The following is a 45,698-nucleotide window of genomic DNA, read 5'->3' on the forward strand; positions in this document are numbered from 1 at the left end:
CACCAGGGATATGAGATGTTCGCGGAGCTGATGGAATTTGCCTATGAAAAAGGCCAGCCGTCGGCACTGGCAGCCTTTTCCGCGACCGGACGCGCCTATCTTGCTTTTGCGCGCAAATATCCGGGTCACTATATTGCGATGTTTGAAAGCGGGATCAGCGTGAACCGCACGCCGGAGCTTGCAGCGGCCGCGGCGCGCGCCAGTGCGGTTCTGGAAAGGGCCGCGACAGATCTCAGCCAGCACATACCCGAAGACAAACGACCGCCCGCGTCGATGTTCTCAGCGCATATCTGGGCCATGAGCCACGGGGTCGTCGAGCTTTTTGCGCGCAATTCCCCGGGACGCGCCTCGCCTTTTCCGCCGGATGATCTTCTGGAAACAGGCATCGGCATCTACCTTCGTGGCCTCGGCCTGATTTCCCCGGATCAGTAACCCCGTACCGCAAAATCTGCGCGTGTCCCGGGTGGGATCCGTCGCAGGTTGTTCTTTCACGCGACATCCAATTCGAAATTTGCGTTAATTTGCCTGTCAGGTGTACGGAACAGAGAAGTTCCTCGTCTGATTTCTGAGTTGCGGAAGCCGCTGTCTGCAGATCTCTCATTCCCCTGCCCGTCACGTGACAAACCACGTCCATCGACGTGTTGTGGAACTCCGGCAATGATGCCCGCGGGATCAAAGACGATTCTGAGTGCCCCGGGCTGCCCGGAGCGGCCATGCGCCGTCGCCGGACCTGAAAGGCTGAAGGCTGGCGGAATGACCTGTCGTCCCAGGGCCCTGGCGGCCACACCGGAGCTCGAAAAGCTCTCATCGCAATAAAAAAAGCCGCCCCCGAAGGAGCGGCCTTTCCGATAGAATGATGGTCGGTCAGCGCTTGGAGAACTGGAAGCTCTTACGCGCTTTGGCTTTACCGTATTTCTTCCGTTCCACGACACGGCTGTCGCGGGTGAGGAAGCCTGCGGCTTTCAGAGCGCCACGCAGCGAGGGGTCGTAAAGCTGCAGCGCTTTGGAAACGCCGTGCTTGACCGCACCGGCCTGACCGGACAGACCGCCGCCTTTGACGGTGGCAACCACGTCGAACTGGCCCTCTGTGCCGGAAACGGTGAACGGCTGAGCGAGGATCATTTGCAGCACGGGACGCGCGAAATATTCGTTCTGCGGCTTGCCGTTCACGGTCACCTTGCCGGAACCCGGCTTGATCCAGACACGGGCAACCGCGTCCTTACGCTTGCCTGTGGCATAGGACCGGCCGAGGTCGTCACGGACCGGCTCACGCTGGATCGCTTCTTCGGCGGCCACGCCCTGAGCGGCACCGATGTTTTCGGTCACAACGTCTTTAAGGTCTTCGAGTGTGTTGATTTCGTCAGCCATGCTCATGCACTCCGGGTGTTTTTGCTGTTCATGGATGCGACATCCAGAACTTCGGGGCTCTGGGCCTCGTGAGGGTGTTCACCGCCTGCGTAAACGCGCAGGTTGGTCATCACCTGACGGCTCAGACGGTTGCCGGGCAGCATACGCTTGACGGCAAGGGTCACGACCCGCTCGGGGTGTGCGCCTTCGAGGATCTGCGCTTTGGTGCGCGATTTGATCCCGCCGGGGTGACCGGTGTGCCAGTAATGATGCTCGTCCCGCTTCTTGCCGGTCAGCTGGATCTTGTCAGCGTTGATGACGATCACGTTGTCTCCGCAATCCATATGCGGCGTGAAGGACGGTTTATGTTTGCCGCGCAGGCGCTGTGCGACGATCGATGCAAGACGTCCCAGAACAACGCCTTCAGCGTCGATCAGGATCCATTTCTTGTCGATATCTGCGGGTGTGGCAGAAAAGGTTTTCATGGACGGTTCCCCGTTTAGGATGGAAAGCCGTGCAGGGCGCCCGGCTCGTAATCAGATCGGGTGGTTATACAGGCGGTGTTTTTCACGTCAAGCGCAGTGATTTTGAAATAATCAAATAAAAACAAAAGGATATAAAATAGGTATTATTTTACCCCATAAAATCATACAGTCAGTTGTTCAGGGGGATTGTCGAGCAGCTGGCGCAGGCGCAGCACGGCAGCCTCGAAGCTTTTCAGCGAGACACCGGCGTTGATCGCAAGGCGCACGGCATGTGGCGCGCGCGCGTCCCGGCAGACAAATTCCTCTGCCGCGCGGATCTGCACGCCCTGTGCTTCTGCAGCCTGACAAAAAGCGCCCGACCGCCACCCCAGCGGCAGGCGCAGCCACAAGAACGGAACATCCGGCCGCCAGGACACATCGTACCCGCCAAGAATATTGACCGCGCTGCGGACGTATTCACCGGAGACCCTGCAGGTCTCGGCGGCCAGCCGGTCAATCCGGGGATGGGCAAGCAGCATCGCACAGAGGTCAATCAGCGGCGTCGCCAGCCCGAAACAGTTGTATTCGGCAACCCGGCGCAGATCGGGCGTGCGCCCGTCCGGGGCAATGGCAAAACCGATCCGGAGCGCCGGCGTCAGCGTCTTGGCAAGTGAAGAGACATACCACCCCCGCTCAGGCGCGAGCATCCTGTAGGTCGGTGCGCGATCGACGCGCATGCGGTAGCAATCGTCCTCGACAATCTGCAGATCGTTGCGCCGGGCGACGTCCACAAGCGCTTCGCGCCGCGTCACGGGCGTGAAAAGGCCGGTCGGGTTATGAACCTCTGGCGAGGTGCAGAAAATCTGTGCGTCGTGTTTTTTTGCGGCCTCTTCCAGGGCTTCGGGGATCACACCCTGAGCATCCATCGCAACCGGGATCACATCTGCCCGCAGGAGTTCCGCAGCCCTTCGGAACCCGGGATAGGACAACTCCTCGATCAGTACAGCAGGCTTGCTGCCGCGCAGGATCGCCTGAAAGATCAGCGACAAGCCGTTCTGCCCGCCATGGGACAAAACGATGTCAGTCTGTGAAAACGCACCCAGAGGTGTGCCGGTGAGCCAGCGCACGACCGCCTCGCGCGCGGGCCTGGCGCCGGACCGGCTGGGATAATGCATAATGCCCGAGGGCGGATCCTGAGCGATACGTTCCAGCATGTCACGGATCAGCCTGTCCTGCCCCACCGCCGGAAGATGCGGAGAGAACATACTAACAGCAAACGGGTTTCCATTCTCTTCGGCGCGGTGCGGGATCACATCAATCTCAATCGGAGCTTCGGCGAGAGGAACAGGCTTCGTCGCCGCCACAAATGTTCCGCGCCCCACTTCTGCGCGCAGCGTGCCGTTTTCGGTGAGGATTTTATAGGCCCGCGCGACTGTGCCGGGGGTGATCTTCAGCGTCCAGGCCAGATCGCGTACCGGCGGGAGCCTGTCGTTCTCCGACAAGAGCCCCGATTCAATGCCACGCCGGATCATCTCCATTACGGCTTTGTACTTGGGTCCCTGCCCTTCGACCTGTTCCGGTCGCCAAATTGTACCCATTACAATATTTCCGTAGCGAGGAAGTGTGAGGTATCGTATCAATACAGTATGGCAAACCCGCCACATTGTGTCAATACAATACAGGAGATCCCCATGACACAGGATATGACCCTCTCGCCCCGCACGCTGGACTATCTTAACCGCACCCGTACGGTTCCGATGCTGTCGCTGATCGCGGTCGAATTCGCGGTCTGCCTGTCGCAATGGGTCACGCGGCGCCGCACAAGGCAGGCGCTCCGGCAGCTGACAGTCTGGCAGCTGGAAGACGTGGGGCTGACACCTGAGATGGCTCATCGCGAGGCATCCAAGGTGTTCTGGCGCGCGTAGTCTCCCCGGTACGCGCAACAGACCTCTTCCCTTCGGCCGGGCCTGTCCCGGCCGCTTTTTTGCGCACCCGCGGATCCGGCTGCGCGACAGACCGGTTGCTTTCCGCTGCTGTCGCAGTAGGCTCAGATCACTTCAAACGGTTTTAAACCCGACCAGACTTTTCAGAAAGACCTGATATGACCCTCAAAGACACAGCCATGGAATTCTTCGATGCATGCGAAACCGGGAAAGGCTGGGATGCCTGCGCCAGATACTGTGCCACGGGTGCGACTTTTTCGGCCCAGGCCGGCGCACTGGGCGATGTCACCACGCTCGAAGCCTATACAGAATGGATGAAGGGGCTGCTTGTCCCGCTGCCGGACGGACGCTACGAGCTTATGTCGGTTGGCGTGGATGAGGAACGCGGCAGTGTCTGCATTGCCGCCACGTTCCACGGCACGCACACCGTCGATGCGGGAGGCAACCCGCCTACCGGAAAATCAGTGGCTTCCGAATACGCTTATGTCATCCGGCTCAAAGGCGATAAAATCACCCACATGACCAAGATCTGGAACGACGTCTATGCGGTTCAGGCGCTCGGATGGGCGTGATGCCGGTGTCTCTGCCAGGCCCGGCCGCCCTCAAACCGGCCCATGGCTGACGATGCGGCAAGCCATACGCGCCTGCTTGTCTATGGCACGCTGGCGCCCGGCGAAGTCAATCACCACCAGTTGTGGCCCCTCGCCGGCACATGGGGCCGTGCCACGATCCGCGGGCATCTGGATCCTACAGGCTGGGGGGCGGCGCATGGCTGCCCGGGTTTCATTCCGGATCCAGGGGGCGCGGAAGCTGACGTACACCTTTTTATCTCCGACGATCTGCCCGCCCACTGGAAACGTCTTGATGCATTCGAGGAGGCTGATTACTGCCGCACTGTGATTGTGGCGCAGACTGAGAGCGGCCCGTGCCGGGCCTGCATCTACGCCTTTACCGCATTACCGGCCGGGCGTGGCGGCAGCGCGTAGGTCAGACCGGCCCGCGCCACCAGCTGAGCAGAGCCATCCGACCGGATCCGCACATCCGTAACGGCCAGCTGTCTGCCGAGCTTCAGAAGCGTGGCCTCGGCGATCAGATCCTTACCTGCCGCCGGTTTGCGCATGAAATCGATCGAACAGTTTGTCGTGACTGCCAGCGCTTGCCGCCCGATCATCGCCAGCGTCACAATGTAGGCCGCGACATCGGCCAGGGCGAACATGGACGGCCCTGAGATCGTGCCACCCGGACGCAGATGTTTTTCGCGCGTCACCAGACGAACGCGCGCTGCGTTTTCCGTCACTTTCTCAATGACGAAATCCCCTTCCACCTGCGGGAAAACCTCTTCGAGAAAGGTCCCGATCTCGGACGCGCTCAGTTGTACCGGCATCTGTGCTCTTCCCCCTGCCCTGTCGTCCGAGTTTCGCGAAATCTGCGGCCAGAGCAACCCATCTGCGGGCAGCAATCATAGCAGTGGCGATTGTTTCCAGTCCGGGGCTTCAGCGTTTCGAAAACTATGCTTCCAATTCAGGCGGTAAAGTGGCACTTCTGGGGCGAAGGGTATGCGTACCCTGCGACTGTTTCGGGTCGCTGCCGGCGGAGGGTCCCTCCGGGTCAGTCTCTCCTGGCCGACATTCCCGCGGCGGCGACCCCAAAACTCTTTCATCTTTGTATCGACGTGCCTGCGACCGGGGCGGTGCGACATGAGGCGCGGCGCGGTTGCACCGGACCCCTGGCTGTTTTACACGGCGGGTATGACACAGGAACTTCATATCATCGGCGGCGGCATGGCTGGCTCCGAAGCGGCCTGGCAGGCAGCAAACGCAGGCATTTCCGTTGTTGTGCATGAAATGCGCCCTGCGGTCGGAACCTTTGCGCATCAGACCGGGCTTCTGGGTGAGATGGTCTGCTCCAACAGCTTCCGCTCGGACGATCATGAGCAGAACGCCGTGGGCCTGTTGCATTGGGAGATGCGCGAGGCCGGCGGGCTTATCATGCGCACGGCTGACAAACACCGGCTGCCGGCGGGTGGCGCGCTGGCGGTCGACCGCGACCCTTTTGCACAATCGGTTACGGACGCATTGCTGGCGCATCCCAATGTGCGCGTCGAATATGGCGAAATTCGCGCACTGCCGCGAGAGGGACACTGGATCATTGCCACCGGTCCGCTGACGTCCTCGGCTCTGGGAGAGGCGATCGCGGCCGAAACCGGCGCGGAAGCGCTGGCTTTTTTCGATGCCATCGCGCCGATCGTTTATCATGACAGCATCGATATGAGCAAAGCCTGGATGCAGTCACGCTATGACAAAGGCGAGACCGAAGAAGAGCGCACCGCCTATCTCAACTGCCCGATGGATAAAGCACAATACGAGGCTTTCATCGACGCGCTGATTGCTGCGGATAAAACCGAATTTCACGAAGGAGAGACTGCGGGTTATTTCGACGGCTGTCTGCCCATCGAGGTGATGGCCGAACGCGGGCGAGAGACCCTGCGCTTTGGACCGATGAAGCCGGTTGGTCTGACCAATCCGCACCAGCCTGATGTGAAGCCCTATGCCGTCGTGCAGTTGCGCCGCGACAACAAACTGGGCACGCTTTACAATATCGTGGGCTTTCAGACGAAGATGAAGTATGGCGCGCAGGCCGATGTTTTCAAATGCATTCCAGGTCTTGAAGAGGCACGCTTTGCACGTCTGGGCGGCATCCACCGCAACACCTTTCTGAATGCGCCGACGCTGCTCGACGGGCAGATGCGGCTGCGCTCACAACCCAATATCCGTTTTGCGGGGCAGATTACCGGCGTCGAGGGGTATGTGGAATCTGCCGCCATGGGCATGCTTGCGGGTCGCCTCGCCGCCGCTGAGATACGCGGCGAGACGCTGGAAACACCTCCCGACACCACGGCGACGGGTGCGCTGATCACCCACATTTCCGGCGGGGCAGAAGCGAAAACCTTTCAGCCGATGAATGTCAATTTTGGTCTCTTTCCGCCTGTGGAAGGCCTTAAAGGCGGGCGGCGCGGGCGCAAAGACCGGTACAAAGCGTATACCGACAGGGGCAAAGCTGACTGGAAAGCCTGGCTCTCGGGGGCTATGGCGCCTGCGTGATACGCAGGTGATCGCCGCGCAGTGGGGGTCCCGGGCGCTCCACTGGACAGTCCGGGCGAAACTATTTTAACTTTGTCGTCATGAGCAAAACTTATCTCGACAAGGTTTATGAGGCCCGCGATGCGGCCTCGACACGCGAACTTTACGATAAATGGGCTGGAAGCTACGAAGCTGAAACCGCCGCAAACGGCTACGCAACGCCCGGTCGGTGTGCCAGAGCGCTGCGCCGCTTCACCGATGATCTCAGCGCGCCGGTGCTCGACTTCGGCTGTGGCACCGGACTGTCGGGGCTGGCACTGAAGCTTGAGGGATTTGAGGTGATCGACGGGTATGATCTCTCTGCCGATATGCTGCGCGAGGCGCGGGCCAAGAACATCTACCGCACTCTGGAACAGATCGAAGCAGACGACCCGTTACCCTTCACGCCGGGCGACTATCCGACGATCGCGGCGATCGGCGTGATCGGTGCCGGTGCCGCCCCGATCAGTTTGCTTCACACGCTGATCCGCAGCCTCAGACAGGGCGGCAAGATGGTCTTTTCCTTTAACGATCACGCGCTGGAAGATCCGGCAAACGAGGCCGGTCTTTGCGAATGGCTTGATTGCGGTGCCGCCCGGTTATTGTTTCGCGAGCACGGGCCACATCTGCCCGGTATTAACCTGAAGTCCATCGCCTACGTTATTGAAAAGGCGTGATATTTACAACACGCTTTGCGCCGTCTCCGACGGGTCCGCTGCATCTGGGGCACGCTTTTTCGGCGCTTCTTGCCTCGGATCAGGCACGGCTGTCGGGGGGGCGGTTTCTGCTGCGCATAGAGGACATTGACCGGTCGCGGTCGCGCGACCGCTGGGAGGCGCAGATTTATGACGATCTGGCCTGGCTGGGGATCTCATGGGAAATGCCTGTGATGCGCCAGTCTGACAATATGCACGCCTATCATTCGGCTCTCAAAGGCCTCTGGGCGCGAGGTCTGCTCTATGCCTGTCACTGCAACCGCCGCGATATTCTGGCGGCGGCATCGGCCCCGCAGGAAGGCGCGCCCCTCACCGGCCCTGACGGTGTGATCTATCCCGGCACCTGCCGCGATCTGCCGCGTGATCCCGCCTCTGAGATGCCGCAGGACACGGCGCTGCGCCTCAATCTGCGTGCGGCGGCAACTGTGCTCAGCGGTCCGCTGTCTTATGTGGAGACAGGCCGGCCCGGCCCGCCGCAGACTGTGACTGCCGGTATTGCCGATCTGCAGCAGTCCGCGGGCGATGTGGTGGTTGCGCGACGCGACATGGGCACGTCTTATCATCTTTCCGTGGTCGTCGATGACGCGGCACAGCAGATAACCGATGTGGTGCGCGGAAAAGACCTTTCTGAGGCCACGGTGATCCATGTGCTGCTGCAGCACCTGCTCGGGCTGCCGGTGCCGCGTTATCATCACCACCGGCTGATCCGTGACGAGGCGGGCAGACGACTGGCCAAACGGGACGATGCGCGCGCAATCGCAACGTATCGCGAAGCAGGTGCAACGCCTCAGGACATCCGGCGCATGGTCGGGCTATGACGCAATCAGACCGGGTCTGAAAGAGAAACTTCCAGGCCTTCCCGCACCCCTGTGTAGAAACAGCTGCGTCGTCCGGTGTGACAGGCGGGCCCGGTCTGACGCACAAGGACAAGCAGGCAGTCACGGTCACAGTCCACCCTGAGTTCCACCAGCTCCTGGATGTGGCCGCTTGTCTCACCTTTGATCCAGAAATCCTTTCGTGACCGGCTCCAGTATGTCACCCGGCCGGTCTCCAGCGTGCGTACGATGCTTTCTGCATTCATCCAGGCCAGCATCAGAACCTCGTCAGTGCCTGCGTCCTGAGCAATTGCGGGAACCAGGCCTGCTTCATTAAAGGTCAGGGACTTAGGGTCGAATGTGACCGCTCCGGGGTCATTGCTGTGATCTGTCATGAAAAACCCTTTGCATCTGCGCGCGCTGTCTTATGTATTAACAGGGATCAGAAAGTGAAACCGCAAAGGCGCATATGTCTGACGAGACCGATCTTATTAAGCTCTATTCGGGCCGTATACTGGCGCTGGCGTCGGATATTCCGCACCATGGCCGGCTGGCGGCACCGATGGCCACCGTGCGCAAACGCTCACCGCTCTGCGGATCGGCTGTCACTGTCGATCTGAGCGTTGAAGGCAACCGGATTTCGGAGTTTGGCCAGGACGTGAAAGCCTGCGCACTGGGTCAGGCCGCAGCAGCCGTAACCGGTGGTGCTGTGATCGGACGGACCCTTGCGGAAGTCGAAGCGGCCCGGGACGCACTGCGCGCGATGCTGAAAGAGAACGGTCCGGTGCCCGGGGCCCCCTTTGACGGCTTTGAAGTGCTGGAGCCTGCGCGGGATTATAAAAACCGCCATGCCTCGATTCTGCTGAGCATTGAGGCGACCTGTGAGGCGATGTCCCAGGCACTTCAGTCTGACTGCGCCTGACCCTTTCGTATTAGCAGTTTTTAAGTAAAACTGTGCCAAAGCTTCCGCAAGTTTACTCGCGGGGACCTATGACTGCTCATCAGACTATTGCGACACCGGAGAAAAACCGCGCGCTTGCCGAGGCTGCGGCAGCGCTGGGGTATGAGATCGTCGATATCGCGGGCTTTCTTGATCTGGTCGAAGAGCACGCGCTGGCGCAGCGAAAATGCCTGAAGGTGCTGACAACCCGGGCCGGCGATATGACAAAGGCAAATAACGATGTGCGCGAGGCAGTGCGCACCATGGCCGGCAGCACGTCAGAGACCGCGCGCGACGTACAGTCTTCGGCAGCACTTGTGCGCCGTTCAGGAGAAAAGACCCAGGCGGTGGCGGAATGGGTCACCGAACTGGCGGAACGTACAAACCGGGTCACCGATACGCTGGCTGCCGCCCGGGCAAATAACCAGCAGATTGCGACGATAGCGACCCAGGTAAACACCCTTGCCATCAACGCCAAAATCGAGGCCGCGCGCGCGGGCGATGCGGGCAAGGGGTTTGCGGTTGTGGCGGATGCGATTAACAGCCTGTCGGGTATGACGCGGGAGGCCGCCCGGGAAATCTCGGAAAATATCGAGACGTTGACGGCCTGGATCGGCGAACTGGGCCGTGAAGCCGCCGATATTGCCGGCGAGGCCGCCAGCGTTCTGGAGCACGCCGGTGACACTGATACAGCTCTGATCCGGATAGAATCATCCGTTGATGCCGCGAGCCTTCAAGCCCAACGCATTTCCGAGCAGGCAGACCGGGTGGAGGCGGCGATGACCGATTTCACCCCCGCCGTGAACGAAATCAGAAACGCCGTTGAGAGCACATCAGGAGGGATCGAGCAGACGAACAGACGCGTGCTGCGGCTCATCGATACCTCTGAAAAAATCGTTCAGTTTACCGCTTTCCTTACAGACCGGTCAGTGGACACCCCCTTTATCAGTAAGGTTCGCGAGGTCGCTGCCGGAATCGGTGCGGCCTTTGAGCGGGGCCTTTCAGAGGGCCGCGTTACCAAAGAGCAGCTTTTCGACCGCAGCTACCGCCAGACGGCAGGTACAGAGCCGGAACAGTTTACTACTGCGGCCACGGCTTTTTTCGACCGGGTGCTGCCAGCGCTGCAGGAACCGGTGACGGCCTTTGACCCGCGGGTGGTTTTTTGTGCCTCAGTGGATGTGAACGGCTATCTGCCGACCCATAACAGGAAGTTCTCACAGCCGCCGGGACCGGATCCGGTGTGGAATACCGCACATTGCCGGAACCGCCGTATCTTTAACGATCGCGTGGGCCTCAAGGCGGGGCGCAATACCGACCCCTTCCTGCTCCAGGTCTATCGCCGGGACATGGGTGGCGGTGAATTCACCATGATGAAAGATCTTTCTGCGCCTGTAATGGTAGGCGGGCGGCACTGGGGCGGCGTGCGCCTCGCCTATACCTTCTGAGCGGCAAAAAAAAGCGCCGCACATCCGGGACAGGATGGCGGCGCAGGTGAAAGCGTCTCTCATGTGGGACCCGGTCATACGGTCAGAACGGGGAACAGGCAGTGTTCGTTCTGAGCACAGTGTTGGGACAGTGCAACAGGTATGGCCGGCACGAGATCGCAGGCAGAAATCAGATAAACGAAGGCAGATGCAGGCCGACCATGAGGATCACCACAAGAGCCGCAGCCCCGGCAACATCCTGAACCAGCGTGGCCTGTGACCGTGTCGCTAAAGTTTTGATCATCGAAAGCGTTTGCATCTGCTGTCTCCGTTTGTTGCTTATTTGTTCTCATATCCTTAAGGACATGTAAAGAACTTTTTAAGAACATTAGTGAACATTCTGATGCGCGCGCAGCTACCCGACGTGTATCAACCCTATCGCTTCTTCCTGGCGCATGAGCCACAAAAGCATACGGGCGGCCTGGCCGCGCGGGCTCTGAAGGCCGGGATCACTCTCCAGAAGACGCCGTGCATCCGATTGTGCAACAGCCATCAGGCCTGCCTGCCGTTCCAGATCGGCAATCCGGAAACGTGGTACACCTGACTGCGCGGTACCGATCACGTCGCCCGCGCCGCGCATCTGCAGATCGGTTTCAGCGATGACAAAGCCGTCTTCGGTTTCGCGCAGCACTTCAAGGCGCCGCCGTCCGTTCTCGGACAGGGGTGGTTTGTACATCAGCAGGCAGGTAGAGCTTTCTGCGCCCCGCCCGACCCGGCCACGCAGCTGGTGCAGCTGGGCCAGACCAAAGATTTCAGCGCGTTCGATGACCATGATGGTCGCTGCGGGCACGTTAACGCCAACTTCAATGACGGTTGTCGCTACGAGCACGCGCGTCTGCCCGGACTGAAATGCCGCCATCGCTGCGTCTTTTTCCGCCGGTGGCATCTGCCCGTGTACCAACCCGACAATACCTTCGCCGAGCGTGGCGCGGAGCATCCGGAAGCGCGCTTCGGCATCGGCAAGATCGGTTGTCTCGCTCTCATCGACCAACGGACAGACCCAGTAGCACTGACGCCCGTCTTTGACGGCGGTACGCAGCCTTTCAATGACCTCATCTGTACGGTCCGTGCTGATCAGCGCGGTCTTCACCGGTTTGCGCCCGGGCGGTTTTTCATCCAGCACAGAGACATCCATATCGCCGTATTGCGCGAGCGCCAGTGAGCGTGGGATCGGGGTGGCCGTCATCACCAGCACATCGGCAGCAGCCCCCTTTTTCCCAAGCTCAAGGCGCTGGCGGACGCCAAACCGGTGCTGTTCATCCACCACCGCAAGCCGCAGATCAGCAAAGGTGACATCCGCCTGAAAAACGGCATGAGTGCCAACCAGAATGTGGATATCACCGCGGCTCAGGGCTGCCAGTTTCGCCTGACGTTCGCGCCCCTTATCGCGCCCGGTGAGGATTTCGAGAACGACGCCCGCGTCTTCGGCCAGTGGCTGCAGGCTTTCCAAATGCTGACGCGCAAGGATTTCGGTGGGCGCCATCAGCACCCCCTGACCGCCGGCTTCGACCGCACGCAACAGCGCCATAAACGCCACCAGGGTTTTGCCGGAGCCGACATCGCCCTGCAACAGCCGGTTCATGCGACTGCCGGCGGCCATATCCGCATTGATACCGGAAATTGCACGGGTCTGCGCGCCTGTCGCATCATAGGGCAGCGCGGAAAGCACACGGGCCTGCAATCTGCCGTCGCCGGCAGAAGCTCGTCCGGCCCTGCGCCGGTCGCTCAACCGGGCCAGCGCCAGAGTGATCTGATGCGCCATCAACTCGTCATAAGCAAGCCGCTCGCGCGCCGGTGCTGTGTGGCTGAGATCGGTATGCATCTGCGGCGCATGAGCGGCCTGCAGGGCCTCTTTGAAACCGGGCCAGCCCGCCTTTTTGCGCTGTGCCGGGTCAACCCACTCATCTGTTTCGGGCACCAGTTGCAGGGCCCCCCTTGTGGCCTTGTACATCAGTTTCTGGTTGATTCCGGCAGTCAGCGGATAGACGGGTTCAAAAAGCGGTATGTCATCGGCCTTTTCCGGGGTGACGATATGATCGGGATGGACCATCTGCGGTATCCCGTCAAAGACCTCAACCTTTCCCGAGACCACGCGTTTGCAACCTTCTGGCAACGTCTTTTGCCAGTAATCGCCCCGCGCATGGAAGAACACGAGCTGAAATGCCGTCTGCGCATCGGTCACGTCGATCCGGTAGGCACCGCCCTTCGTGCGAGCAGGCCGATGTGTGCCGATCGTGACGCTGACAGTCACGGTCTGAGGAAACTCCGCGCCCAGTACCGTTTCGCGCCGGCGCCGGTCGATCCCGCCCTGCGGTAAAGTGAGAAGCAGATCGCGCGGAGCAGCAATTCCCATAGCCTCGAAATGCTGTGCGGTCTTCGGGCCCACACCTGCAAGGGTCGCCATCCCGGCAAAAAGCGGAAACAGTGTCTCCGGGCGCCCGCTCATCGACCCTCGATCAGAGCGAGCCAGGCATCCTCATCGAGGATCTCGATGCCAAGGTCTGCGGCTTTTGTCGCCTTGGAGCCTGCCCCCGGACCCGCCACGAGAATATCTGTTTTCGACGACACGGACCCTGAAACCCTGGCGCCGAGCCGTTCCGCGCGTGCCTTTGCCTCGGCCCGGGTCATTTTTTCAAGCGTGCCCGTGAACACCACGGTTTTGCCGGCAACGGGGCTGTTCCCGGTCTGCGGAATACGTGCCTCTGCGATCTCGAGATGCGCGGTCAGCCTGTCTATCGACGCGCGTTCTGCCTCCTGGCCGAGGGTGTCGACCACCGATGCGGCCATCACGGTCCCCACACCGTCTACGGAAATCAGGTCGTCCCAGGCGGGGCCTTCTTTGTCCCGCGCCGCCAGCATTGCGTCGCGAAATGCGGACCAGGTGCCGTAATGCCGGGCCAGCAGGCCTGATGCCGCCTCGCCCACATGCCGGATGCCCAGCGAAAAAATAAAGCGTGCAAGCGGAATACGACGTTTTTCATCAATCGCATCAAACAGATTAAGTGCGGATTTCTCGCCCCAGCCTTCGCGGTTTTTCAGCTGTTTCACGCCGCTGCCATAGCGCTCGCGCAGGGTGAATATGTCGGCGGGTTCGGAGATCCAGCCGTCCGAGCAGAACTGCTCGACCTGTTTTGCACCCAGCCCTTCGATGTCAAATGCCGCGCGCGAGACGAAGTGTTTCAGCTTTTCGACAGCCTGTGCCGGACAGATGAGTCCGCCCATGCACCGGCGGATAGCGTCACCCTCTTCGCGGATGGCCGCACTGCCACATTCCGGGCAGGTTTGCGGGAATTCATAAGGCTCTGAGCCTTCCGGACGCTGGCTCAGATCAACATCGGCGACCTTCGGTATTACGTCGCCGGCGCGGTAGACCTGCACCAGGTCGTCCACGCGGATGTCCTTACCACCGCGGATCTGCCGTCCCTTGCTGTCACGTCCGGCGATATAATCTTCGTTATGCAGCGTGGCGTTCGAGACGACCACACCGCCAACGGTCACCGGCTCAAGGCGGGCGACGGGTGATAAGGCACCGGTGCGACCGACCTGAATGTCTATTGACCTGAGGCGGGTCCAGGCAAGCTCGGCAGGAAATTTATGCGCAATCGCCCAGCGGGGAGTGGTGGAGCGGAAGCCAAGCCGGTCCTGCAGAGACAGGTCATCGACCTTGTACACCACGCCGTCGATATCATAGCCCAGTGCGGCACGCTGGCTTTCAATGCGTTGATAATGAGCGATCATTTCATCGGGCGAGGTGCACATTTTTAAAAGTGGGTTGGTACTGAAGCCCAGATCAGCGAGACGCGCAACAGCGCCTGACTGCGTTTGCGAAAGTGGTTCAGACAGCGCGCCCCAGGCATACGCGAAAAACCGCAGTGGTCGCGACCGGGTGATTGTCGCATCGAGCTGGCGCAAGGAACCCGCCGCAGCGTTGCGCGGATTGGCAAAAGTTCTGGCATCGTTCTGTGACTGGCGTGCGTTCAGGTCTTCGAAATCTGCGTGAGCCATATAGACCTCTCCGCGGACCTCAAGAACCGCGGGCGCGCCGCTGATCACTTCGGGGATGTCGCCTATTGTGCGGGCGTTTGCGGTGACGTTCTCACCCACAGCGCCGTCGCCCCGGGTCGCCGCCTGGACCAGTCTGCCGTCCTCATAGCGCAGCGATAACGACAGGCCGTCAATTTTCGGCTCGGCGGTGTAGCGCAGCTCAGCTGTTTCATCTAAGCCGAGGTATTTCCGGATGCGCTGATCGAAGTCATGGATGTCATCTTCGGAAAACGCATTTCCCAGAGAGAGCATCGGCACGGCATGGGTTACTTTGGAGAATGTTTCGGCGGGGGCCGCCCCGATCTGATCTGACGGGCTGTCTGACCGCTTCAGCGCAGGGAACCGCGCCTCGATCGCGCTGTTGCGTCGCTTGAGGCGATCGTACTCCGCATCCGTTAATTCCGGGGCATCGAGTGTATGATATTCACGGTTTGCAGCGGCCAGCACACGGGCCAGGTGCGCAAGTTCCTCGCGCGCTTCGTTTTCCGTAAGATTTTCGGGGTCCTTTTCCGGCACCACAGCCTGCCTTCACACATCGTTTGTCTGAAGACAGATATGCCGCTGTGGGGTGCAGGTCCAGTCGTTTCCGGCAACGCCTGCAGGCTCAGCCGTCTGGTCCGGAGCAGGATCCTCTCTGCTCCGGACCGGTGCTGCATATATCAGGCTCCGACGGCTATAGGCTGCGGATCGTCGGCAAGGGAAGGGTCGGGATCGCGCAGGACATACCCGCGTCCCCAGACCGTCTCGATATAATTGTCACCGCCCGTGGCCTGCGAGAGTTTCTTGCGGAGTTTGCAGATAAACACATCGATGATCTTGAGCTCCGGCTCGTCCATGCCGCCATAAAGATGGTTGAGAAACATTTCTTTTGTCAGTGTCGTGCCTTTTCTGAGCGAAAGAAGTTCAAGCATCTGATATTCTTTGCCTGTCAGATGCACCGCCTTGTTCTCGACGCTGACCGTCTTGGCATCAAGGTTCACCGAGATCATACCGGTATCGATAACTGACTGCGAATGTCCCTTGGAACGTCGGATAATGGCGTGAATACGCGCAACCAGTTCTTCGCGGTGGAAAGGCTTGGTCAGGTAATCATCCGCGCCGAAGCCGAAACCCTTGATCTTGTTCTCGGTATCGTCGGCACCTGAAAGTATAAGGATCGGCGTCTCAATCCGCGACAGGCGCAACTGGCGCAACACCTCATGGCCGTTCATATCCGGCAGGTCGAGGTCGAGCAGAATTAGATCGTAATCATACAGCTTCGCAAGATCGATCCCCTCTTCGCCAAGATCTGTCGCATACACATTCAGATTGGCATGGGTCAGCATCAGTTCGATACTTTTCGAGGTGGTGGGGTCATCTTCCACTAGCAGTACACGCATCACGTTCTCCACAAAGGGCCGGTTGTTGTCTTGCGTTAACCTTGACGAAAAAAGGTTAACCACACGTTACCGTCACAGAAAAAGATAAGCGAACAACTTAAGGTTGTCTATACTTTTGTAGAGTTGTTGTTTTGAGTGCTTCCTCTCCGTGCTCCGAGACCGCTTTGACCCATGCCTGAAACTCGTCTTCACTGAGCGAATACCGCTTAAGGGCCTCGCCCTGCGGGATCAGCCCGTAGGCGACGCCCCGGACAACGGCTGCTTTGCGCGACGCGACCCAGCGCCTTGTCGTCGCGGGCGGAAGATCCGCCTGGGTCATCACTGTCCCGTCTGCAAGGGTGACAGAGCGTGGCCCGTCCACTTTCCTGAGGTACATAACAGATCACTCTTTACTGGTTCTTCCGCTCTGCACCTTGACCTGCGGGCCTTAAAGACCCATGAAGCGCCCTCTTGAGAGTAATTAGACTTTTCTTATATTTCCCCGGAATCGCCGGAGACACTTAATGCCACTGGATCAGACCCCTCCTTTGAACTCGCTGGGCTTTGCCAAAGCACCGGCAGACACGCGCGTGATTGTTGCCATGTCGGGTGGTGTGGACAGTTCCGTTGTCGCCGCCATGCTGGCCGAAGAAGGCTATGATGTGGTCGGTGTCACCCTGCAGCTTTATGATCACGGCGCCGCACTCGCGAAAAAGGGAGCCTGTTGTGCCGGTCTGGATATCCATGACGCCCGCCGTGTCGCTGAAACTATGGGGTTTCCGCACTATGTGCTCGACTATGAAAACATCTTCAAAGACGCAGTGATCGACGAGTTTGCTGAAAGCTACCTGGGCGGCGCTACGCCGGTGCCCTGCATCCGGTGCAACGAGCGGGTTAAATTCCGCGATCTCCTGGAAACGGCAAAAGATCTGGAGGCCGATTGCATGGCGACCGGTCACTATATTCAGCGCAAGACCGGTGATGGTGGTGCCGAGCTGCACTGTGCTGCCGACAGCAACCGTGATCAAAGCTATTTTCTGTTCTCAACCACGCGCGAGCAACTGGAATACCTGCGTTTTCCGCTGGGGCACCTGCCGTCAAAAAACGATACCCGGGCACTTGCTGCAAAATACGGGCTCAGCGTGGCCGATAAACCCGACAGTCAGGACATCTGCTTTGTCCCTAACGGTGATTACGCCTCGGTGATCCGCAAGCTGCGCCCCGAAGCCGCAGACCCGGGAGAAATCGTACATGCCGACGGCCGGGTGCTGGGGCACCATGACGGTGTGATCCATTACACCATCGGGCAGCGCCGCGGTCTGGGAATCGGCGGGCTCTCTGAGCCGCTCTATGTTGTGAAACTCGACGCTGATGCAAAAAAGGTCGTGGTCGGTCCGAAAGAAATGCTTTCCACCCGCACGGTACCGGTGCGCGAGATCAACTGGCTCGGGGATGCGCCCCTGACCTCACAGCCCGCATGGCAGGTCAGCGTGCGCGTGCGCTCGACCCGTCCGCCTACAGAAGCCATCATCCGGCCGCTCAGTGATACCGAAGCCACGGTTGAACTGATCACACCGGAGGAAGGCATTTCGCCGGGACAGGCCTGTGTATTCTATGACCGGGACAGCAGCCGCATCTTCGGTGGTGGCTGGATCCACAAGGGCTGAATTTTTTCCCGACAGAAACATTCTGCGCGTGGCGCCCCGCCTGCAGGGGCGCAAAAATGGTGTCCGGCGCAAGCCGGCCTTCGGATCAGCTGCGCGCGAGCCCGTCAATCACCGCTCTTGCCGCGCGCAGACCCGGCGCTTCGCCTCCCTCGCCCAGACGCTGCATGGTCAGCTCCATGGCCGCCATCTGATCGCCCGGGTTTGCGAGTACCCGGCGCAGGCCTGCGGCGATATTCTCCGGCGTACAGGCCGGTCCGAGATACTCCGGCACCACCCGCGTATCGGTCACCAGATTGACCAGCGTGACCGTATCTATGAGCGCCATGGCCTTTATGATCCGGAATGTCAGCCACTGCATGTTGTAGGCAATGACCATAGGAGTGCGCGCCGCGGCCAGTTCCAGCGATACGGTGCCGGATGCGGCCAGCGCCACATCCGCGGCGCGAAAGGCCGCACGCTTTTCCGCAATGGCCCTGTCTGTCGTCTCTTCCCGCGGGTCGAGCACCAGAGCGGGCACCGGCCACTTGCCTGCCAAGTCGCGCACCATATCCGCCACAGGGGCGGCTGCAGGCACCACGATCCGCAGGCCGGGCACGTCATTTTGCAAAGAGCCCAGTGCTGCGCCAAAGACCGGTGCGAGCCGGCCGACCTCACCCCGGCGGGAGCCGGGCAATACCAGCACCAGAGGCGCCTCACCGATCCCGTGACGCGCACGGAATGCGAGCGCCTCATCGTTATCGGCCTGACGTTCGGCCACCACAGGATGGCCCACAAAATCACAGTCCATGCCGTGAGCGGTCATCAGAGGCGGCTCAAAGGGAAGCACGGCGAGCACATGATCGATAAAGGCTGACATTTTCCGTGCCCGTCCCGGACGCCATGCCCAGACCGTCGGGGCCACGTAATGCACCGTGCGCACGTCTGAGGCTGCTTTAACCCGGCTGGCGACCCGCAGCGAAAAATCGGGGCTGTCGATGGTAATCAGAACATCTGGCCGGGTGTCGATCACCGCCTGCGCCGTCTCGCGGATCCGCGCCATCAGGGCGCGGTATCTGGGCAAAATCTCGGTAATGCCCATGACGCTGAGCTCTTCCATGGGAAAGCGGCTGGTTAACCCCTGTCCCTGCATCCCGTCGCCGCCGATACCGTCAAACGTGACACCGGGTACCAGTTCCTGCAATCCGGCCATCAGCGCGGCCCCCAGCCGGTCGCCTGAGGGCTCACCGGCAATGATGAAAACGCGCATCAGCTGATGTCCCGTGACCAGATGACGAGCCCTGCCTGATCCGCGCGGGCAAGTGTTTCGGCAGCCTCCAGCAGGATCACCTTGCCTGCGGCAATCACCAGTCCGGCAAGCCCTGCCTTTATCAGTGCGTCTATTGTATCAGGGCCTACGGTCGGCACATCGATCCGCATGTCCTGACCCGACTTCGGCACTTTTATCAGCAGGGCGCGGGACTGTACGGTGCGCGCAGGCAGCGTGGCCAGCATATGATCCGTGCCGCCGCGCGCCTCAATGCCCCAGACCTGGCCCGCGCCCACCACGCAGCCCTGGCCCACATCCAGCGGCGCGAGAGCCGCAAGCACGGCAAGGCCGCGGTCTGCATCCGCGCGCATTTTATCATCGGGCTCTTTACGGCTCAGCACGCCGGCCGGTGCCAGCAACTCAGGCGCCAGCTCATGTGCAGCGCGAACCCTGAAGCCCCGCTCCTCGAAGGCGCCGACCACCGCGCGCAGAGCGGCGTCATCACCACCGCCAAGCGCGCGCAGCATTGCAGGCACCAGCGGCAGCGTCGCTGCATCAAATTTCATCGGGCTGATCGACGGGCGGTCTATCGCGCCGCAAAAGCAGACTTCTGTTACACCACGTGCGCGCAGTGTTTTCAGAAAGGAGCCCAGACGCTCCAGCCGGAAACTCAGGTCAACGCGCAACCCGTCGGGCTCGAACCCTTCGAGCACACAGATAAGCGGTGCGGTATCCAGCTTTGCGACCACCTGCGCCGGCAGCCCGCCGCGCCCTGCGATCAGCGCAAGCATCAGCGCGGTGTCAGGAAATGGCGATCACTGTCGGCCAGCACGAAATCAACAATCTCGCGCACGTAATCGCTTGTTGTCTCATCGCGCAGCCGTGCTGCGCGGTTATGAAAGGTGCCCTCGCCCTGGGCCAGCATCTGAAAGCCTGCCCGCAGCGCGGTGATATCGCTCCGCGACACGCCGCGCCGTTTGAGCCCTACAAGATTGAGACCGTGCAGTTCGCCGCGCGGGGCCTGTACCAGGCCATAGGGGATCACGTCATTGGTCACCATCGTAACGGCCCCGATGATCGCCCCGCGCCCGATACGCACAAACTGGTGCACGCCCGACAGCCCGCCGACGATCACATCATCCTCAAGCACGCAATGCCCGGCAATCGCCACAGAATTCACGATGACGCAGTTGTTGCCGATCATCGCGTCATGGGCGATGTGACAGCCGGCCATAAAAAGACAGTCATCGCCGATGCGGGTAAGCCCGCCGCCGCCTTCGGTGCCTGTGTTCATTGTCACATGCTCGCGGATGCGGTTGCGTTTGCCGATGACCAGACGGGTGGATTCGCCTTTGAATTTCAGGTCCTGCGGGATCTCACCGATCACGGAAAAGGGAAAAATCTCCGTATCCTCGCCGATTTCGGTCTGGCCGGTCACAACCACGTGGCTTTTGAGCACAACGCCGGGCGCGATGGTCACATCCGGTCCGATCACACAGAACGGGCCGATTGTCGCGCCCGGATCAATCTGTGCGCCGTCTTCGATCACCGCACTGGGATGAATACCGCTCATGTGCCTCAGCCCAAGTCCATCATCGCGGTGAATTCGCATTCAGCGGCCATTTCGCCTTCGACGGATGCAACTCCGCCAAACCGCCAGACTTTTGCGCCGGGTTTGCCGCGCAGCGTCTCGACCTTCATTTCCAGCACATCACCAGGGCCGACCTTGCGGCGGAACTTGGCTTTGTCGATGGCCATGAAAAAAACCTTCATGTTCTTGTCCGCCATATCCATGGAGACACCCACCATAACGGCGGCCGACTGCGCCATCGCCTCGATGATCGTAACGCCGGGCATGACGGGCATGCCGGGAAAATGCCCCTGAAAATGCGGCTCGTTCATGGTGACATTCTTGATGCCGGTGGCCGAGGCCGTGCCATCGATATCGATCACCTTGTCGACAAGCAGGAACGGATAACGGTGGGGCAGAATGCGCTGGATCAGCTGAATGTCAGCCTGTACGGGCGTGCTTGTCATTGAAGGTGTCCTTTTATCGTCAAGGGCTTGTACCTGCCTAGCAAGTCAGATCACCGGGGGCAAGCGCCGCCTGGCGGGGGCATTATTCGTCAGGCACCGTGCCTTCTTCGGCGAGCACGCTGTCGATACGGGTGATGGCGGTCAGGGTGATATCCACCGCATTAGAGCTGATAAAGACCGAGCGGCGCTCCATAACGACCGCTGCACCTGCCTCACGCATCATCTGTTCCAGCACCGGGGCTGCTGCATTGAGAAAGACCACGCGGGCCTCTTCAAGCGTGTTGTTGAGTTCGCGCGCCTTGGCATCCTGTTCGCGGCGCGTGTTCTGGACTTTTTCATCAAAGGCATCGGCCAGTTCGCGGAATTCAGCAGGCGTGATGGTCGAACGCAGATCGGTCAGGTTCTTTTCTTCGACACCCAGCGCGTCTTCAATGCGGCGGTTTTCCGCAGCCAGTTCCGCACCCCTTGCATCAACCTCACCGATGATGCGCCGGCCATAAGCGCTCTGCTCAAAGAGCCGTTCCGCATCAATGGTCAGCACCGGGCTCTGAATTGTGAGCCCGCCCTGGGCGGTCTGCTGCTGTGCACCCGCCAGGGGTGCCGCCAGACAGAGTGCGACTGCGGCCATCAGCAGTGCGCCGGATGCCTGCACCGTCACCGGATCAGAACGTTGTGCTGAGGGTGAGCTCGAAGGACTGATCCCGGTCGAAATCTTCTTTCTGAAGCGCCTCGGTGAAGTTGAACCGCAGCGGCCCCACCGGCGTATCCCACAGAATGGCAAAGCCGATCACATGGCGGAAGGACCCGCCCTCGCCCACGATCGTGCCGCCGGCTGTGTTCACATCCGACAGATCCCAGAAATTGCCGACGTCGTAGAAGAGGCCGCCCTGAATGCCATATTCCTCAGGCAGGCCAATCGGGAATTCCGCTTCAAAACGGGCGGCCACATAGAAGTTGCCCCCCAGAGGGTCTTCATCACTGAGCGACAGATCCCGCGGACCGATCCCGCCCGGCTCAAAGCCACGGATGATATTGGTGTTGTTGAGAAAGCGGTCAACAGCGCGGTTTGTCCCGCTGCCCCAGCTCAGCGCGCCGCCTTCGAGCGAGGCGCGCAGTGTGATTTCTTCGGAGAGTACCCGCGTTTCACCAATGACCTGTGCCCGGGTGCGCACAAAACTGTTGTCCCCGCCTACGCCGGCGAAATCCTGGCCGAACTCGAAAAGATAACCCGAATTCGTATCAATCCCGCTGGTGCGGGTATCATAGGTAAAGACATATCCCAGCGAACTGCTGACCAGTGCGCCGGCGGCAATCTCGTTGCCGATGACCACACCGTTGGAGGCCGGGTCACGCGCCAGCATCTCGCTGTCTTCATAGCTGTAGCGCAGCTGCAACGAGGAGTTTTCACCGACCGGGAAGGTCAGCGAAGGCGTAAATATCACACGGTCGGTGTCATATGTGGTGAAAGAACTGTCCGTCTTTGCGATGTCAAAACGCAGGCCAAACGCCAGATCGCGCCCGAGGAATGCCGGCTCGACAAAGTTCAGGCCATAGCGGCGCGATTCCTCGGCTGTTGAAACGGTCAGGCTAAGGCGCTGGCCCCGGCCCAGCAGGTTCTGCTCAGCAAAACGGATCGCAAAGCCGATACCGTCATTGTTTGAGAAAGACGCGCCGAAGGTAAGCGAGCCTGTCGGCTGTTCGACGACATCAACATCGACCACAACCTGATCAGGGCTGGAGCCTTCACGCGCATTTACTTCAGCGGTTTCGAAGTATTCCAGCGCGCGGATCCGTTCGGCCGCCTCGCGGATTTCGCGCGGATTGAAAGGGTCGCCCTCAACGCTGGTAAACTGACGCCGGATCACCTGATCGAGCGTGGTGGTGTTGCCTTCGATATCGATCCGCTCGACAAAAACGCGCGGCCCGCGGCTCAGCACATATTCGACGTCCAGTTCGAGATTGCGCTCGTCCCGGGTAACGCGCGGCTCGACCCGCAGGAAATCAACACCGTCCCGCAGCGCCTGACGCTCCATGCGGGCAATATCGATTTCAAGAAGCGTCGGGGAATATACCTCGCCGTTTTTAATCGCGGCAATAGAGCGGTAGATGTCGGCGTCGGCGTCGCTGACTTCACTGGTGACAGTAATCTCTCCGATGCGGAACTGCTGGCCTTCCTGCACATTAAAAACGAGGAAATAACCGTCACGCTCTTCAGTCAGTTCGGCGTTGGCCGAAAGTGTGCGAAAATCGACATACCCGCGGGACAAATAGAAATCACGCAGCACCTGTTTGTCGAATTCGACGCGGTCGGCCACAAGCGTGTCACGCCGCACGAAGGTCCGGAACAGACCGGCCTGTTTGGTTTCCAGCACGCGGCGCAGCCTGCGGTCTGAATAGACCCGGTTGCCGGTAAAGCTCAGGCGTTCGATCTCAATATTGTCGCCTTCGAAAATCTCAAAGACGAGATCGACGCGGTTGTCGGAGCGCCGGATGATCCGTGGGGTAACCCGGGCCGCCAGGCGCCCTTCATTGGCGTAGGCATCTGCAATCAGAGCGGCGTCACGCTCGACCTGACTGGGATTGAAGACACGGCGTTCGTTGGAGTTAATTGCGGCTGCCAGCACATCATCGTCGATGCGCCGGTTGCCCTCGAAATTGATCCGGTTGATCGTCGGCAGTTCGACGACGCTGATCTGAAGGGATGACCCGCGCGGCGTAAAGACGACACTCTCGAAAAGCCCCGAGTCCACAAGGCGCTGATAGGCGGCGTTCAGCTGACCTGCGGTCAGGGTCTGACCGGGTGCGATTCCCGCCCGCGAGATGATCGCGGCATTGCCGATGCGCGCATTGCCCTCCACCGAAATGGAATTCAGTGTGATCTGCTGGGCCAGCACCGCAGGGGGCGCGGCCATCCAGGCGCCTGATAATGCCAGTGAAAACAGGCCGGCACGCATGCCGGCGCCAAGCGGTCTGTGAGCCGATAAGAAGGCGCTGCGCGCCCGCGAAATGCCCCGTGTCATGCTCTGCCCCGTTCCTCAGATTATTATATTTATCTGAGTACCGGCAAAGCACCGTCTTGTCAAAACCATGTGGTCAGAAAAAGCGAAACAACTAAATGCGCGCCTGTCGTCACATCCGGAGCGCAGCCCGAAAGCCGCGCGCCTTGTCACAAAAGGGTCACTGGAAGACTGTTCCCAGCCATGCACCCGCTGCGAGTGCCAGCACAATTGTGCTGACATAAAGAATGCGGTCCCAGTTCAGATCCACCAGGAGGCTGAGTCCGCGATATCCACTGTGTACTGCCTGCATGTCGGCTCTCCGTTCATTTACAGAACCAGAGATACCCGCAGATTACGGCGTCAGTTTGTCCGATTGTGGCAAAACTGAGGCATTTTCCGCAGCTGCTGCGAAAGAACGGCCATCACGGGCAAAAGATATCATTGCCGAGCGCAAAGACCATCAGCGTCAGCACCATCGCAAGCCCCAGCGTCATCAGCACTTTCAGCGCACCGTCGCTGGGTGGTTTGCCGGACACAGCTTCATAGGCGTAAAACACCAGATGCCCGCCGTCGAGCGCCGGCACGGGAAAGAGATTCAGCATACCCACTGCGGTGCTGAGCACGGCGATAAACCAGATAAAGGATTCAGCACCCTGGCTGGCCATTGCCCCGGATGTCTGGGCAATGCCGATGGGGCCGCTGAGGTTGCAGGTGCTGATGCTGCCGGCGATCATATGACCAAGGCCCGAGAGCGAGCTGGTGATGATCCGTGTGGTCTGCTGCACACCGAGGCCGAGCGCCTCAAAAACACCAGGCGTTGTGGTTGCGGGTGAAAAGGCAAAGCCGCCGGCGATGCCGATCCGCCAGTACGTCTCAAACCCGCCGTCGGGCTGCGGTTCGTCCACGCGGCGCGGTGTCATAGTCATCGCGAGCGGTTCTGCGGCACCTGCGCGCCAGACGGTCAGATCAAGTGGTGCGCCCTCGCCGCCCTCAACCGCTTCTTTGAGCTGGTCAAAAGCAAAGATCGGCGTGCCGTCGATGGCGGTGATTACGTCGCCCGCCTCAAGACCCGCGTCAAAGGCTGCCGACTGGGGGCTCAGTGAGCTGACAATCGGCGGAAAGATCCACGACCCCTGCACGGTTTCTTCGCGCCCTGCCCGTTCGACGGTGATGTCAACGACCGGGCTGCGCTCAAGTCCGTCGAGCGCGCCTGAATAGGTTTCTTCGTCCGTCGCCGGCAATGGCACGCCACCGACCGCCAGCAGCACGTCACCGGCCTGAAGGCCGCGGTTTTCGACAGGCAAAGGATGCAGTTCACCAACGGTCAGCTGTCCGCGTGTAACGCCGGTGCTGAGCAGGATCAGCGCAAAAACAGCAATCGACAGCGCGAAGTTAAAGACCGGACCCGCCGCAACCGTCGCAGTGCGGGCCCAGAGCGGTGCGCCATGCATCGTCGCCCGTAGCCGGACCGGGTCATCCGAGACCTCGGCCATGGCCTCTTCATCCTTGCCGGATGCCGCGTTGGCGTCGCCTGCGAATTTCACATAGCCGCCGAACGGCAGTGCCGCGACCTGCCAGCGCGTGCCGCGTTTATCGACGCGCGACCAGAGCACCGGTCCGAAGCCCAGCGAGAACACATCCGCATGAATGCCTGACCAGCGGCCGACGATATAATGCCCGTATTCGTGGATCGCAACGATGACCGAGAGCGCCAGAACGAAGGCCGCGATGGTCCAGAGCAGGCCACCAAACTGAGGAATAAACGACATAAAATCCAAACTACTGACCTGCTCTTTTGTTGATGACGGACCATGCTTCTCTGCGTGCGAGATGGTCCGTTGCGGCGACGTTATCAAGGGTCATGGTGGCATCAATGTGACCTGGTTGCGCGTCGACGAGGTTCAGAACCTCTTCGACCACCTCTGCCATGCCGGTAAAACCTATCTTTCCGGCGATAAACCCGTCGAGGGCGGTTTCCTTGGCTGCGTTGAACACGGCGCCCGCCAGGCCCCCCGTCTGCATCACCTCGCGCGCCAGACGCAGCGCGGGCCAGCGGGTGTTACAGGGGGCGCGGAAGCTCAGCTGTCCGATGGCCGCCAGGTCCAGCCGTTCAACCGGCAGAGCGCGGCGCTCCGGCCAGTGCAGCGCGTACCCGATGGCGTGGCGCATATCGGGCGGGCCCACATGCGCCATGAGCGCACCGTCTTTGAATCCCACCATGGCGTGGATCAGCGACTCCGGATGCACCAGCACTTCGATCTGATCAGGGAAGACGCCAAAATATTCCCGCGTTTCAATCAGTTCCATGGCTTTGTTAAACATTGAGGCGGAATCGATTGTTATCCGCTGCCCCATATCCCAGTTCGGATGTGACGAAGCCTCGTCAAGCGTTGCATGCGCCAGATCATCGATGTCCCAGTCGCGGAACGCGCCACCCGAGGCGGTGATGATCACGCGCTCGACAGCATTTATATCTTCACCGGCCAGCGCCTGAAAAACGGCGGAATGTTCGCTGTCCACCGGCAACAGACGCGCCTCATGCCGGCGGGCTGTCTCCAGCATCAGATGACCGGCGCAGACGAGTGACTCCTTATTGGCAAGGGCGAGTGTCGCGCCCTGCTCAAGGGCCGTGAGGCCAGGCGCCAGCCCCGCCGCGCCGACAATTGCTGACATCACCCAGTCTGCCGGGCGCGACGCGGCTTCGGTCAGCGCGGCAGTGCCGGCCGCCGCCTCGACATCCGAGCCGCTGAGTGCTGTGCGCAACTCTTCCAGCAGATGATCATGCGCGGTGATCGCGATGTCCGCCCCGAGGCGTCTGGCATCGGCGGCAAGCTGTGCAATATTGCCCGCACCGGTCAGCGCCACCACGTCATAGTCGTCAGGAGCCCGGGATATCAGATCGATTGTGTTCTGTCCGATCGAGCCGGTGGCGCCGAAGATGCTGACCCTGCGCATGGCTCAGACCAGCCAGCCCGGGGTCAGTATCGGGCCTGTGATCAGCAGAAAAACCGACGCCCCCAGCATGCCGTCAAACCGGTCGAGCAGACCGCCGTGCCCCGGGATCAGATTGGAGCTGTCCTTGACACCGACCCGCCTTTTGATCGCGCTTTCCGCGATATCGCCCATCTGGCTTGCCATGGAGACCGCGACTGAGACGCCGACAAGCTGCGGGCCCACGCCTGTGCGCGACATGAATAAATACCCTACCAGTGCCGCACCGACCCAGCCGAACCCGGTACCGGCCCACGTTTTCTTGGGGCTGACGCGGGGCCAGAATTTCGGACCACCGATAGTACGCCCGGCGAAATAGCCGACAACATCAGTGGCCACGACCACCAGCACCAGCCAGAGCATCCAGACAAAACCCATGTCGTCGCGCACCTGCATCATGCCGAAGCCGGCCAGCAGGACCATGCCGGTGAAAACCATAAAGATCGTGCGGTAGGCTGCGAGTTGCCCGAAGCCCACGAGTGCAGGCGCCAGCAACACCGGCAGCGCAAAACCCAGCGGCAGATAAATCGCCAGAAGGGTCGCCGCCCCCGCGAGACCGCCCAGTTGCAACGCCACGGGCGGTGCGTCGGGATGCACCATGCGCACCAGTTCCCAGACCATCAGCCCGCAGATCAGCGCCACCATGACGTGGAAAAGATGTCCGCCGACCCAGACGCCCAGCAGACCCAGAACCACCATCGCGGCACCGGATCCCATACGGATCGCAAGGTCAGACCACTTTTCGGAGGCGCCGCTCACAGCTGCCTCACGGCCTTACGCCACCATATCGGCGGTCACGTCCGCCAAAAGCGGAGCACAGGCTTTCGAACTCGGCCCGGGTAAAGTCAGGCCAGAGCGTATCGATGAATTCGTACTCGGAATAGGCCGACTGCCAGAGCAGAAAGTTGGAGATGCGCGCCTCGCCGCTGGTCCGGATCACCAGGTCCGGGTCGGGCAGGACACAGGTATCGAGATAGCGTGGCAGGGTTTCCTCATCGACGTCTTCGGGCCGGAGCCTGCCGTCAGCCACATCCTGCGCCAGACGGCGTGTCGCGCGCGATACCTCATCGCGGCCGCCGTAGTTGATGGCGATGGTCAGATGCACAACATCATTGGCAGCTGTTGCCGCCTCAAGATCGTTCATCAACGTGATCAGTTTATTGTCCAGGCGGTCGCGGTCACCGATAAAGCGCACGCAGACGCCATTGGCCATCAGCGCCTTGGTTTCGCGGATGATATAGCGGCGAAAGAGGTTCATCAGACCGGCGACCTCAACCTGGGTGCGCTTCCAGTTTTCGGTCGAAAAGGCAAATATCGTCAGATACCGCACGCCCACATGCGGACAGGCTTCGACAATCTCCCGGACCCGGCGCGCGCCGGCGTGATGGCCGAAAAGCCGCGGACGCCCGCGCTGTGTTGCCCAGCGTCCGTTGCCATCCATAATGATCGCCACGTGATGCGGGCAGCCGGGGACCTGGCCGTGCTGGGGTTGGCGTTTAAGCGCCATATCAGTGCTCCCTCGGTTACTGCTCGGGCATTTTTATGCCCCTCTTTTTGCGTTACCACACGCGTGTAATCAACTTATTAAACGCGGGAATCTGTCATTTATGTGGAAAACGGAGCGCTCGCCGCGTTAAACCTGCATTATTTCTGATTGTTTTGTCGCCAGCACATCATCGATCATTTTGATGTAGCGATCGGTAATTTCCTGAACTTCACCTTCCCAGAGCTTCTGATCATCTTCTGACAGACCGTCGCTTTTGGCTTTGCGGATCTGGTCCATACCGTCGCGGCGCACATTGCGCACCGAAACCCGGGCGTGTTCGGCGTACTGCCCGGCGACCTTGGTCAGATCGCGGCGGCGTTCTTCGTTGAGTTCGGGGATCGGCAGCATGATGATCGTGCCGTTGAGTTGCGGGTTGATGCCGAGGCCGCTTTCACGGATTGCCTTTTCGACTTTACCCACCAGCGCTTTATCCCAGACGTTGATTGTGACCATGCGCGATTCCGGAACGTTTACGGTGCCGACCTGATTAATGGGTGTGCGTTGTCCGTAAGCATCGACCATCACCGGTTCCAGCATCGAGGCCGACGCCCGACCGGTGCGCAATGAGGCGAATTCAGTTTTCAGCGATGACATCGCGCCGTCCATCCGGCGTTCAAGATCATCGGTATCCAGCATAAAGTCGTCAGACATGGGTAAATTTCCTGCCGCAGTGATTGAGCGCGCCCCAAAGGCGCGGTGGGGTGTCATTTATATACGTCGGGACGCCCGCAAAAGGCCAGCCGCAGTTGTCGGAGGCTTCCGGCCCATGGCCTCGCGCCCTCAGCCCTGCACCCGTGTATAGGTGCCCTCGCCCGCCAGTATCCCACGGAACCCACCCGGCTCATCCAGTGAAAAGACGATGATCGGCAGGTTGTTGTCCCGCGCAAGTGCAATGGCCGAGGCATCCATGACGCCCAGGCGTTTGGCCAGAACATCATCATAGCTGACGGTGTCATAACGCACGGCATCGTCGTGCCGGGCCGGGTCTTTGTCATAAACACCGTCCACCTTGGTGCCTTTGAAAATGGCCTCGCAGGACATTTCATTGGCGCGAAGGGTCGCCGCCGTATCGGTCGTGAAATAGGGGTTTCCGGTGCCGGCGGCAAAGATGCAGACCCGCTTTTTCTCGAGGTGGCGCACAGCGCGCCTGCGGATATAAGGCTCGGCCACTTCGTTCATGGTGATGGCCGAGATGACCCTCGTGTGAATGCCCAGGCCTTCGAGGGCGGACTGCATCGCCAGCGCATTCATCACCGTGGCGAGCATGCCCATATAATCGGCTGTCGTACGCTCCATCCCCTGCGCGGACCCCTGCAGGCCCCGGAAGATATTGCCGCCGCCGATCACCATGCAGATCTCGACGCCCATTTCATGCACCGAAAGCACTTCTCTGGCGATGCGTTCGACCGTCGGCGGGTGCAGCCCGTAGCCCTGATCCCCCATCAGCGCCTCACCCGATATTTTCAGCATGACCCTCTTGAACGTGACTTGATGCTCAGACTGGGTCATTTTGGGCTCCTGACAGGGGTGTTCGTGCCGCGCAAAATGTCGGAAAACACACGCGACTTCAATGCACCGTGCGAGGATCCGGGCGAAAAATGACGAATTCTGTCTCAGCGCCGGTAAAAAGGCTCCTGACGGGGCTGTCCGCCGAACAGCCTGTCCTGATCGCGGGGCCCACGGCTTCGGGAAAATCAGCGCTGGCGCTGGAGATTGTCGCAGCCCAGGGCGGCGTGATCGTGAATGCTGACGCAAGCCAGGTCTATGACTGCTGGCGGGTTCTGACCGCGCGTCCTTCCGCGGAGGAAGAGGCACAGGCGCCGCACTATCTTTATGGTCATGTCAGCGCGCATCAGAGTTACTCTGCCGGACACTGGCTGCGCGAGGTCCGGCCTTTGTTGCGAGACGGCCCGCGTCCGGTCATTGTGGGCGGTACCGGGCTCTATTTCTCCGCTCTGACCCGCGGGCTGGCTGATATTCCGGCAGTTCCGGCAGAAATCCGCGCGCGCGGCGATGCGGCAGGCCGCGCCGAAATGCTTGCAGCGCTCGACGCCCCGACCCGCGCACAGATCGACACGGCCAACCGGGCGCGGGTGCAGCGTGCCTGGGAGGTGCTTCAGACAACCGGGCGTGGTCTTGCAGCCTGGCAGGCGGACACCGGGGCGCCCGCCCTGCCCGAAGCCCGCGCGCACTGTCTGATTTTTGAGGCAGACAAGGACTGGCTCAACGCCCGTATTGAACGGCGACTTGATCTGATGATCGCCGGCGGCGCGCTGGAAGAGGCAGAGGCGCTGCTGGCTGACTATGATCCCGCCCTGCCCGCGCACCGCGCCATCGGTGCGCCGGAGCTGATCGCGCATCTGCGCGGTGAGATGACCCTTGAGCAGGCGCGCGAGGCGGCTGTGATCGCCACGCGGCAGTTTGCCAAGCGTCAACGCACCTGGTTCCGCTCAAAGATGCGCGACTGGCAGCGTGTCCGGGCGGACTCAGCCTGACAGAACTTGTCTGAAAAGAACTGACAGAGGATCGGATCTGCGCTATGGGGATTAAAACCTGTAAATAAGCGATTTTTCACGGAAAAGTTGTATGGATGCCTCAGACCTTCGTATTGTCTCTCTGTCGCAGCTGGCCGGCACGCAGAACTGGCGACTGAGCCTTGCGCATGACCGCGCTGAACAGCTGCTGATCTGGATCACCAGAGGCCAGGGGCGCCTGTTGCTTGACGGCCAGCGCCGCGGGGTCGGCACGCATAATGCGATTGTTGTGCCGGCGCGGCATCTCTTTGCACTGGATCTTGGCAGGCAGGGCGTGGGCCAGGCGGTGATCGTACCCGAAGGCTGCCAGATCCTCTTTCCGCAATTGCCCCGACTGCTGCGGATCCGCGAGGTGAGTGCCATGTCTGAACTGACGGTGCTGATGGAGGCGGCGACCCGCGAGCAGAGCACTGCAAGACCGCTTACCGGACAGGCGATGGAAGCGCATGGCGCGCTGATCTCGGTCTGGCTGCAGCGCCAGATGGCGCTTGAGGAACACGCACCGCAAAAGCGCAACGCGGCCGGAAGGCTGACGGCGGCCTACTGCAGGCGGATCTCCGAACACTTCCGCGCGCCTATGACGATGGCCGATCATGCCGCGGCCCTCAGTGTTACGCCCACCCACCTTACCCGCGTCTGTCGCGCCTCGACCGGGCGCACGGCGGCGGATCTGCTGACTGAACGGGTGCTCTATGAGGCCCGGCTGCTGCTCACGTCGACCCGGGTTCCGGCGCAGGATATCGCCCGGCATCTCGGCTTTGGAAGTGCGGCCTATTTTACGCGGTTCATGCAGCAACATACCCGTATGACACCCACGCTACTGCGCCGTGCAGCGCAGCCCGTGGCAGAGGCCGCCTGAGGCGCGACAAGAAGCGTCGCTGACGGGGATGCGGGTTTGCGACCCGGACATGTCGCAAAAAGACCAGTTTCGGACGTATGTTCGCGTTGACGCGCGCCCCCCGTTCATGCCTGATAGAGTTTCAATGACAAGACCGGGGGCAAAAAATCCCCGATAACAGACGTGCAAAGTCACGCCACAGCCACCAACAGGGGCACCCATGGGACTATTCATACTCAGACGCCTGGGCGTGATGTTACTGACGGCGTTATGCCTGACGTTCATCGTGTTCTGGCTTACCAATCTGTATCCAAACCTCGAAAAACTTGCGAAAACGCAAGGAAACTTCCGCATGTCGGATGAGGCCGTGACAAGTTTTCTGGACAAAAACGGCTATCTGCAGCCGATGCCCGTGAAATTCGGTCAGTGGCTGGGCGTTTTGCCAGGCTGGACATGGGAGGACCCGGAGACCGGTGCCGTTACCGGCAGATGTTTTGCCTCCGGCACACCAGAAGAGGAACGCGGTAGTTTTTGCGGTGTGATCCAGGGCGACTGGGGATTTTCGACAGTCTTCAAGGAGGACGTGGGCGGTATCGTGGCGACAAGGCTCGGCCTGACGGGCAAGCTGATGTTCGCGGTGATGCTGGTGATGGTGCCGATGGCGCTGCTTATCGGGGTTCTGGCGGGCATGCGCGAGGGGTCGGTCACGGACCGGACGCTCTCGACCTTCTCGATTGCATCGACGGCCACACCGGAATACGTTTCGGGCGTTATTTTCATCGCGGTCTTTGCCTCCTCAGCCGTCGGGCTGAAATGGTTCAAAGGATCGGCAACCTCTGCCATGGAAAACGCGACCTTCGAGAATTTTACCCTGCCGGTGATTACAATCGCCCTTTACGGCATGGGATATATCGCGCGGATGACGCGGGCGTCGATGACTGAGGTCATGACGGCGCAGTATATCCGCACGGCGCGCCTGAAAGGCGTAAAATTCTCCGACATCGTTATGAAGCACGCTCTGCGAAATGCGCTGATCGCCCCTTTTACGGTGATTATGCTGCAGTTTCCCTGGCTGCTGAACGGTGTGGTGATCGTGGAGACGCTCTTTAACTACAAGGGCTTTGGCTGGCTGCTGGTGCAGGCGGCGGGAAACAATGACATCGAGCTGCTGCTGGCGGTCTCGGTCGTCTCGGTCGCCGTGGTTCTGGTGACGCAGCTGATATCTGATATCGGCTACGTGTATCTGAACCCGCGCATCCGCATCGCATAAGGGAGGACTGAGAGATGGAAGAACTTTCCTGGGCCAGCATCATCGCCCGCATGTTCATTCAGCTTGGTCCTGTGTGGATTTCGCTGATTGTCCTTTTCACCCTGTCGATCACCTACAAGCGCCGACTGGGCCTTTATGGTAAGCTTTTTGACAGCACCATCGGCATGATCGGCTTCGGCCTTGTTATGTTCTGGGTTTTTACCGGTGTTTATGGCGGCCCGCTCGACATGCTGGTCACCCATGATCCGCTGAGCCAGGTCTCAGGAATGAAGAACAAATCACCCGGCACCCCGATGCGCAGCCCGGATGAAGGCGAATATGCCTACTTCCTGCTGGGCGGGGACAACCTTGCACGTGACGTATTCAGTCGCCTGATCAAGGGTGCCTGGGTCGTGGTGCAGATTGCACCCATTGCCACGCTCTTCGCCTTTATGGTCGGCATCACGCTTGGTCTGCCGGCGGGGTATTATGGCGGTCGCCTCGACACGATCCTGTCGTTTTTAGCGAACCTCATTCTCGCCTTCCCGGTCATCCTGCTCTTCTATCTGCTGGTGACGCCGGAGATCGTGCTGACCGGCATTCCCAATTATATGGCCCTCTTTTTGTTCGTCTTTCCGCTGATCTTCATGTGTATCCTGCTGAACTCGCGGTATTACACGCAGCCTAAGGTGCGCACGCCGTTGCTGATCGGCGTGCTGGGTGGTCTGGGCTGGCTTTATCTGTCGCTGGTTTCAACCGACGGCTCAGTGGTGGCAACACCGACCTACGTCATACCTGGTCTGCCGAAGTTCCTTGATCTTTTTGATATCGATCCGGGCATTCTGGTGGTCTTTGTGTCGGTGGTTTTCGTGAACTCGCCCACAGTCTTCCGGATCGTGCGGGGCCTTGCGATGGACATCAAGACGCGTGACTATGTGGCTGCCGCCCAGACGCGGGGTGAGGGTCCCTGGTATATCATGCTATGGGAAATCCTGCCCAACGCCCGCGGCCCGCTGATCGTCGATTTCTGTCTGCGGATCGGCTATACCACGATCCTGCTCGGCACCCTTGGCTTCTTTGGTCTGGGTCTGGAATCTGAAAGCCCCGACTGGGGCAGCACGATCAATGCAGGCCGGCGTCTGCTGGCCCTTTATCCGCATGCGGCGATTGCACCCGCGCTGGCACTTCTGACGCTGGTGCTGGGGCTCAATCTGCTGGCGGACGGGCTGCGCGAGGAAAGCCTGCGCGACTGATCTGAAGGGATGGGGGGCGCTGCCCCCTGACCCCCCGGGATATATAAGAGCCAGAGAAGCCGGAAAAGGTTTCGAACGAGATGCTCCAGAGAGGAGACAAGAATGCCAAAGCCAGATTACAGCGGTCCCATTCTGGAAATCGACAAGCTGTCTATTTCATTTTTTACGCGGCTGCGGGAAATTCCGGCTGTGATGGATTTTTCCGTGGTTGTGCAGCCCGGCGAGGCCGTCGGTCTTGTGGGCGAATCCGGTTGCGGCAAATCGACGGTGGCGCTTGGTGTCATGCAGGATCTGGGCAAGAACGGCCGCGTCGTGGGCGGTTCGATCAAGTTCAAGGGGCGCGATCTGGGGGCAATGAGTGACGAGGAGCTGCGTGACATTCGTGGCTCTGAGATCGCGATGATCTATCAGGAGCCTATGGCCTCTCTGAACCCGGCGATGAAGATCGGCAAGCAGTTGATGGAAGTGCCGATGATCCACGCGGGCGCCTCCGAGAAAGAGGCTTACGAAAGGGCCCTTCAGGTTGTCACAGACGTGAAACTGCCGGACCCGAAGCGGATCCTCAGCGCCTTCCCGCACCAGCTCTCGGGCGGGCAGCAGCAGCGCATCGTTATTGCGATGGCGCTGATGTCCGAGCCCTCTTTGCTTATCCTCGATGAGCCGACGACGGCGCTCGATGTGACCGTTGAGGCAGCGATTGTGGAACTGGTCAAGGATCTGGGGCGCAAGTACGGCACGTCGATGCTGTTTATCAGCCACAACCTCGGGCTGGTGCTGGAGACCTGCGACCGGATCTGTGTGATGTATTCCGGCGAGGCGGTAGAGCGCGGTTCTATTGAGGATGTCTTTGACCAGATGCAGCATCCTTATACCCAGGCGCTCTTCCGGTCGATCCCGCTGCCGGGCGCGGATAAAAACGCGCGCCCTCTGGTGGCAATTCCCGGCAACTTCCCCCTGCCCCATGAACGCCCCCCGGGATGCAACTTTGGTCCGCGCTGCGACTACTTCGAGGCAGGTCGCTGTGATCAGGGTCAGATCCCGATGGAGAGTGTGCCCGGGAACGACCGGCATGCGACGCGCTGTGTGAAGTTCAGAGAGATCGACTGGGACGCGCCGATGGAACTTGCCGAGGTTAAAACCAAGGGCGAGATCGGCGATGTTGTTCTGAAGATGGACAACCTCAAGAAATATTACGAGGTGGCTGCAAATGCGATCTTTGGCGGTGGCGACAGGAAGGTTGTCAAAGCGAATGAAACGCTGAGTTTTGAGGCGCGCGAATCCGAGACGCTGGCAATCGTCGGGGAATCGGGGTGTGGCAAATCCACCTTCGCCAAAGTGTTGATGGGTCTGGAGACGGCGACCGAAGGGGAGATCCTGCTGGACAACCGTTCCATCGGTAACACGCCGATTGAGGAACGGGACACCAGAACAATCTCCGAAGTACAGATGGTCTTTCAGAACCCCTTTGACACGCTGAACCCGTCGATGACCGTCGGGCGCCAGATTATCCGCGCGCTGGAAATCTTTGGCATCGGGGAGAGTGAAAAAGACCGCACGCAGCGCATGCTCAAGCTGCTCGATCTGGTGAAACTGCCGCGTGAGTTTGCAACGCGCATGCCGCGCCAGCTTTCCGGCGGGCAGAAGCAGCGTGTGGGCATCGCGCGCGCCTTTGCGGGGGATGCGCGGATCGTGGTGGCCGATGAACCGGTATCGGCGCTGGATGTGTCGGTGCAGGCGGCGGTCACGGATCTGCTGATGGAAATCCAGCGCGAGCAGAAAACCACGCTTCTTTTTATCAGCCATGATCTGTCGATTGTGCGCTATCTCAGCGACCGGGTGATGGTGATGTATCTGGGCCATGTGGTCGAGCTTGGCACCACGGATCAGGTCTTCTCGCCACCCTATCACCCTTATACCGAAGCGCTGCTTTCGGCGGTGCCGATCGCGGATACCTCTGTGAAGAAGAAGCATATCGTGCTTGAGGGGGATATTCCGTCGGCGATGAACCCGCCGCCGGGCTGCCCGTTCCAGACGCGTTGTCGCTGGAAGTCGGAAGTGCCGGGCGGATTATGTGAAAAAGAGGTGCCGCCTGTGCGACGGTTGCCCGGCGATCACCAGATCAAATGCCATCTGAGTGATGAAAAGCTCGCGGAAATGGAGCCGGTCATTGAAATTGGTGTTGCTGCGGAATAGACGTTGAAACGGAAACAAAAAGGGGCCGCGCAGGCAGTTGCGCGGCCCCTTCCTGTTTGATCCCTCCAGAGATCAGGCAACAAGTGCGAGCATCAGTGCGCTCAGATAGCCCAGTGAGAAAAGTGCGAATCCGGGGCGTCGGGACGCGAGGATGAGTGAAGCCAGCATCAGAACGGCGGCCAGACCAAGTGAGCCCATCGCCGGCCACCAGATGATCCCGTTGAGTTCGGTGCCCGGCCCCCAGGGGGAGCCTTCCCATGTCAGGCCGACGTTTGTCACGGCTGCCAGTAACCCCAGCAGAGCCCCGCCGCAGAGGGCGCGCAGATGCTCAATGACCGGGTGGCGGCGACGGCGGATCATGCCTGCCGGAGTGGCGCCGGGCATGTGCGAGCCGAGTTCACGGACCGGCACATTGCGCAAGGGGGCCGCATTGCGGTTCTGTGATTTCTGAATACGCTCAAGGCGTGCATGAAAGTTTGCGGTAGCCATTTTGTTGCGTCTCCCTAGTTCCGTTATCCGCAATGTGCCGGGGAATTCGGGCAGGACTGTGGCCCGGACCTGAGCGTAATGTGAAAGGTTAACAGAAGGTTATCCCAGAGGGGATACAACCTTTAGGACACGTAAAAAGGGAAGTCGGGCCCGCATTCACTGGCCTGTTATAACTTTAACGTAATTCCGGGTTTCCCGGTATGGTGGAATTCCGCCATATTTTTGTACCGCTGCGGGGCCCGCGTTATAGGCCGCCAGTGCGAGACGCCAGGATCCGAAAGTCCGGTACTGATTTGCCAGATAGCGCGCCCCGCCTTCAAGATTTTGCAGCGGATCCAGCGGATCGACGCGCAGCGCCCGTGCGGTGGCCGGCATCAGTTGTGCCAGCCCGAGTGCGCCCTTGTGCGATTTTGCCTTCGGGTTCCAGTTTGATTCCTGCTGCACGAGGCGCAGAAAAAGATCTTCCGGCACGCCGTGCTTGCGCGCGGCGGTTTTTGCCATCACCAGAAACGGTCCGGTGTAGGGGCCCTTGTAGGCCTGGTCCCATTTCGTCGGTACATGCACCGACTGTGGTTTAAGGCGTATGGAGTTGTTGTACTGTTCCGAGGCGCGGTTATCGAGCACGCTGATCTGCGACGAAAAAAGCTTGTTCCGGCTCTTGGACGACACGGTCTCGGCAGACAGTGCATTTGCCCCTGTCGCCACGGTCAGTGCCAGTGCATAGACTGTCCGCATCATCACTTTAAATACCCCCGTCACCGTCGACCCGAACATCACTATAGGAAGACCCACTGCGATATGCCACCCCGACAGTGCGTGCCGGTGTTGTCCGTTTGTTGTCCCTGCGCGGGTTTATGCGTGTTTCAAAGAGGGGGCCGAGGGTATAGGTTCGACGCGATCACGCGCGACCGGATTCGGCCGGTGCGTCAGAACGAAAAGCAGTATCAGGGGGGGCACCATTATGGCCGGCTCAGTAAACAAGGTAATTCTCATCGGCAATCTTGGGCGTGACCCGGAAGTCCGTAGTTTTCAGAACGGCGGCAAGGTCTGCAACCTCCGCATCGCCACATCCGAGACTTGGAAAGACCGCAACACAGGCGAGCGCAAAGAGCGCACTGAATGGCATTCGGTCGCTATTTTCTCAGAGCCGCTGGCCCGCGTCGCCGAGCAGTATCTGCGTAAAGGCTCCAAGGTTTATATCGAGGGCCAATTGGAGACCCGCAAGTGGCAGGATCAGTCCGGCCAGGACCGTTACTCAACCGAAGTCGTTCTGCGCCCCTACAGATCCGAACTGACCATGCTTGACGGGCGCGGTGAAGGCGGCGGTGGTGGATTTGGCGGAGGCGGAGGCGGCGATCAGGGCTATGATGACCGCGGAGGCGACAGCTATGGCAGCGGCGGTGGTAGCGGTGGCGGCGGCAACTCCGGCCCGGCACCTTCGCGTGATCTGGACGACGAAATCCCGTTCTGATGTTCCGGCCTGCCGTGCGCCTGCTGACCCGGGCGGACACTGCGGCAGCACTTGAGCTTTACACTGACCTCACCCTCGGGTCGCCGGCCTGTGACCGACCGGCCTTTCACAAGATGCTGGAACACCCCGGCACCACAGTCACCGGTGCCTTCGAGGGTGACGTGCTGATCTCGATGGTGACACTGCATCTGCTGCCAGATGTCACCCGGGAGGCCCGGCCCTGTGCGCTGATCGAGAATGTAGTGACGCGAGCGGACCGGCGCGGCCAGGGATTCGGACGGCTGGGAATGGAGGCGGCTTTGAAGCGCGCATGGGCGGCAGACGCCTGTAAGGTCATGCTGCTGACCGGCCAGCGCCGCGACGCGAAAGGGTTCCGCGAGGCCGTTGGATTTTCCTCAGAGGACAAGCACGCGATGGTTATCCGCCGGTCCTGACGGTGTTACTGCAACGCGTCTTTCAGCACGCGCAGCACCTCTGACGTTGGCACGTCCCCTGTCACAAAAGCCTCACCGATGCCCCGCGCCAGAATAAACCGCAGCTTTCCCTGAACCACCTTTTTATCCTGCCCCATCAGATCAAGCAGCGCGGCTGCATCCGGCAGGTCGCCGTCGATATCCGACAGGTCAGTTTTCATGTTCATGGCACGCAGATGCGTGCGCACCCGGCCGGGTGTCTCCTGCGCGCAAAGACCCAGACGTGCGGAAAGCTCAAAGGCCAACGCGCAGCCGATGGCAACGCCCTCACCGTGCAGCAGGCGGTCAGAATATCCTGTCGCGGCTTCAAGCGCGTGCCCGAAAGTATGGCCGAGATTGAGCAGTGCGCGGTCGCCCTGTTCGGTTTCGTCCCGGGTCACGATGTCGGCTTTCATCTGCACCGACCGGCGCACGGCTTCGACGCGGGTGGTCATGTCACCCGCCGCCAGCGCGGGACCGTTCGCCTCCAGCCATTCAAAAAACCCGGCGTCACCCAGAAGCCCGTATTTTACTACCTCACCATAGCCTGCGATAAAATCACGCGGCGTGAGGGTGCCCAGCACCTCTGTGTCCGCCAGCACGAGGGACGGCTGATGAAAAGCGCCGATGAGGTTTTTGCCCTGTGGCGCGTTGATGCCGGTTTTGCCGCCGACAGAGCTGTCAACCTGGGCAAGCAGCGACGTGGGGATCGCCACAAAGCGCACCCCGCGGCGCAGAATGGCGGCGGCAAAACCCGCCAGATCCCCGATAACGCCCCCGCCAAAGGCCACAACGATATCACCGCGTTCGGTTTTCTGATCCAGCAGCCACTCTGTGCACTGCTCAAGCGGCCCCCAGGATTTGGTCGCCTCACCCGCCGGCAATACGAGAGCTTCCATCTCAATTCCTTCAGCACGCAGACCGCGGCGCAGGGCGTCCAGATGCAGACCGGCCACTGTCGCATCGCTGATCACGCAGACCCGCGGACGTCTGAGCAACGGCGCTATAAGCACGCCGGACTGTGCGATAAGGCCCGGGCCGATGCGCACATCATAGGCGCGGCCCGGCAGGTCCACTCTGACGATCTCAGTCATCGGTGCGCTCCAGAACGTCGGGCCGTGCCAGCAGCGCGCGCGCCACCCGTGCGGCCATGGCTTCGATCGAGACCGGCGGGGCGCAGGGCACGCGCAGATCGGCCTTGCTGTATTCCGGTACCCGCTCCGCACAGAGCTTTTCCAGCGTGGCGCGCGGATCGGGCGTGCGCAGCAACGGCCGGGTGTCGCGGTGTTTAACCCGGCTCCAGAGCAGGTCGATATCCGCATCAAGCCAGATTGCGACACCATGCTGGCTGATCCGGGCCTGGTTTGCAGCGGACAGAAATGCCCCGCCGCCTGTCGACAGGACGCAGGGTTTGCCCTGCAGCAGACGTGTGATGACTTCGGTCTCGCGCGCGCGGAAAAAAGGCTCGCCGTCGCGTGCGAATATCTCGGGCACCGTCATATTGGCCGCAAGCTCGATCTCAGCATCAGAATCGAGAAACTCGACATCGAGCAGCTGCGCCAGCCCCCGTCCCACAGCCGTCTTGCCGGCGCCCATCATGCCGACCATCACGATGGTCTTTTTCAGATGAAACGCTCCTGCGGCGCTCTGATCGGCCAGGGATTGCTCAATTTCACTCATAATCTTTTGAATGACGTGATATTCATGAAAAGGCCATATATAAGTTCATCAAAACAACAGGCATTGCAGGCAGGACGGGCAAATGGGACGCATTTTCAAACTGATCGTATTTCTCCTGATACTCGGATTTATCGGGCTGACCGGCTATGCCTATGTCGGCCCATTCTTTGGCGTGGATTTTGCCGCCCCGCAAAATGAGGTACGCGTCCCTGTCACCCTGGAAACTAATTAAGCCTGCACCCGGAGTGCTGGCGGCTCTGCTCTGGAGCGGTCAGGCGCTTGCACAGCAGCAACCCCTGTCGGTAATTGACTGGGTGCACCGGCATTCCGAGCCGGAACCCGTTGTCGTGACGCCCCTGCCGGATCCGGGCACGGCTCCGGAAGCCCGCGTGCCCCCTGAGGTCGATGTGACGCCGCTGGAGCAGGAAACCTGGCGCACGGTCGGGCTGGTGCCTGCACGCGTGACCAACCTGCCCCGCACGCTCTGGACCGGCAGCGACCCTGATGCGCTCGTCAGGCTGATCACGCGGCTGCCCGATCTGCGGGTGCCGGCGGGTCAGGCGCTGCTCTACCGTTTGCTGCTTACAGAGAGTTTCGGGCCGGGCAATGATCTGGCGGCGCGCGACAGTTTCACCCTGGCGCGCGCCGGGGCACTGGTGCGCGCCGGTGCGCTTGATCCGGCGCGCGCGCTGATCGAACAGGCCGGTGCCACCCGGGATGCGGCGCATTTTGCCGCCTGGCTCGATGTTGCTCTGCTGACCGGCGACGAGGACCTGGCATGTGACAGTCTCAACAGCATGCCGCATCTTGCGCCCTCGGCGGGCCACCGCATCTTCTGTGCGGTCCGGGGCGGGGACTGGCGCACCGCGGCACTGCTTTTTGATGCAGGCCGGGCGATCGGGGCGGTGCCGCCTGCTCAGGCCAGCCTGCTGGAGCGGTTTCTGGACCCTGATCTCTTTGAGGGCGATCCGGCGCTGGCGCCACCGGCTGTGATTACCCCCCTGCTCTTTCGCCTGCACGAGTCAGTGGGCGAGCCGCTTCCGACGCGGTTTTTGCCACGCGCTTATGCTGTGGCCGATCTGCGCGATCTTTCCGGCTGGAAATCGCAACTCGAGGCCGCAGAACGCCTGGCGCGGGCAGGCACGCTTGCGGATAATCAGTTGCTGGGTCTTTACACAGCCCGCGAGCCTGCGGCATCGGGTGGCATCTGGGAGCGCGTGACGGCGGTTCAGGCGTTCGAGACCGCGCTCAACGCTGGCGATGCCGCGACAATATCTGCAACGCTGGTCAAGGCCTGGGAGGCGGTCCGGCCTGCCGGCCTCGAGGTGCCTTTTGCAGAATTGTTTGCTGACAGTCTGACAACGGCGGAACTTACCCCTGAGGCGGCCGGGATCGCGCGTACGCTTGGCCTGTTGTCCGCTGATTACCGAGAAGACGCGCAGCATCCGGGCACCGAGCCGCTTTATGCTGCACTCGCGGCAGGTCAGCCGGGAGATCCCTCTGGCTGGCCGCTGAGTGCAATGGCCATCTCGGATGCCTTCGCGGGCAATGGGGTGCGCACCGATCTGACGGCACTGGCGGCGCGCGAGCAGCTGGGAGAGGCGCTTCTGCGCTGTCTGGTGTTGCTTGAGCAGGGCGCTGCCGGTGACCCTGCAGCGCTGACCGGGGCGCTCGCTACCCTGCGCGCGCTGGGTCAGGAAGACACTGCGCGCCGTGCCGCGCTGCAGATCCTGCTGCTGGACAGGTACAGCTGATGGCCGGGGACAGGTGGATTTCTGTCTTTCTCGAAGCGCAGGCCGCCGAGCTTGGGGCGGCGCGCAACACCCTGCTGGCCTATGGTCGCGACCTGCAGGATTTTGCGGCCTGGCTCTCCGCCAGGGATCTCGCATTTGAGGCGGCGACAAAGGCGGATGTGGAAAGTTACCTGATCAGTTGCGACGCCGAGGGGCTGTCGCGCGCGACCCGGGCGCGGCGCTTGTCGGCGATCAGACAACTCTACCGGTTCGCTTTTGAGGAAGGTTGGCGCAGCGATAACCCCGCCATTCAGATCACCGGACCCGGGCGCGATAAACGCCTACCGAAAACGCTGTCCGAAGATGAGGTGGACAGGCTGCTTGACGCGGCACGTACAGCGGGCCGTTCGCCGTCAGACCAGGCGCGCAATACCTGTCTGATGGAACTGCTTTATGCTACCGGCATGCGGGTCACGGAACTCGTTTCACTGCCTGTCAGCGCCACGCGGGGTGATCCGCGAATGCTGCTTATTATGGGTAAGGGCGGAAAGGAACGCATGGTGCCTCTGTCGGCGCCCGCACGTGACGCTCTGGCGCAGTGGCTCAGGTTGCGCGATGCGGAGGAGGACGCGCGCCGGGCAGCAGGTACTCCCGCATCGAAATTCCTTTTTGCCTCGCGCGGTGTGTCCGGGCATCTGACACGGCATCGGTTTTACACGTTGATCAAAGAGTTTGCCGTGGCCGGTGGGGTCAGCCCGCAGAAGGTAACGCCACACACGCTGCGCCATGCCTTTGCCACGCATCTGCTGGCCCATGGCGCCGATCTGCGGTCCATCCAGACGCTTCTGGGGCATGCTGATGTGGCGACGACCGAGATTTATACCCATGTGCTCGAAGCGCGGCTTTCTGAGCTGGTGCTCAAACACCATCCGCTTGCGGAAAATCCCGCTGTCGGGGGTAAGAGCAAGACCCAGCGGGAGGGTGAGTAACACTGCCTCGCAGCCCCGCGGCGGTTTCCAGAAACCTGAGCGGGCTCGTGGCGATGGCACGGTGCGGCGCAGTTTCAGACGGTAAGCCAGAAGTGTCAGGTCCCGGACCCGCGCGGCCCTCGTCGCACGCCGCTGCCCCGGCTTTTCGTCTCCGCCTGGTCCGGAATAGCGCTGCAAACCTGTACACGATAGGCGCATCCTGTAAAATCGCGGGTACATTGCCGGCTTTTGCACGCGGCACAACCCGCGTAGGATGGACCAGCACGAACGGCATTTACACTCCGAAGCGCCGGTGCCCCTGCAAGGTAACAGGTAATTCAGGGTGTGTTTTCCGGCGACTGTCAGGGAATGGCGTGTCTCAGCCCCCTTGAATGACGCCCCGCCCGCCCCCATAACCAAGGGATCGGCTTTCAAAGGTAATTTTCCAGATGGACCCCGCCTCCGCAACGCTTGATGCAGCATTCTGGATCACAAGTTGCGTCATCCTCTTTCTGCTGGTTCTGTCCGGCTTTTTCTCAGGGTCCGAAACAGCGCTCACAGCGGCCTCGCGCGGTAAACTGCGCAGCCAGGCTGACAAAGGCTCGCGCGGTGCAGAACGCGCGCTCAGGATCACTGAAGACAACGAACGGCTGATCGGTTCGGTGCTGCTCGGCAACAACCTGGTCAATATCCTTGCTGCATCGCTGGCCACTTCGATCTTTACGCGTGCTTTTGGCGAAAGCGGTGTGGCGCTTGCCACGCTGGTCATGACGCTTCTGGTGCTGATCTTTGCCGAAGTCCTGCCGAAAACCTATGCGATTACCAATTCTGAAAGGGCCGCCGCCCTGGTGTCGGCGCCGATTGCGATCATCGTCAAAGTGTTCTCGCCCGTGGTGGCGGCCGTGCGCTTTTTCGTGCGCGGTGTGCTGCGGATTTTCGGGGTTCGCATCGATCCGGACAGCAACATTCTTGACGTGCACGCAGAGATCGAAGGCGCGTTGCATCTTGGTCATTCTGAAGGTGTGGTCGAGAAAGAGCATCGTGACCGTATCCTGGGCGCGCTTGATCTTAATGAGCGCGCGGTCGAAGAGATCATGCTGCATCGCTCCGGCATTGAGATGATTGACGCCGATGCAGAGCCCGAAACAATTCTCGAGCAGTGTCTGCAGTCGAATTACACCCGCCTGCCGGTCTTCAAAGAGGATCAGGAAAATATCGTCGGCGTGATCCACGCGAAAGATCTGCTGCGCGCGATGTACAAGATTATCGGTGGTCCTGAGGGGGATGCGTCGAAACTGCGCGATTTCGACATCGCGGATGTGGCGATGAAGCCTTATTTCGTGCCCGAAACCTCTACGCTTGATGAGCAGATGCGCCAGTTTCTGCGCCGGCGCACGCATTTCGCGCTTGTGGTGGATGAATACGGCTCGCTGCAGGGACTGATCACCCTGGAAGACATTCTCGAAGAGATTGTCGGCGAAATTACCGACGAGTTCGACCCGGATGGCGAATATCCGGTGAAGCAGACCGGTGACGGCATGTATGTGGTCGACGGGGCGATGACGATCCGGGATCTCAATCGCGCGACTGACTGGAACCTGCCCGACGAAGAAGCAAACACCATCGCCGGCCTCGTCATTCACGAAGCGCAGATGATCCCGACTACAGGCCAGGTGTTTTCGTTTCACGGCTTCCGCTTTGAGGTCTGCGCGCGGGACGGCAACAGGATCACAGAACTTAAGATCAGGCCGCTGTAGCCGCCCGTTACCAGAGGCCGCAATGCAGCAGATGGTGCTGTCGCTCACATCGGATTATCAAAGCGCTCCCGGCCCGTTGTTGGCATTACGGGTCCGCCCGGTGCTGCGGCGCAGCTTCGCCGGACCAGCCATTCGCGCGTGCTGCAGCCCTTAGCTGCTTCAATCCTCGCCAGGCGATTGAACTGAGATGGCATCCGGACGCACATCAGATCGCGGGCACCCGGGATAGCAGCCCGGTTTCCTGGTTTGGAAGTTGTCGTCAGCTTCATTAAAAAAATCAGGCATTACAACCAGAAGCGGCGGACCATGGCCCGCCGCTTTCAGCTTCTGAGTAGTATATCGGAATCTCAGGATTTGCGCTTTTT

Annotated in this window: 49 protein-coding genes; 21 read left to right on the forward strand and 28 right to left on the reverse strand. The window is 60.5% G+C overall.

Translation table 11 applies throughout. The annotated features are described in order from the left end of the window. Positions 1-432, forward strand: a 432-nt coding sequence (locus Q0M35_RS01860) for a TetR-like C-terminal domain-containing protein (RefSeq protein ID WP_295311629.1), incomplete at its 5' end; no start/stop codon positions are given. Positions 433-864: 432 nt separating this feature from the next. Here Q0M35_RS01860 and rpsI read toward each other — a convergent pair. The 3 genes from rpsI to Q0M35_RS01875 form a co-directional block, all read right to left on the reverse strand. Then, positions 865-1,368, reverse strand: coding sequence for a 30S ribosomal protein S9 (gene rpsI / locus Q0M35_RS01865; RefSeq protein ID WP_295311631.1), 504 nt, complete (start codon positions 1,366-1,368; stop codon positions 865-867). 2 nt (positions 1,369-1,370) lie between these two features. Further along, positions 1,371-1,832, reverse strand: coding sequence for a 50S ribosomal protein L13 (rplM, locus tag Q0M35_RS01870; RefSeq protein ID WP_295311633.1), 462 nt, complete (start codon positions 1,830-1,832; stop codon positions 1,371-1,373). A gap of 161 nt (positions 1,833-1,993) precedes the next feature. Beyond that, positions 1,994-3,409, reverse strand: a complete 1,416-nt coding sequence (locus Q0M35_RS01875; RefSeq protein WP_295311635.1) for a PLP-dependent aminotransferase family protein — start codon at positions 3,407-3,409, stop codon at positions 1,994-1,996. 93 nt (positions 3,410-3,502) lie between these two features. Here Q0M35_RS01875 and Q0M35_RS01880 point away from each other — a divergent pair, with 93 nt between their 5' ends. From Q0M35_RS01880 to Q0M35_RS01890, 3 genes are all read left to right on the forward strand, one after another. After that, entirely contained in the window at positions 3,503-3,736 is a 234-nt protein-coding gene (locus Q0M35_RS01880; RefSeq protein ID WP_295311637.1) for a DUF1127 domain-containing protein, read from the forward strand. Between the two features lie 176 nt (positions 3,737-3,912). Further along, complete coding sequence (locus Q0M35_RS01885; protein WP_295311639.1) at positions 3,913-4,326, forward strand: ester cyclase; 414 nt, start codon at positions 3,913-3,915, stop codon at positions 4,324-4,326. Between the two features lie 42 nt (positions 4,327-4,368). Next, positions 4,369-4,740: a gamma-glutamylcyclotransferase family protein gene (locus tag Q0M35_RS01890; protein WP_295311641.1), complete on the forward strand. Its 372-nt coding sequence runs from the start codon at positions 4,369-4,371 to the stop codon at positions 4,738-4,740. Here the strand turns inward: Q0M35_RS01890 and Q0M35_RS01895 are convergent. Beyond that, entirely contained in the window at positions 4,695-5,138 is a 444-nt protein-coding gene (locus Q0M35_RS01895; protein ID WP_295311643.1) for a PaaI family thioesterase, read from the reverse strand. The genes Q0M35_RS01890 and Q0M35_RS01895 overlap by 46 nt on opposite strands. A gap of 364 nt (positions 5,139-5,502) precedes the next feature. On the opposite strand from Q0M35_RS01895, the gene trmFO reads away from it, so the two are divergent. From trmFO to gluQRS, 3 genes are all read left to right on the forward strand, one after another. Further along, complete coding sequence (trmFO, locus tag Q0M35_RS01900) at positions 5,503-6,855, forward strand: methylenetetrahydrofolate--tRNA-(uracil(54)-C(5))-methyltransferase (FADH(2)-oxidizing) TrmFO (RefSeq protein ID WP_295311645.1); 1,353 nt, start codon at positions 5,503-5,505, stop codon at positions 6,853-6,855. Positions 6,856-6,935: 80 nt separating this feature from the next. Beyond that, positions 6,936-7,550, forward strand: a complete 615-nt coding sequence (locus Q0M35_RS01905) for a class I SAM-dependent methyltransferase (RefSeq protein ID WP_295311647.1) — start codon at positions 6,936-6,938, stop codon at positions 7,548-7,550. After that, positions 7,550-8,407, forward strand: a complete 858-nt coding sequence (gluQRS, locus tag Q0M35_RS01910; protein ID WP_295311717.1) for a tRNA glutamyl-Q(34) synthetase GluQRS — start codon at positions 7,550-7,552, stop codon at positions 8,405-8,407. Before Q0M35_RS01905 ends, gluQRS begins: the two co-directional genes overlap by 1 nt. A gap of 5 nt (positions 8,408-8,412) precedes the next feature. Here gluQRS and hisI read toward each other — a convergent pair whose 3' ends face one another. Continuing rightward, the gene (gene hisI / locus Q0M35_RS01915; protein ID WP_295311649.1) at positions 8,413-8,799 is read right to left on the reverse strand and encodes a phosphoribosyl-AMP cyclohydrolase; all 387 of its coding nucleotides are present in this window, start codon (positions 8,797-8,799) and stop codon (positions 8,413-8,415) included. 74 nt (positions 8,800-8,873) lie between these two features. On the opposite strand from hisI, the gene Q0M35_RS01920 reads away from it, so the two are divergent. Then, positions 8,874-9,326, forward strand: coding sequence for an iron-sulfur cluster assembly scaffold protein (locus tag Q0M35_RS01920; RefSeq protein WP_295311650.1), 453 nt, complete (start codon positions 8,874-8,876; stop codon positions 9,324-9,326). A 68-nt stretch (positions 9,327-9,394) separates the two neighbouring features. Beyond that, positions 9,395-10,789: a methyl-accepting chemotaxis protein gene (locus Q0M35_RS01925; RefSeq protein ID WP_295311652.1), complete on the forward strand. Its 1,395-nt coding sequence runs from the start codon at positions 9,395-9,397 to the stop codon at positions 10,787-10,789. Between the two features lie 169 nt (positions 10,790-10,958). Here the strand turns inward: Q0M35_RS01925 and Q0M35_RS01930 are convergent, their stop codons facing one another. The 5 genes from Q0M35_RS01930 to Q0M35_RS01950 form a co-directional block, all read right to left on the reverse strand. Next, the gene (locus Q0M35_RS01930) at positions 10,959-11,087 is read right to left on the reverse strand and encodes a hypothetical protein (RefSeq protein ID WP_295311654.1); all 129 of its coding nucleotides are present in this window, start codon (positions 11,085-11,087) and stop codon (positions 10,959-10,961) included. Between the two features lie 96 nt (positions 11,088-11,183). After that, positions 11,184-13,274, reverse strand: a complete 2,091-nt coding sequence (gene recG / locus Q0M35_RS01935) for an ATP-dependent DNA helicase RecG (protein WP_295311656.1) — start codon at positions 13,272-13,274, stop codon at positions 11,184-11,186. Then, entirely contained in the window at positions 13,271-15,388 is a 2,118-nt protein-coding gene (gene ligA / locus Q0M35_RS01940; protein ID WP_295311658.1) for an NAD-dependent DNA ligase LigA, read from the reverse strand. The genes recG and ligA overlap by 4 nt, the downstream gene beginning before the upstream one ends. Before the next feature lie 143 nt (positions 15,389-15,531). Continuing rightward, complete coding sequence (gene ctrA, locus Q0M35_RS01945; protein WP_295311660.1) at positions 15,532-16,251, reverse strand: response regulator transcription factor CtrA; 720 nt, start codon at positions 16,249-16,251, stop codon at positions 15,532-15,534. A gap of 97 nt (positions 16,252-16,348) precedes the next feature. Next, a complete protein-coding gene (locus Q0M35_RS01950) occupies positions 16,349-16,627 on the reverse strand; it encodes a DUF1153 domain-containing protein (protein WP_295311662.1) in 279 nt (92 codons plus the stop codon). 127 nt (positions 16,628-16,754) lie between these two features. On the opposite strand from Q0M35_RS01950, the gene mnmA reads away from it, so the two are divergent. Further along, positions 16,755-17,897, forward strand: a complete 1,143-nt coding sequence (gene mnmA / locus Q0M35_RS01955; protein WP_295311664.1) for a tRNA 2-thiouridine(34) synthase MnmA — start codon at positions 16,755-16,757, stop codon at positions 17,895-17,897. 85 nt (positions 17,898-17,982) lie between these two features. Here the strand turns inward: mnmA and lpxB are convergent, their stop codons facing one another. The 13 genes from lpxB to pyrH form a co-directional block, all read right to left on the reverse strand. Then, positions 17,983-19,143 (reverse strand): lipid-A-disaccharide synthase, encoded by a 1,161-nt coding sequence (gene lpxB, locus Q0M35_RS01960; RefSeq protein WP_295311666.1) that lies wholly within the window; start codon positions 19,141-19,143, stop codon positions 17,983-17,985. Beyond that, positions 19,143-19,934, reverse strand: coding sequence for a UDP-2,3-diacylglucosamine diphosphatase LpxI (lpxI, locus tag Q0M35_RS01965; protein WP_295311668.1), 792 nt, complete (start codon positions 19,932-19,934; stop codon positions 19,143-19,145). The genes lpxB and lpxI overlap by 1 nt, the downstream gene beginning before the upstream one ends. Continuing rightward, positions 19,934-20,716, reverse strand: coding sequence for an acyl-ACP--UDP-N-acetylglucosamine O-acyltransferase (gene lpxA / locus Q0M35_RS01970; protein WP_295311670.1), 783 nt, complete (start codon positions 20,714-20,716; stop codon positions 19,934-19,936). Before lpxA ends, lpxI begins: the two co-directional genes overlap by 1 nt. A gap of 5 nt (positions 20,717-20,721) precedes the next feature. Further along, positions 20,722-21,180, reverse strand: a complete 459-nt coding sequence (gene fabZ, locus Q0M35_RS01975; RefSeq protein ID WP_295311672.1) for a 3-hydroxyacyl-ACP dehydratase FabZ — start codon at positions 21,178-21,180, stop codon at positions 20,722-20,724. An 82-nt stretch (positions 21,181-21,262) separates the two neighbouring features. Continuing rightward, positions 21,263-21,808, reverse strand: coding sequence for an OmpH family outer membrane protein (locus tag Q0M35_RS01980; RefSeq protein ID WP_295311674.1), 546 nt, complete (start codon positions 21,806-21,808; stop codon positions 21,263-21,265). 34 nt (positions 21,809-21,842) lie between these two features. Continuing rightward, positions 21,843-24,092: an outer membrane protein assembly factor BamA gene (gene bamA, locus Q0M35_RS01985; protein WP_295311676.1), complete on the reverse strand. Its 2,250-nt coding sequence runs from the start codon at positions 24,090-24,092 to the stop codon at positions 21,843-21,845. A gap of 265 nt (positions 24,093-24,357) precedes the next feature. After that, entirely contained in the window at positions 24,358-24,489 is a 132-nt protein-coding gene (locus tag Q0M35_RS01990; protein WP_295311677.1) for a hypothetical protein, read from the reverse strand. A 112-nt stretch (positions 24,490-24,601) separates the two neighbouring features. Next, positions 24,602-25,957 (reverse strand): RIP metalloprotease RseP, encoded by a 1,356-nt coding sequence (rseP, locus tag Q0M35_RS01995; RefSeq protein WP_295311679.1) that lies wholly within the window; start codon positions 25,955-25,957, stop codon positions 24,602-24,604. Between the two features lies 1 nt (position 25,958). Then, positions 25,959-27,134 carry a 1-deoxy-D-xylulose-5-phosphate reductoisomerase gene (dxr, locus tag Q0M35_RS02000; RefSeq protein ID WP_295311681.1) on the reverse strand — a complete coding sequence of 392 codons (1,176 nt, stop codon included), beginning with the start codon at positions 27,132-27,134 and terminating at the stop codon, positions 25,959-25,961. A gap of 3 nt (positions 27,135-27,137) precedes the next feature. Beyond that, positions 27,138-27,929: a phosphatidate cytidylyltransferase gene (locus tag Q0M35_RS02005; protein ID WP_295311683.1), complete on the reverse strand. Its 792-nt coding sequence runs from the start codon at positions 27,927-27,929 to the stop codon at positions 27,138-27,140. Positions 27,930-27,936: 7 nt separating this feature from the next. Next, positions 27,937-28,677 carry a polyprenyl diphosphate synthase gene (uppS, locus tag Q0M35_RS02010; RefSeq protein WP_295311684.1) on the reverse strand — a complete coding sequence of 247 codons (741 nt, stop codon included), beginning with the start codon at positions 28,675-28,677 and terminating at the stop codon, positions 27,937-27,939. A 126-nt stretch (positions 28,678-28,803) separates the two neighbouring features. Then, complete coding sequence (gene frr, locus Q0M35_RS02015; RefSeq protein WP_295311686.1) at positions 28,804-29,367, reverse strand: ribosome recycling factor; 564 nt, start codon at positions 29,365-29,367, stop codon at positions 28,804-28,806. Between the two features lie 129 nt (positions 29,368-29,496). Beyond that, positions 29,497-30,225, reverse strand: a complete 729-nt coding sequence (pyrH, locus tag Q0M35_RS02020; RefSeq protein ID WP_295311688.1) for a UMP kinase — start codon at positions 30,223-30,225, stop codon at positions 29,497-29,499. A gap of 89 nt (positions 30,226-30,314) precedes the next feature. Here pyrH and miaA point away from each other — a divergent pair, with 89 nt between their 5' ends. From miaA to Q0M35_RS02045, 5 genes are all read left to right on the forward strand, one after another. Further along, positions 30,315-31,211 carry a tRNA (adenosine(37)-N6)-dimethylallyltransferase MiaA gene (gene miaA, locus Q0M35_RS02025; RefSeq protein WP_295311690.1) on the forward strand — a complete coding sequence of 299 codons (897 nt, stop codon included), beginning with the start codon at positions 30,315-30,317 and terminating at the stop codon, positions 31,209-31,211. Positions 31,212-31,302: 91 nt separating this feature from the next. Then, entirely contained in the window at positions 31,303-32,109 is an 807-nt protein-coding gene (locus Q0M35_RS02030; protein WP_295311692.1) for an AraC family transcriptional regulator, read from the forward strand. 199 nt (positions 32,110-32,308) lie between these two features. Beyond that, complete coding sequence (locus Q0M35_RS02035; protein WP_295311694.1) at positions 32,309-33,358, forward strand: ABC transporter permease; 1,050 nt, start codon at positions 32,309-32,311, stop codon at positions 33,356-33,358. 14 nt (positions 33,359-33,372) lie between these two features. Continuing rightward, positions 33,373-34,590: an ABC transporter permease gene (locus tag Q0M35_RS02040; RefSeq protein WP_295311696.1), complete on the forward strand. Its 1,218-nt coding sequence runs from the start codon at positions 33,373-33,375 to the stop codon at positions 34,588-34,590. Between the two features lie 102 nt (positions 34,591-34,692). Continuing rightward, complete coding sequence (locus Q0M35_RS02045) at positions 34,693-36,783, forward strand: ABC transporter ATP-binding protein (protein ID WP_295311698.1); 2,091 nt, start codon at positions 34,693-34,695, stop codon at positions 36,781-36,783. A 72-nt stretch (positions 36,784-36,855) separates the two neighbouring features. Here the strand turns inward: Q0M35_RS02045 and Q0M35_RS02050 are convergent, their stop codons facing one another. Beyond that, positions 36,856-37,272, reverse strand: coding sequence for a hypothetical protein (locus Q0M35_RS02050; protein WP_295311700.1), 417 nt, complete (start codon positions 37,270-37,272; stop codon positions 36,856-36,858). A 156-nt stretch (positions 37,273-37,428) separates the two neighbouring features. Further along, positions 37,429-38,010 (reverse strand): lytic transglycosylase domain-containing protein, encoded by a 582-nt coding sequence (locus tag Q0M35_RS02055; RefSeq protein WP_295311718.1) that lies wholly within the window; start codon positions 38,008-38,010, stop codon positions 37,429-37,431. 223 nt (positions 38,011-38,233) lie between these two features. Here Q0M35_RS02055 and ssb point away from each other — a divergent pair, with 223 nt between their 5' ends. Together ssb and Q0M35_RS02065 are read left to right on the forward strand one after the other, a co-directional pair. After that, positions 38,234-38,743, forward strand: a complete 510-nt coding sequence (gene ssb / locus Q0M35_RS02060) for a single-stranded DNA-binding protein (RefSeq protein WP_295311701.1) — start codon at positions 38,234-38,236, stop codon at positions 38,741-38,743. Next, positions 38,743-39,177, forward strand: a complete 435-nt coding sequence (locus tag Q0M35_RS02065) for a GNAT family N-acetyltransferase (RefSeq protein ID WP_295311703.1) — start codon at positions 38,743-38,745, stop codon at positions 39,175-39,177. Before ssb ends, Q0M35_RS02065 begins: the two co-directional genes overlap by 1 nt. A 5-nt stretch (positions 39,178-39,182) precedes the next feature. On the opposite strand, the gene aroB is transcribed toward Q0M35_RS02065, so the two are convergent. Then, positions 39,183-40,289: a 3-dehydroquinate synthase gene (gene aroB, locus Q0M35_RS02070; RefSeq protein WP_295311704.1), complete on the reverse strand. Its 1,107-nt coding sequence runs from the start codon at positions 40,287-40,289 to the stop codon at positions 39,183-39,185. Further along, the gene (locus Q0M35_RS02075) at positions 40,282-40,875 is read right to left on the reverse strand and encodes a shikimate kinase (RefSeq protein WP_295311706.1); all 594 of its coding nucleotides are present in this window, start codon (positions 40,873-40,875) and stop codon (positions 40,282-40,284) included. Before Q0M35_RS02075 ends, aroB begins: the two co-directional genes overlap by 8 nt. A gap of 82 nt (positions 40,876-40,957) precedes the next feature. On the opposite strand from Q0M35_RS02075, the gene Q0M35_RS02080 reads away from it, so the two are divergent. From Q0M35_RS02080 to Q0M35_RS02095, 4 genes are all read left to right on the forward strand, one after another. Further along, on the forward strand, positions 40,958-41,107 hold the full coding sequence (locus Q0M35_RS02080) for a hypothetical protein (protein ID WP_295311708.1): 150 nt from the start codon (positions 40,958-40,960) through the stop codon (positions 41,105-41,107). Then, positions 41,070-42,629: a hypothetical protein gene (locus tag Q0M35_RS02085; protein WP_295311709.1), complete on the forward strand. Its 1,560-nt coding sequence runs from the start codon at positions 41,070-41,072 to the stop codon at positions 42,627-42,629. The genes Q0M35_RS02080 and Q0M35_RS02085 overlap by 38 nt, the downstream gene beginning before the upstream one ends. Then, entirely contained in the window at positions 42,629-43,597 is a 969-nt protein-coding gene (locus tag Q0M35_RS02090; RefSeq protein ID WP_295311711.1) for a site-specific tyrosine recombinase XerD, read from the forward strand. Before Q0M35_RS02085 ends, Q0M35_RS02090 begins: the two co-directional genes overlap by 1 nt. Before the next feature lie 428 nt (positions 43,598-44,025). Continuing rightward, positions 44,026-45,333: an HlyC/CorC family transporter gene (locus Q0M35_RS02095; RefSeq protein WP_295311713.1), complete on the forward strand. Its 1,308-nt coding sequence runs from the start codon at positions 44,026-44,028 to the stop codon at positions 45,331-45,333. Between the two features lie 159 nt (positions 45,334-45,492). Here the strand turns inward: Q0M35_RS02095 and Q0M35_RS02100 are convergent. Next, on the reverse strand, positions 45,493-45,698 hold a 206-nt coding region (locus tag Q0M35_RS02100), incomplete at its 5' end, for a hypothetical protein (protein WP_295311715.1).

The organism is Roseobacter sp. (genome assembly GCF_024639605.1).
Lineage (GTDB): Bacteria > Pseudomonadota > Alphaproteobacteria > Rhodobacterales > Rhodobacteraceae > Roseobacter.

What these genes read in the sequence shown, in the direction of transcription:
- rpsI (WP_295311631.1), bottom strand. Translation starts at nt 1,368, where the DNA reads ATGGCTGACGAAATCAACACACTCGAAGACCTTAAAGACGTTGTGACC.
- rplM (WP_295311633.1), bottom strand. Translation starts at nt 1,832, where the DNA reads ATGAAAACCTTTTCTGCCACACCCGCAGATATCGACAAGAAATGGATC.
- Q0M35_RS01875 (WP_295311635.1), bottom strand. Translation starts at nt 3,409, where the DNA reads ATGGGTACAATTTGGCGACCGGAACAGGTCGAAGGGCAGGGACCCAAG.
- Q0M35_RS01880 (WP_295311637.1), top strand. Translation starts at nt 3,503, where the DNA reads ATGACACAGGATATGACCCTCTCGCCCCGCACGCTGGACTATCTTAAC.
- Q0M35_RS01885 (WP_295311639.1), top strand. Translation starts at nt 3,913, where the DNA reads ATGACCCTCAAAGACACAGCCATGGAATTCTTCGATGCATGCGAAACC.
- Q0M35_RS01890 (WP_295311641.1), top strand. Translation starts at nt 4,369, where the DNA reads ATGGCTGACGATGCGGCAAGCCATACGCGCCTGCTTGTCTATGGCACG.
- Q0M35_RS01895 (WP_295311643.1), bottom strand. Translation starts at nt 5,138, where the DNA reads ATGCCGGTACAACTGAGCGCGTCCGAGATCGGGACCTTTCTCGAAGAG.
- trmFO (WP_295311645.1), top strand. Translation starts at nt 5,503, where the DNA reads ATGACACAGGAACTTCATATCATCGGCGGCGGCATGGCTGGCTCCGAA.
- Q0M35_RS01905 (WP_295311647.1), top strand. Translation starts at nt 6,936, where the DNA reads ATGAGCAAAACTTATCTCGACAAGGTTTATGAGGCCCGCGATGCGGCC.
- hisI (WP_295311649.1), bottom strand. Translation starts at nt 8,799, where the DNA reads ATGACAGATCACAGCAATGACCCCGGAGCGGTCACATTCGACCCTAAG.
- Q0M35_RS01920 (WP_295311650.1), top strand. Translation starts at nt 8,874, where the DNA reads ATGTCTGACGAGACCGATCTTATTAAGCTCTATTCGGGCCGTATACTG.
- Q0M35_RS01925 (WP_295311652.1), top strand. Translation starts at nt 9,395, where the DNA reads ATGACTGCTCATCAGACTATTGCGACACCGGAGAAAAACCGCGCGCTT.
- Q0M35_RS01930 (WP_295311654.1), bottom strand. Translation starts at nt 11,087, where the DNA reads ATGCAAACGCTTTCGATGATCAAAACTTTAGCGACACGGTCACAGGCC.
- recG (WP_295311656.1), bottom strand. Translation starts at nt 13,274, where the DNA reads ATGAGCGGGCGCCCGGAGACACTGTTTCCGCTTTTTGCCGGGATGGCG.
- ctrA (WP_295311660.1), bottom strand. Translation starts at nt 16,251, where the DNA reads ATGCGTGTACTGCTAGTGGAAGATGACCCCACCACCTCGAAAAGTATC.
- Q0M35_RS01950 (WP_295311662.1), bottom strand. Translation starts at nt 16,627, where the DNA reads ATGTACCTCAGGAAAGTGGACGGGCCACGCTCTGTCACCCTTGCAGAC.
- mnmA (WP_295311664.1), top strand. Translation starts at nt 16,755, where the DNA reads ATGCCACTGGATCAGACCCCTCCTTTGAACTCGCTGGGCTTTGCCAAA.
- lpxB (WP_295311666.1), bottom strand. Translation starts at nt 19,143, where the DNA reads ATGCGCGTTTTCATCATTGCCGGTGAGCCCTCAGGCGACCGGCTGGGG.
- lpxI (WP_295311668.1), bottom strand. Translation starts at nt 19,934, where the DNA reads ATGCTTGCGCTGATCGCAGGGCGCGGCGGGCTGCCGGCGCAGGTGGTC.
- lpxA (WP_295311670.1), bottom strand. Translation starts at nt 20,716, where the DNA reads ATGAGCGGTATTCATCCCAGTGCGGTGATCGAAGACGGCGCACAGATT.
- fabZ (WP_295311672.1), bottom strand. Translation starts at nt 21,180, where the DNA reads ATGACAAGCACGCCCGTACAGGCTGACATTCAGCTGATCCAGCGCATT.
- Q0M35_RS01980 (WP_295311674.1), bottom strand. Translation starts at nt 21,808, where the DNA reads ATGGCCGCAGTCGCACTCTGTCTGGCGGCACCCCTGGCGGGTGCACAG.
- bamA (WP_295311676.1), bottom strand. Translation starts at nt 24,092, where the DNA reads ATGGCCGCGCCCCCTGCGGTGCTGGCCCAGCAGATCACACTGAATTCC.
- Q0M35_RS01990 (WP_295311677.1), bottom strand. Translation starts at nt 24,489, where the DNA reads ATGCAGGCAGTACACAGTGGATATCGCGGACTCAGCCTCCTGGTGGAT.
- dxr (WP_295311681.1), bottom strand. Translation starts at nt 27,134, where the DNA reads ATGCGCAGGGTCAGCATCTTCGGCGCCACCGGCTCGATCGGACAGAAC.
- uppS (WP_295311684.1), bottom strand. Translation starts at nt 28,677, where the DNA reads ATGGCGCTTAAACGCCAACCCCAGCACGGCCAGGTCCCCGGCTGCCCG.
- frr (WP_295311686.1), bottom strand. Translation starts at nt 29,367, where the DNA reads ATGTCTGACGACTTTATGCTGGATACCGATGATCTTGAACGCCGGATG.
- pyrH (WP_295311688.1), bottom strand. Translation starts at nt 30,225, where the DNA reads ATGACCCAGTCTGAGCATCAAGTCACGTTCAAGAGGGTCATGCTGAAA.
- miaA (WP_295311690.1), top strand. Translation starts at nt 30,315, where the DNA reads ATGACGAATTCTGTCTCAGCGCCGGTAAAAAGGCTCCTGACGGGGCTG.
- Q0M35_RS02030 (WP_295311692.1), top strand. Translation starts at nt 31,303, where the DNA reads ATGGATGCCTCAGACCTTCGTATTGTCTCTCTGTCGCAGCTGGCCGGC.
- Q0M35_RS02035 (WP_295311694.1), top strand. Translation starts at nt 32,309, where the DNA reads ATGGGACTATTCATACTCAGACGCCTGGGCGTGATGTTACTGACGGCG.
- Q0M35_RS02040 (WP_295311696.1), top strand. Translation starts at nt 33,373, where the DNA reads ATGGAAGAACTTTCCTGGGCCAGCATCATCGCCCGCATGTTCATTCAG.
- Q0M35_RS02045 (WP_295311698.1), top strand. Translation starts at nt 34,693, where the DNA reads ATGCCAAAGCCAGATTACAGCGGTCCCATTCTGGAAATCGACAAGCTG.
- Q0M35_RS02050 (WP_295311700.1), bottom strand. Translation starts at nt 37,272, where the DNA reads ATGGCTACCGCAAACTTTCATGCACGCCTTGAGCGTATTCAGAAATCA.
- Q0M35_RS02055 (WP_295311718.1), bottom strand. Translation starts at nt 38,010, where the DNA reads ATGATGCGGACAGTCTATGCACTGGCACTGACCGTGGCGACAGGGGCA.
- ssb (WP_295311701.1), top strand. Translation starts at nt 38,234, where the DNA reads ATGGCCGGCTCAGTAAACAAGGTAATTCTCATCGGCAATCTTGGGCGT.
- Q0M35_RS02065 (WP_295311703.1), top strand. Translation starts at nt 38,743, where the DNA reads ATGTTCCGGCCTGCCGTGCGCCTGCTGACCCGGGCGGACACTGCGGCA.
- aroB (WP_295311704.1), bottom strand. Translation starts at nt 40,289, where the DNA reads ATGACTGAGATCGTCAGAGTGGACCTGCCGGGCCGCGCCTATGATGTG.
- Q0M35_RS02075 (WP_295311706.1), bottom strand. Translation starts at nt 40,875, where the DNA reads ATGAGTGAAATTGAGCAATCCCTGGCCGATCAGAGCGCCGCAGGAGCG.
- Q0M35_RS02080 (WP_295311708.1), top strand. Translation starts at nt 40,958, where the DNA reads ATGGGACGCATTTTCAAACTGATCGTATTTCTCCTGATACTCGGATTT.
- Q0M35_RS02085 (WP_295311709.1), top strand. Translation starts at nt 41,070, where the DNA reads ATGAGGTACGCGTCCCTGTCACCCTGGAAACTAATTAAGCCTGCACCC.
- Q0M35_RS02090 (WP_295311711.1), top strand. Translation starts at nt 42,629, where the DNA reads ATGGCCGGGGACAGGTGGATTTCTGTCTTTCTCGAAGCGCAGGCCGCC.
- Q0M35_RS02095 (WP_295311713.1), top strand. Translation starts at nt 44,026, where the DNA reads ATGGACCCCGCCTCCGCAACGCTTGATGCAGCATTCTGGATCACAAGT.